Here is a 52,133-nt window from a genome sequence, read left to right as displayed (position 1 = left end):
CCGCCGAAGTTCCCCCGGCCGCGCCGCCGAAGCCGCGGCCGCCATAGGCACCGCCCACCTCCGCGCCTCCGCGCCGGAAGCGTCCGATTCACGGACGGTATCTTCCTTCAGCTCCTCCGGAATCTCCTCCAGGAAGCGGGACGGCGGGTTGGCCGTCGTCCGCCCGAACAGCGTGCGCATTCTTGCACAGCTGAGGAACAGCTGCTTCTCTGCGCGCGTAATGCCTACGTACGCCAGCCGGCGCTCCTCTTCCAGTTCATCATTGTCCTGGAAGGCACGGCTGTGCGGGAACACGCCCTCCTCCATGCCGATGATGAATACAGTCGGGAACTCCAGACCCTTGGCGCTGTGCATCGTCATCAGCACAACCGCATCGCTGCGGTCCTCTTCATCGTTGTTCATGCTGTCGATATCGGCAATCAGCGCCAGATCCGTCAGGAAGGAGACCAGCGACTTGTCTTCATTATTCTTCTCAAATTCCATCGTCACGGACAGGAACTCGTCAATATTCTCCAGCCGGGCGCGGGATTCCAGCGTATTCTCATTCTGCAGCTCCAGCCGGTACTGGGACAGCTCCAATATCTTCTCGGTCAGTTCGGTCACCGACAGGAACTCCACCATCCGGTGCAGCGCTTCAATCATGTCGTAGAATTCTACCAGCGCATTGCGCGTCCGGCCAGCAAAGCCGAGATCATCCACTGTCTGCAGCACCCGGAAAATCGAGACATTGCGTTCTGCCGCCGCCACAGCCAGCTTGCCAAGAGTAGTATCCCCGAGTCCGCGCTTAGGCACATTGATAATGCGCGCCAGGCTGATATCATCATCCGGGTTGGATAAGAGACGCAGATAGGCGAGCAGGTCCTTGATTTCTTTACGGTCGTAGAACTTGATCCCGCCGACAATCTGGTACGGAATATCCGATTTAATCAGAATTTCTTCTATTACACGGGACTGGGCATTGGTCCGGTACAGAATGGCATGATTCTGGTACGCCTGTCCCTGCTTGACGTTCTTGCTGATCTCTCCGGTGACGAAGTACCCCTCATCATGCTCGGAATCGCCGCGGAACACCTTGATCTTGGGCCCCTCCTCCGAATCCGTCCACAGCTTCTTCGGTTTACGGCCTGTATTCAGGGCGATGACGCCGTTGGCCGCATTCAGAATGTTCGAGGTCGAGCGGTAGTTCTGCTCCAGCAGAATAGTTGTGGCTTCCGGATAGTCCTCTTCAAAATTCAGAATGTTCGTAATATCGGCTCCGCGCCAGCGGTAAATCGACTGGTCGCTGTCGCCGACCACGCAGATGCGGTGATGGCCGTCGGCCAGCATCTTGCAGAGCATGTACTGCGCCCGGTTCGTATCCTGATACTCATCGACATGAATGTACTTGAATTTCTTCTGGTAGAAATCCAGCACCTCAGGAACTTCCTTAAACAGCTGGATCGTCTTCATAATGAGGTCATCGAAATCCAGCGAGTTGTTGCTTCTGAGCCGCTGCTGGTACTTGGTGTATACTTTTGCCACAAGGCCTTCAAAATAATCGCCGATCTTCTGCTCATACTGCGCCGGTGTCACCAGTTCATTCTTCGCCGTACTGATGACCGCCTGTACCGCCTTCGGCTCAAATTTCTTGGTGTCGATGTTCAAATCCTTCATGCAATTGCGGATAACGGAGAGCTGATCTGCAGAATCAAGAATGGAAAAATTCGAGGTGAAGCCGATCCGTTCAATATCCTTGCGTAGAATACGCACACACATGGAGTGGAAGGTGGATACCCAGATATCCCGCCCCTCCTCGCCTACCAGCTTGGAGACACGCTCCTGCATCTCGCGGGCCGCCTTATTCGTAAAGGTAATCGCCAAAATCGCCCACGGCGGGGCTAAACGGTTCGCAATCAGCCAGGCGATCCGGTGGGTAAGCACACGGGTCTTGCCGCTGCCCGCTCCGGCCATAATCAAAAGCGGCCCTTCAGTCGTTTCTACAGCCTTACGCTGCGGAGGATTTAACCGGCTAACGGCATCCTGTATGTTAATAAGTTGCATGGGTGGCATGCTCCTTTCAAATATATGTTTTCAGCGTCTTTTTAACCGCCTGCACAGTAAGCAGCGCCTGTTGTACATCACGGTATATAATATTGCCGACAACGACAGTGTCGCTAAGAGCTGCTGCCTGCTCAGCCTCAGCTACGCCGGTAATACCGCCGCCATAAAAAAGCTGGCTGTGCTCTACCGACTCTCTCACTTCCCGGACAACGTCCATATTGCCAAACGTTCCGCTGTATTCAAGGTAAACGACCGGAAGTCCCATCAGCTTGTCTGCAATCTCTGCATATGCAGCCGCGGAACGGCCGCTTAACCTGCTGTCTGCGTTTGTCAGCCGGGCTACAGAGGAGTCTTCATTTAATACAATGTATCCTTCCGTCAGCACCCTTTCCCACGGGATCAGACTGCCAAAGCGCTCTATGGCTCTGCGGTGATGACCAAGAATCCAGTCTGTGTCCGGCGTATTCAGCACCATGGGTATCATGTATACATCAAAACCCGGTACAGCCGCCTCAAGCTCGGAGACCTCCAGCGCACAGGGAAGCTCATAGCGCCGCAGCCTTGTGAGCAGCGCTGTGGTATTCTCATAGGTCACTCCGGTAGAGCCTCCTACCAGAATGGCATCGGTTCCGGACCGGCAAAGGGCATCCAGTTCCCTATCCCCAAGCTCGCGGTCCGGGTCCAGCTTGAATACATGCCGCCACGGCTGTATCATTTGCCGCATTTCATTCATCCGTCGTCCATCCTTACCCTTCAAAAATACGAACGTTTTTTCGCTTTTTAATTATAGTATATAACCGTCTGTTCACCAAGCTGATTTGGTAAAAATACGGCTGGAATTTATGCCTCTATCTCCCTTAATAGATACTCATCTGCTTTTTCAGCGTACCCCCCGCATCCGGCCTAGATCCTCCTCAGAGACAAAATCGGTATAAAACCCGTCTATGCCCATCCGGGACAGCTTCGTGATCTCATCTTCATCGTTAACGGTATGCACGTAGATGCGGGCTCCGGCCTGCTTGAGCTTACGGACAAAGCTTTTGGTGGCTCTCGTCGCTGGCATCGTAATTTCCACACCGGTCTCGCGGGCAAACTCAACTACTTGTTCGTCGCTGTCGTAGGACTGATATAACGTAAAAATCACTTCCGGGAACGAATAGACCTTCCTCACCACATCAAGCATATCACGGCTGTAGATCTGAGGCACAATCCGCGAAAGCAGCATAGGGTCCTTACGGTTAGCCGCTTCAACGATGTGTTCAAACTGTCTCGTTACAAGCTCCGGCTCAAGCTCCTTTGTATCGGTCACAATGTAGGCATCCGGATAAGCAACCAGCAGATCCATGATTTTGTCGATATCGAGCGGAGAATAGAGCGTCAGGATCGGACTCTCCATCACTTCCTCGTAGCTGAGCACGACTCCCTGTCTGGCGGCCGGAAGTACATCCAGCTGACCAAGCAGCCGGCTCATATTGCCGGTCCATTCATGGCGGGCAACCAGCTTATCATCGGTAGTAAGCAGCAGATCCGTTTCAAACACGCGTGTACCCTGCTCGTAGTTGGCAACAAAAGCATCCTGCGTATTCGTATACGTATGATTATTAATTCCGCCCATCGCATGGGCGATAACCTTATGTGCACTAAAACCGGTAGCAGGCTCCTCCTCCTGGGGCCATAATGTAATCACAAGCAGCAGGATGAGGGCGGCAGCCATGATGAGAGATGCAATCCATTTTCTTTTATCCATATAGTAGGGTTCCTTTGCTGTCATAGGAGTAGAAAAAGCAAAAACGGCTGTGGCCTTATAGCAAGGGTGGCAACCGTTTCTATGGTATCGTTATAAAATTAATAGGCATTTTTGAAGCCGTTGCGGATCGTCCGGAAAATAATGCGGATATCGAAGAGCAGCGACCAGTTTTCAATGTAAAAGATGTCATGCTTGATCCGGTCCTCAATCGAGGTATCCCCGCGCAGACCGTTACTCTGTGCCCACCCGGTAATTCCCGGACGCACATGATGCTTGACCATATACTTGGGAATCTCGTCACGGAACTGCTCCACATAATACGGACGCTCCGGGCGTGGGCCCACCACACTCATCTGGCCGAACAGCACATTAAAAAACTGCGGAAGCTCATCCAGGCTTGTTCTGCGGATAAACGTCCCGAAACGGGTGCGGCGCGGATCTTCTTTGGTGCTCCAGCCTGTGTCCACTTCAGCATCTGTCTGCATCTTCATCGAACGGAATTTATACATCATGAAATTACGGCGGTTAAGTCCCACACGCTCCTGCTTAAAGATGACCGGTCCAGGCGATGTAACCCGCACACCCAGTGCCACAATCAGCATAACCGGAGACAGCATAAGGATGGCGAACAGCGAGAAAACAATATCAAACGCCCGTTTGGCCAGCCGGTTACCGGCCATATCCAGCGGAATATCACGCACGTTAATCATCGGCATACCGGCAAAATTATCGAAGTACGGCCGTGCCGGCAGGTAGTCGAAGAAATCAGGGATGATCAGCGTCCGCACACCCGCCTTTTCGCAGGCGGCAATAATGGCAGGATATTTAGAATGGGCATCCAGCGGCAGGGCCAGAATGACCTCATCCACCGGCAGCATTTCAAGAATCCCGGACAGCTCATCCACTGTTCCCAGGATCGGCTTATAGCGCTGTTCCTCGATCCCGTCCCACTTCTGGAAGTCATCCAAAAATCCGATTGTTTCATAGCCGAGCTCCGGATACTGGACCAGATTATTGTAAAATCTTCTGCCCAGCGAGCCTGCGCCGATAATCAGCACGAACTGGCGGTTGTAGCCCTTTTCGCGCAAGGATTTCAGCATTGTCTTGAGCACATAGCGGTACAGCATAATGGACAGAATATTAAAGCCCATATAAATAGCCAGATATTGGCGGGAAACGTCAATTTCCTTCAGGAAGAACATCACGCCAAGCAGGATGAAGATGGCCATCACGTGTACCTGAAAAATTTTGAGAAATTCGTCGACAAAACGCTTCTTGCGCTTCGGCAGATAAAGGGAGAGCACAATCCCGATCAGGACAGAAATTGCACCGTACATGATGCTCCAATAAGCATAAGATTCCACCGGGAGCGTATTATAGGACTCCAGCCAGCCGCTGCGGAACTTCAGCCACCAGGCTGCCAGAAAGGACAGCTGGATTACCAGAAAGTCAGCAACCATATACAGCTGGGTCAAAAACTTCTGATTACGGCGGATCATAATCTCACCTCGGCCTTCGATTCAACTTGTGGTCCCGCTTCTGCGGAAGCTGTAAGACTCTGTGCCGGAGTGGATACCGGACGCGGTGCCCTCAAGGCATTAACGGCAAGGGACAGCAGAAACTTGACAGCAACTCCGGCATATACCGTTCCGTTAATTATACTGCTATACTGCCTGCTATAATGCTTGCGGTGGAATAAGATCATTGCTCTGTGAAACTCATACACTATCTTGAACGGTCTGCGGCGGGCGCTTCCGCCCTTCAGATGAATGATAGAAGTCTGCGGATAATAGTAAATTCCCCAGCCCGCTTCTTTGATCCGGTAGCACCAGTCCAGGTCCTCACCATACATAAAAAACGCCTCATCCAACCCGCCTACTCTATCAATCGTTTCCCGCCGGACCAGCATGAACGCCCCGACAAGGCAATCAACGGGATACGCCTTATCCGGGTCCAGATAGCCTAGCTGGTAACCGTTAAACCTGGGATTGTCCGGGAACAGCCTGCTGAAGCCAAAAGCATAATAGAAAGAGGCAGCAGGTGTCGGGAACCCTCTCTTGCAGGCTTTGTCGAGCGAGCCATCCGGCAGAATCACCTTGCAGCCCGAGGCCCCCAGATCAGGACGGGTATCCATAAAGGAAACCATCGTCTCCAGCGTATCCCTGCGGATCACCGTATCCGAGTTCAGCAGCAGCACATAACGTCCGGATGCGACTTCCATCCCCTGGTTGTTACCGCGCGCAAACCCCACATTTTCCTTGTTCGCAATCAGCGTTACACCCGGAAATTCCCTGCTAATCTTCTCAACCGAATCATCATGCGAGTTATTATCTATTAAAATAATCTCATAGGAAAAGTTCGTATCCGACTCATACACCGACCTGATACAGTCCATCGTCAGGCGGCAGGTGTTGTAATTGAGAATTAAAATACTTACATCTACATTCACTTCACTACGCTCCTGACAAATATAGTAATCTATCGACAACATTATAACATAAAAACTCCCTGATAGGCAGTCGCCGGTTAGGGAGGTTTTTACATAGAAGATCCTCTTATTCCAGGTTTTGAACCCTTTATTTGCCGCTAATCTGCTAATTTCTCTTGCAGGCTGCCTTCTCCTGCACATATCGGCGCTTACGTTTCAGTTCGGTCCGCTGTGCCTTGAATGAAGCCCAGGCCTTGATCAGCCCCGGCTCTTTGAGCAGCATATACGCATGTGCGGCAAGCTCATACGGCAGCGCACGGATCAGGGTCAGCGGCAGGGTGCGGGAAGGCTCATTTTTATAGATCATCTTATAGCGGTTAATGTAGGAAATTCTGCGGATAAACATCGATTTGCCGCTCCGTCCGGCTGTCTTCCAGCCCCGTTCATGGTAACCGATTGCTTCCGCATCAAAGTAGGCCTGCCAGCCAAGCAGCTGAGCCCGCCACGCAACATCAACATCCTCTTTGTACGCAAAGAAATCCCCGTCAAAAAACTCACCGTCAACGCTGATATCCTTAATCATGCGCCGGGAATACAATGCCGCCGCTCCGGATACACCGAATACGGCTCCGGACTCCATCCAGTCTGCAGCAGGCTCTCCTGCACCACGGTCAAAAGCCCGCCGAGCCTTATTCATCCGCAGTCCTGTGCTGTCAACCAGGGAAGGGTCTGCTTTTAGCAGCAGTTTACCTGTCGCACTGCCGATTAGCGGGTTGTTCTCCATTTGCGCAACGAGCCTGGATACGTAGTCTTCAGCCAGCACCAGATCCGGGTTCAACACCAGTACATAATCTGTATCCGTGGCAGCTATAGCCTGGTTATGGGCGGGGGCAAAGCCGGTGTTGGCTTTATTTTCGATGAGGATGAGCTTGGGCTTGAACAGATGCGTACTTGGAGTTGTATGCGGCGCTTCCTCTATACTGCGGTAAAATTCACTTACCTTTGCAGCAGAGCCATCTGCAGAGGCATTATCCACTACAACAATCTGCTCTACAGGATGATCCTGGGCAAGAACTGCTATAAGGCAATCTGTGATATCGTCTGCACTATTATAGGTAACGATATGTACACTGACTGTTTTGATGTTCTTCATGATATAGATACCCCGAATCTTGAATTCATTAGAAATCTTGCATTTGCAATCAGCACTCCACCATTATAACGAAAACGGGGGATGTCTGCTATTTGCCGCTTAAACAAAAAAACTCCCAAACCGCTGTCAACGGTCCGGGAGCTCAGATGTTATATAATCGTGTAAGATTGCTATTCCTTCATTTCAAGCAAGAAGTCACGCAGACCTTCACGCCAAGGACGGATGTCCTCGAACCCGTTCGTCCGGATGGACAGGTGCTCCATCACAGAATAACGCGGGCGCGGCGCCGGGCGCGGGAACTGCTCCGTCCCGCAAGGCTCAAGCCTTGCTGTGAATTTAAGCCCGAGAATATCTTCAGCTTCTGCGAAAATCGCCTGTGTGAATTCATACCATGTACAAGCGTCAGAGTTAGAAGCGTGGTACACGCCATACTTCTCTGTCTGAATCAGCTCCAGCAGGAACCGGGCCAAGTCCACCGTGTAGGTCGGAGAGCCCTTTTGGTCATCCACAACCTGGAGCAGCGGTTTTTCCTGGCCGAGCTTCAGCATGGTTTTGACAAAGTTATTGCCGTATTTGCCGTACACCCAGGAGGTGCGGACAATGAAGAACTTCGACGACAGGGATTGAACCAGTGTCTCCCCGGCCCGCTTGGACTTGCCGTAAATACTCTGCGGATCGGTATTATCGTACTCGTGATACGGCTTGGTACCCATTCCGTCAAAAACATAGTCCGTACTGATGTATACCAGCTTCGCCCCGGATTTTTCAGCGGCTATTGCCACATTGCGGCTGCCAGTAGCATTGATCAGATAGGCTGCATCAATATCGGTTTCTGCAGCATCCACTGCTGTGTGGGCAGCACAGTGAATAACGGCGTCCGGACGGAAGCCGCCAATCACTTCCACGCATTGCTCCAGATTTGTAATATCCATCTCCTGACGGTCGCAGCCCAGTACCTCATGTCCCTGCTTCTGGAGAAGCAGCACAAGGTCCTGGCCCAGCTGTCCTGCGGATCCGGTAACCAGCACTTTCATCGTAGACATTACAGAGAATCCCCCAGACGGCTGCCATACTGAAGCGCGGCATATTTCTGGTATTCCCCGGACTGGATGCGGGTCCACCATTCTTTATTATTCAAGTACCATTGTATCGTTTCCTTAATTCCGGTTTCGAACGTATGCTTCGGCTTCCAGCCCAGTTCATTCGTAATCTTGGTCGGGTCGATCCCATAACGGCGGTCATGTCCCGGACGGTCCTGCACATAAGTAATCAGGGATTCCGGCTTGCCCAGCTCCTCCAGAATCGTCTTCACAATATGCATGTTAGTCCGCTCATTGTTACCGCCGATGTTGTAGACCTCACCAATAACGCCATTATGGATAACCAGATCAATCGCACTGCAGTGGTCTTCCACATACAGCCAGTCACGGATATTGAGACCATCGCCGTAAATCGGCAGCGCTCCATCATTCAGCGCACGCGAAATCATCAACGGAATCAGCTTCTCCGGGAACTGGTAAGGACCATAGTTGTTCGAGCAGCGGGTAATGTTAACCGGCAATCCGAAGGTCTCGTGGTAAGCACGCACCAGCAAATCCCCGCCGGCTTTACTTGCCGAATACGGGCTATTCGGGGTCAGAGGTGTTTCTTCAGTGAACAGCCCCGTAGCGCCCAGTGTTCCGTACACCTCATCCGTGGATACCTGGACAAACTTCGTTACGCTATATTTTTTGGCTGCATCCAACAGCACCTGTGTACCCAATACATTCGTCTTCACAAAAACATCCGGCTCCAAAATACTCCGGTCCACATGCGACTCCGCCGCAAAATTGACCACTACATCCACACCCTGGCCAATCAGCGCATCCATCGCCGCAACATCCGTAATGTCTGCTTTGACAAAAATGTAGTTCGGGTTTCCTTCGACTGATTTCAAATTTTCAAGGTTTCCTGCGTACGTCAGCGCGTCCACATTGATGATTTTGTAATCCGGGTGCTGCTGCAGCATGTATATTACAAAGTTGCTGCCGATAAAGCCGGCTCCGCCGGTGACTAGGAGTTTCATTGTTAGACCACCTTTAAATTTAAAAATTAAGTTACATTACTCAAAGTTCAGCTCCGCATCCTTAAGCAACGGATGTCTTTTATCCTTGTCAGACAGCACAGGGCTAGCAACGGGCCAGTCTATGCCAAGCGACGGATCATTCCATAATATGCCGCGGTCATTCTCAGGGGAATAGTATTCGTCCACTTTATACAGGACTTGGGTGTTCGGAACAAGAGTACAGAACCCATGGGCAAAGCCCTTGGGCACCAGCAGCTGACGCTTGTTATATTCACTCAGAATAACGCCAACCCACTGCCCAAAGGTAGGGGAGCTGCGACGTACATCGACGATTACATCATAAATAACACCGGAGAGGACACGAATCAGCTTAGTCTGAGCTTTCGGGTTGAGCTGGTAATGTAACCCCCTGAGTACACCAACCTCCGCTGATAGCGATTGATTGTCCTGAATAAACTGAAAGTTCACCCCGGCCTTTTGCATGACCTCTTCATTGTAGCTCTCCATAAAAAAACCCCGGTTGTCGCCATGGACCACCGGTTCGAGCAGGCTTGCGCCCTGGAGTTTTAAAGGAGTGACTTTCATACTTGAACTCCTCCTGATTTTTATAATTTTAATTTACCGAACATTTCATCAAACAGGATATCTTTGGCCAATTCATTAGCACGTGCAAGCGAAGCATGGGTGCCGGCATCCGTCCACCAACCACCTAAAACATCGTAAGTTAACTGACTTTTTTTAATATATGCATTGTTTACATCTGTGATCTCAAGCTCGCCGCGGTTTGAAGGTGTGAGTGTTTTTATAATTTCAAAAACATGTCTGTCAAACATATATATGCCGGTCACAGCAAAATTGCTCTTAGGAATTTCAGGTTTCTCTTCAATGGAGATGATCTTATCTTCATGCAATTCAGGTACACCAAACCGCTGAGGGTCAGATACCTCTTGGATAAGAATTTTGGCGCCTTCTCCCTGCGCCGCAAAATTCCGGACATATTGCGATATATCCTCGTCGAACACATTATCGCCAAGAATCACAACACTTTGATCAGAGCCTACAAACTGTTCCGCCAATCCCAGTGCCTGAGCAATCCCACCAGCTTCATCCTGTACCTTGTACGTAAACGACACATTCAAGGAGCTGCCACTGCCAAGTAAATTCACAACATCACCCATATGCTCTTTGCCTGTAACCACTAGTATATCCTCTATACCAGCCTGCTTAAGCTTATAGATGGCATGAAAGATCATAGGGTATTTGCCTACAGGGAGAAGGTGTTTATTAGTTACTTTGGTTAAAGGGTACAAGCGGGAGCCTGTGCCACCGGCTAGGATTATGCCTTTCAATTGGTACCTCCCTTAAGCTACTTCCGAGCAACAAGTATCTTACTTTATTAGAAAAGCAGCTCCAACAATTATAAGTGTAATGCCTACAATCTTTTTACGGGTAACTTTTTCCGATAGCAAAAAGTAGGAGATCAGTATGGTCCAGATATATGTTACTGATGAAAGAGGATATAAAATAGTATACGGTAAATATCTTAATAGAATAATATTGCTTATAGCTCCTAAAAAATACAACATTCCGCCAGATAAAAAGAAAAACAGAAAACCTTTATTTATGCCTGGTTTATATGTTGAAAGCCGTTTGAATGCATATCCGCCAAGTGCTCCAAATAGAGTCATAAGAATGAAGAGCACTCCAAGAATTATATCCTGTTTAATGATCCTCACCCCCAATAAGTAATACACCTATTAGGATGATAGCAATACCCATCAGCTCTTTAAAACTGACAGCTTCATTCAGCAGAAAAAAACCAATTATTAAAGCAAAAAGATAACCTATGCTAAGCAAGGGATGAAGGACTGATAAAGAACCGTGACGAAAAGCTACTATCATGAAAAATGCCCCAAAGACATATAATATAAAACCTAAAATCAGAAATATCCACTGGTCTTCATTAAATAACTTCCAGAAAGCCTGTCCAAGAGAAGTACAAACAGCTGAACAAAGTATAAAAATAATACCTTTTTTATTTTTATTGATCGAATCTATAATTTGCTTTGGCATAAATGACGTTCACCTGCAATCAATAGTTTTGAATCAGCAGCCTTAAAATTTTGCTATTGTAAATACTGCCGCACCACTACGTAAAGCTGCTTCTATTCCCACCTCTGAGTCTTCAAAGATTATAGTATTCTCAGCAGTAATACTAAAATAGGTCATTGCTTTAAGAAAACCCTCTGGATCCGGTTTTACTTTATGAACATCATTATGTGTAATGATCAAATCAAACAAGTCTGTTTTATTAAAATAGCTTAAAATATCAGAACAGTTTTTACTTGATGCTGTTGTAACAACAGCTATATAATAGATTTCTTTTAGACTCTCAATAATATTAAATAAGTGTTCATTAACTCTGGCTGCACCTAAATTTGAAGCATATAAGTCTTTTTTTTGATTATGAATAGTTTCCATTAACTCTATGGGAGGATTGTCAATTATGTTAGGAAGATATTCTTTGTAGTATTTACCATTGCACTCTTTTGTATAAAATTCAAAATCTAAAGCATACCCTTGTTGCTGCAAAGCTTGCTTATAAGATAGGTAATTAACCTCTCCTGTATCGAATAAAGTCCCATCAAGGTCAAAAATAGCTAGTTTATTTTTCAACTCTCTGATCATTCCTCTCATTCGCTATGCCAAAAAAATTTGTCTCTTCTCAAGTGCAGCAGCCACCTCTAGGTTTTCAGAACTCATATCACTAAACCAATCAATAACATCATTCATCACCATTATTAGTCCAGCATAAAAAAGCACCGCTCTTTTCCCGTTTTTTTCAATTTTATAAGGCATTAATCTTAACCAATGGATAATTTCATGAAAGAAAATACTCCTGATCTCTTTTCTAGAAAACTTCTCATTTAAATAATTAAAATAAAAAGTAAACATTGAGTTGTACGCCTGAGAACGTGTAAACAAAAAATTAATTTCATTTTTTGTTACCGCTACATTTTGTGTTTTCATTAAAAATTCATAACCGCCATGTAAAGACTGCATTAGTTTAGCATAATCTAAGTTGGGTGAATCATGAACATTTCCTGTATTAGGATCAATTAAATAGAAGTTTGGTTTAAAACTCGAATCCTCAACACATATTATGTTTTCTATTGTTAAATCGCCGTGGATTTCCGTGTATATATCATCTTTAAAGATTTCGGTCAAATAATCTTCTTCCAGAAATTCTTCAAGAGCGCAAAGATTCTTGTACTCCTGCCCGTTTATAATAAGCGTCTCATAATCAAATAATCCTTTTATTTCTTTTGAAGATTTAATTTTTTCTAGATTGGCTCTCACCTTACCTGTAATGTATTGTGAAATAAGTTTGGGATCCGCAGGTCTTTGATTATTTTGATACAAATTATCAGCAAGTGTATCCAAGGTGTTACGAATAATTCTTCTGCTTTTTTCCAAAGGACGGGAGTGAATATAATTGAATAAACCTACTGCAGTCGTACTGTACTCCATATCGTAGCTGCAATATCCGTTTCCATACTGTTCATTCAATATTTGAGGTAATGGAATCTGTTTCTCATATTGGCGCAACCAGGTTAACTGCTGATGTAATTTATCCCCGTCATCTCCAAAAGCATATTTTCGGTAAAATGATTTATTTTCATCCATACATAGCATCACTGTAGCGTTAGAACCAGCAGAATAATCTTGGATGATACTAATATTTTGATTAAGTTCAATATACTTAGCCAGATATTCTCTGCCGTCTCCGGAAAAATAGGCTTCAAGAAAGTTTAGGCGATCTTCTTCATTGACTTGAGGCAATAAATTCAGCACCTTACTGCTGCTTGTTAATTTATTTTGGAATACAGCATCTTTTAATTTATTTGGTAAATAGGAGAGTGCCCATAACGCTAATAGCGGTATAATAAGGTACACAGCAAATAAAATTTGCGGTTTAAGTGTCAAATACTCAAAACTATACGTCAAATTTACTGTGCCTGCATCCAAACTTCCCCGTGAAAATAAAGTTGCAAAAATATTTAAAAAACTGGAAAAATGCGTTTGATTTGACAAAAATAAACCCAAAGTAAAATAAGAAGCTAAGTAAGCACCCCAGATAAACACTGTATACATCAGTAATTTAAGTTTATTTACTTTACGAAAAATATCTTTAAAGGATGTTATAATAGACCAACAAAAGAAGAGCATGTTCAATTCAATTCGTGAATTAAAGACTGAGCAGATTTTCTTCAGGCATTTCTTAACTATCCTGCTATACTTGACGGCAATCAGAGAAATTACAATTAAAGCGCACGCAAGTACGGCATAAAATATGGTTGAACTTCTAAATAAATCGTCATTTAATCCACTTAGCGTAAAAGTTGAGAAAAGGATACTGACAACAATAACATCCAGGTAACGGTCAACCAGAACAGTCGAAAATGAAAAAGAAATACCGTTCTTCATTTTTCGGCCTGAAATAAACACTCTTATTAAGTCTCCCAACCGAAATGGCATACAAAAGTTTATTAAATACCCTATGGAAAGAGAACGTAGTAATAACTTTTCATTTGGTGTTTCATATATTTCTATGAACTGTTTCCATCTGAGCATTTTAAAGTAATGGCCTACCATTAATAAGACGATTGCGGAAATAAATAAGAGCATACCCATTATCTTGCCACCTCAAATATATCTGAATCTTTTGCTGTTTCGTATTCATCCGGTGTACCAAAAGGAACATGTTTGTCTACTCTAAAACTATTAATAAGCATGCCCTTGTTTGCCATAACATTATAAACACCACTAATAAAGAACTCTTTGTAATCACAAACTTTTAAATACTCTTCTACAGATTCTTCGAAAATTTGACGGTTCTTAAAGTAATATGCCCCACAGATAGCATCATGGCTAATCGCCTGTTTTTCAACAGTTTTAATGACATTCCCATTATTATCGTAAGCCAAAAAGCTAAACTTAGGATCGTTAGACTCAAAAGTCAATAAAGCGCCGTCTAAGGTATCGTATTCTTTAGCGTTACAGAAATCATTAAAGGAACTACACTTAAACATGTGATCACAGTCATTAAATACTATAGGATAGTCATCATTTATACCCTTAACACCTTCCATGCTGGTAAGAACTGCTCCATTGAGAACCTCGTCCAACACATTAATATGGGCGTCCGGGAAGTACTTTAAAATTTCTTTATCTATCTTATATTGTTCGATATGGTCACATAAAACAACAAACGTTAAACTTCTTAAAGTTACAAATTTAGCAATTGAGACGGTTGCCCAATAAAAAAAGGGCTTATCATTAATCATAATCAGTGGTTTAGGAACACTGTACCCCTGATTCGAAAATCGCGAACCGCTACCAGCCATTGGCATAACTAAATGTATACCTTCAGTCATTTTTTTCTCCTCTTCCTATTCAATTACTATTTATTCCGATTTAATTATTTCTCAATCGATTTAGCCGTATATTCAAAAACATTGTTATTTCTAAAATCCTGTTTTAAATATTCCGTTTTATTGCCTGAAATAAAATATCCCCCTGCAATTTTCAAGGTTTTCATAGCTTGACTGAATAGTTTGACATTCGATACTTGATCATCTTCTCTCCAGGAAATTGGAAAGAATCTAACATTAAGTTTAAATGCCGAATTAGCCAAAAGCATATAACAATTGAACATTAGGTTATCAGAAAAGCGGTGAAAAAACTTGTTGGCAAGCATGTGTGTTTTATACATATTCAAACCGGAACCGAGATCATAGATTCTTTTTCCGGTAGAAACAGTAAATACCCAGTTATATACCCTATTTCCAAATGTACGAAATCCGGAATAGCCTTTCAATTTGGAACCTTTCATGAATCTGGCGCCTAAACAGCAGTCAAACGACCGATATTCCCCTGATTTCAGCAAAGGTAAAATATCCTGTATATCTCCCTGATCATCACCATGAAGCACAATTACATAATCAAATTGATTATTCAAGGCATAATTAAATGCCACTTTATGAGAACCTCCGAGACCATAGTTTTCATCATTTCTCAAAAGCGTTAAGGGGAGGTCCCCTTCAGATGCAAATTTCAAAACAGCTTCTTCAGTGTTATCTGTACTCCGATTATTAACTACAATAATTTCGGATATATATTTCATTACTTCTTCATTTAGTTGCTTGAGCACCCTAGGTATTTGTTTTTCACAGTTGTACCCGGGAATAAACAGTAAGATTTTATCCACGTGATAATTCCTTTCAATAAGAGAGTAGTGCACTTATATATGTGTTGATCTTTTCTTATGCACAAATTCTAGAATAAACAAGACTAGAAGCAGTATGCCACTTAAAAATATCGGATAGTAATACATGAAATAACTTCCCGGTTCAAATACAAACAATATCGGCAATCTAGCTAAAACCATTATTGTCAACCATGTAAGTGGGTTATTAATATGAAAAGTCCTAATCAAGAATATTAAAAGCAACAACACAACAGGAATATAATTCCAAAACAATATAGGATGATCGACAGTGAATTTCAAAAATGAAGCAGACAATTTTCTCATTTTCAAATTAAATGGCTTATTCAGATCATTTTTCAAAGTATTAACTACTATCTCTTCTTTTGCAATAGCTTCATCAGGAAATTGGAAATAAGTGTTAATAGTATCCCTAGGATAGATACCATAATTTGATATGCCCGATGAAGCAATCATGGTTCTAAATCTTGCGGATAGATAAACATCTTTGTTTCGCCATGCTACAGACCAAAAGCTTTTTTTAAATTCGGTAAGATCAGATTCTGAAAACGAGTCGTTCACTGCTCCATTCCAAAAGCTAGGCGTTTCATAGTACGCATACATCTCTCTTGCTTTGTCCAAGTCAATAACTTTGTTAAAAGCCTCTAAATGCTTATTCTCTATTAAGGCATCCCTATCCGTCAACATTATGGTGAGAGGGTTTAAATAAGAGGTCAAACTATATCTCATTTTAGTTAGTGGATCACCATAAAAAATTGAATAGAGGTTATTAAACAAAAAGAAGACAGATAGTGTTGTAACAACAAAGAATATGACATATTTCTTAGATATCGTCTTCCAAAAAAAGAATATTAAGAACAATGTGACAATTACTAAATGATAAATTCCCTCTATCCGCCATGAAGAAAGCAAAGCGGTCAGCAAAGCAAGGATTAGCAGCTTTATTATATTCATGCTTTTTTCGCGAACAGTAAAGAACAATATTGCACAAATCCATAATTCAAGTATACCTATCATCGTACTTCTATACGTGACCAGTGTACTGATTGCAATAGCAGGAGTAAATACAATAATGAACCAAAAAATCTGCGTCATCCATAAAGGTTTATATTCAAACTCTATTTTAGTACAAACCCATGATACTACAAAGGACATAAACAACACTTGAATAACAACAATAGTTCCAATAGAAGGGAAAATATAAAGATTATTGATATAAAAAAAGCTAGTGAGTATAGATTGCCATACATCAAGTTGAAACCATGTTGTATATTGATATGTTGAAAATTCATCCCATGAAAAATACCCCGGCCAAGCTACCGAAAGAATTATCACATATGGTATTAAAAACTTCAGAAAACTTGAAAGCCACTTTTTATAGAACTCATCTTTTTCTTTTATTTTCAAAATAAAAGAAATCAAAAATTTAGATATAAAAAAAATATATACGAAGTAAACCAGTTTAGATGAGATGTATCCCACTTTCATCGGGGTTGCATTAATAAAGTACTTTTCTGTAAAAAAAGATAGGAGTACCGCTATAACTGCCCATATCGCTGGCAAAATATATTGATATAACATTCCCCTCCTAATCTTCATAATCTGTTCTCCTTTACATTTGATCTATTTTACTTTTTCCGGCTTTTACATTTGAAAATGTAATCATTTATGCGATTTTGGATCATTAAAAGAGACTCTTTATAATTTCCATCTGGATAATCCAACTTTGTTTCCTTCAATTTAAATTGGTTATGATACACGTATAGCGTAAAAAGTCTTTCCGAGAGAAATCCGGGATATCGGCTTTGATATGAGTCTTTTCCCCCTTTACTCTTATCCCAAATTTCGAACAAAAGCGGAAAGACCCATTCGCAATATGCCGAGATTCTTTTCGGATCCGATATAAGCATATTAAATCTATATATCCTGTTACTGCAAAAAACACTTTTGGCCGTTTCGAAATATTCAGGATTTCTGGAACGAAGAATTCTTATCATTAAGTCCCATTCATAATTTCCGTGTTCACGTTTATATTGTTCTTCCAAGGAGAGTTTAAATAACTTAGAGTGAGGAACGATGAAGTCATAATCTGCAAAAATAATCTGGCAATCAGCTGGGTTAATTGCAAAAAGCCTTCTATAATGAGCAATTCCAATATATTGGGAATCTAATTTATTCTTCCAAACCCAGTATAATACTGTGAGTTCGCTAAAAAAGGGATTGAGGGCAGAAATGTTATCCCCGCTGTCATCTCCCTCAATTCCTAATTCTAAAGAGCTATTTATTTTACCAGCATGAACTGGAGTCATATAAGGCTTTAGATGAGGTACTTGTCTATTATGTGTTGCAATATAAAGTGTCAGATTTGGCATATTACCCTTGAAATTCACGTTCAACAGTTTTTAATGCTATTTGAATTACGTGATGCATATCATAATATTTGTAATCAGCTAGTCGACCACCAAAGATAACATCACCTTCATTGTTCGCTAAATCCTTGTACTTTTTGAATATCTCATTATTTTTCTGATCATTTATAGGATAATAAGGTTCATCCCCCACTGCCCATTCTGATGAATATTCCTTTGTTATCACAGTTTTTGGTTGTTGGCCGAATTCGAAATGCTTATGTTCGATAATACGGGTATACGGTATATCTCTGGCCGTATAATTAACAACAGCATTGCCTTGGTAATTGTCTTGTTCTAATATTTCATGTTCAAACCGCAGGCTTCTATACTCTAGTGCCCCGAATTTATAATCATAGTATTCGTCAATCATTCCTGTAAATACTAATTTTTTTGCCAAAGATGACAGTTCCTCTTTATTTTCAAAAAACTCAACACCGAGCTTAATATCAGTTCCTTCTAACATCTTCTCAATAATAACATTATAACCTCCGATAGGTATCCCCTGATAAGTATCATTAAAGTAGTTATTATCATACGTAAATCTGACAGGCAGCCTTTTAATTATGAATGCCGGAAGGTCTTTGGCAGATCGCCCCCACTGTTTCTCTGTATAACCCTTGATTAATTTTTCATAAATATCTTTACCAACCAAAGAAATTGCTTGTTCCTCCAGATTCTTGGGATTAGTTATTCCTGACTCTCTGACCTGTTCCTCAATCTTAGCCTTTGCTTGTTCCGGTGTAATAGTACCCCATAGCTTACTAAACGTGTTCATATTAAATGGCAAATTATAAAGTTCATTTTCATAAATAGCGATCGGAGCATTCGTGTAGCGATTAAATTCAGCAAATTGATTGACATAATCCCAAACTGCCTTATTACTCGTATGAAAAATATGCGCCCCATATTTATGGACATTGATATCTTCAGTATTTTCGCAGTAAATATTACCGCCCAAGTGATTTCTTCTATCAATCACTAAACACTTTTTACCTCGTTGCTTTGCTTCATATGCAAATACTGCTCCAAATAGCCCTGCTCCCACTATAAGGTAATCGTACATCTTTATCTACCACCCTTTTTACTTTCTTATTCATAAAACTGACGAAGCTTATCTTTAGAGACTGTATACTTACTCTTTTTAGAAGTCCCGATCCGATTTTCTTTAATACTAAGCATTTTTATAACAGGTGTTAACCCCAGATATACTGCGCTGTAAGTCAGGGCTCTTCTAGAACCTCTCAACCGCCATGAAACAAGCATATTTCTAATAAACCCTGCATTGATGCGAAGATCTTTTTTCATTAACTTAATGTATTTCCGCTTATATTTAGGTTCCAACTTTTTAATAGCCCATAAATGTGTTTCAATTTTTACAAGCTGTAATAAATCCATAATTTCGCGATCTCCTGCGTCCATTTTTTTATCCAAATAATCGAAAATTTGAAAATGAACATATAGGCGTTCGTCAGTAATCGCTATGTCTTGCCCTGGTCTTTGTAATCTATAAAAGTACATAAACTCCGGAATAGCCACTACCGATTTAGCTCGAGCAAAAATTTCAACTTTGAATGGAAGATCATCAAACCTTTTTATTTCAATATTAAAATTAATGTTTTCATCAATAAGAAACTGTCTGGAATAAATACCTCTCCAAATCCCTACACGAAGATCAGTAATTAGTTTCCTAATACTTTTCTCGTCAGTTGTTCCTTTGTCATAGGGTTCATATAGCATGTCTGCTAATACAGGCTTATGTGTTTTAGTTGTCTCATAAAACTCATTGTATCCACAGTATGCAACCTGATGCTGTCCAAGCATTGCTCTTCTGTGTAATTGCAAAAACATATCAGGTGTCGTGAAATCGTCAGGATCGATAAAACCTACATATCTTCCCTTTGAATTCTCAAGTCCCATTTGACGAGCAGATGCGCAACCACCATTTGGTTTATCTATAATTTTTATCCGTGAATCTTGTTTTGCCAGTTCTTCAAGTATTGCCAAAGATGAATCGGGAGAGCCGTCATTTACTGCAAGAAACTCCACAAAGTCCACTTTCCAATTTGCAATTGCTTTAAAGCAGTCTATTAGATATTTTTCAACATTATATACCGGCAAAATAATACTGAGTTCAACCTCATATTCACCTTTTGTCCATTCAAAAATTTCATTTTTATATTCTTTAGTGGTAACGGAAAGCAGAATAAATTCACAAAAATTTGAAAACCTCATCCAAACTTCGTAATAATCAAAATTTTCAAATTTCACCTCTCCATAAAGATATTTAGGCTTAGTGGTTTCTATAATTTGAATGGTTTTATAGTTAGTATCACCATCAAAACAGACAATATCAAAATTCCCTAGAACTTCATTTTTCAGCACGCATTTAATTTCCCGTTTATTACTAATATCACCCGTGAATTCAACAGTATAAATTTGATTATCTTTGAGTAAATAGCTTTTTTCAAAATCAGATAAGGGGTCGATATGTAAATCAATCAGACTATCTAAACTGCTGCTGAATACATATTTATTGTTAATTGTGTTTAATGTCCTAAAAGCCTGATGTATAAATTTATAGTCTATTTCTTTACTTACAACAAACAGAATAGACTGATTAGCATTCAGTTGATTAACATTTTTAGCTAAATAATTAAAAGACAGCATAATTTGAATTATCCCTTTCGCTTTGCTAATTTTTCTTTTACCAATTCAATCAATAGATAATCATACATTAATTTGGATAAAAGACTACTACGTATAATTTTCAAAAAGTATTTGTACTTTCTGCTTTTAGTATAATTGAGATACTCATTAACCAATTCCTTAGGAAGGACATTATATAGTCTAGACAATTGCTCAATTAGTTTTTCTCTTACTTCTTGAGCAGAATTATTAATACACCATATGGAAAAATTAATAGAATTATCAAAGATAATATTGACCAATGGCGGATCTATTTCATTGGTAATTGCAAAATCAAAAGTCTTTGAAATTATTTTAACTACATCAAGCCGTGAAGAATTTCGTAACTGGGTAATTTGATTTGGTCTGTTAATACGGTAGTAAAAACTCGTAATATCAAAGCCCAAGCAACTCTTAGCATTGTATAGAAGATAGTAATGTGGGTAAAAGTCCTCATACTTAAGATGCTCATCAAATTGAAAATTCAATTCTCTTAGGAAATTAGTGCGATAGACTTTTCGGCAGGCATTAACTTCTAATGAGAAAAGTTCTTTAGTTACAACAGGGACCCGATATGCCTCGTGTCCAAATATATCAATAAACTTTTGTTTATCATACCAGTCATAGTACTTCTTATCGCGGTTATCATAGATCACAGGAAGTGTAAAAATCATATCTATTTGATCACATTTATATTTTTCTTCCCTCTTTTTTAGGTTATATACAAAATTCAGATCAAGAATGTCATCACTATCAAAGAACATTACATACTTCGTATCAACCTGATTTAATCCAGTATTGCGAGCACCGCCCAAACCTCTATTTTTTTGGAAAACAGCCTTTATTTTTTGGGGATGGGCATCTGCGTATCTACGGCAGATTTCGCTTGTCTTATTATCTGTAGAACCATCATCAACTAAAATAATTTTCCAACCATCAACTGTCTGGTGAAGCACACTTTCTAAACATTCTTCTAAATAGTCGGCAACATTGTAGGCCGGAATCACAAAAGTAATGAAGTTATTCATTTAAATCTATTCTCCTCATCAACTGTTCTTAAACTGCTCACATATTGTTGCACTGTCACCTATCGACCTTATCCGTCCATGTTCCAACCAAAGAATCCTTGAGCATAGTTCCTGTACTTGATCTAGTGAGTGAGAAACCATAATTACAGTAGTCCCCTTCTCAATCATCGCTTGTATTTTCCGTTCACATTTTTGCTGAAATTGGTAGTCGCCGACAGATAATATTTCATCAACAATCAGTATTTCAGGTTCTACTAAAGTAGCAATTGCGAACCCAAGTCTCGCATACATTCCGGAAGAATAATTTTTCACTGGAACATCCAAAAAGTTGTGTAATTCAGAAAAATCGACTATTTCATCAAATTTTTCTCTGAGGTATTTTTTTGAGTATCCGAGCATAGCTCCGTTCAAAAAGATATTTTCCCTAGCTGTTAATTCCGGATCAAAGCCTGCTCCGAGCTCAATTAGCGGCGCTATTGAACCTGAGATTTCAATACTGCCTTGTGAAGGCTTTAGAACACCGGCTATTAATTTTAACAGTGTACTTTTCCCGGCTCCATTCTTACCAATGATCCCAAAAACTTCTCCTTTATTGATGGAAAAGGATATATCATCCAGCGCTTTGAATTCTTCATAAAACAACTGTTTTTTCGCCAGCTTTATTACATATTCTTTAATACTATTTATCTTATCTTTACTCATATTAAAGCTCATGCTTACATGTGATACATTGATGCTACCCATTGGTTAAAGTCTCCTCCTGTTCGCTTAGATATAAAGAATAAATTTATCACGATTTCTGTGAAATACATAGAATCCTAATGCAAGAGAAAGTAAAGACAGGATCATGCATATAGAAAGAGTTCCAAGTTCAGGAGTCACTCCATAGTAAACAACATCTCTAAATAGCTCCACATAATAATAGAGGGGGTTAAACAGGATAAACAGCTGAAACTTTTCAGGTATGATTTTCAAAGGGTAAAATATCGGTGTTAAGTAGTTAAGAGCCGTTAAGAGAACCCCATACAAATGAACAATATCTCTAAAAAACACTGCATAGGTCGAGAGGATCAACCCGATTCCTATGGAAAAAATAAGCATTAGAACGATTGGGATCGGGAACAATAGCATGTGCCATGTCAGTGGTTGTCCCGTGAAAAGGATTATAAAAAACAATGTAGGTAATGAGAAACCCAAATTTACAAACGCAGAAAGAGACTTAGACACAGGAAATATGTATTTAGGCACATATATCTTCTTTATCATCTGGGCATTAGAAAGAACTGCTATCATGGCTACGTTAGTTGCCTCAGAAAAAAAGGCAAATATTACTTGCCCAGAAAGAAGATATACAGGGAAATTTGTAATATCAAATCTGAACAGGTTCGAGAAGACAATAGTAGTTATAATCATCATAAATAACGGGTTAAGCACGCTCCATAAAAGTCCGAGCACAGATCTTTTGTACTTCACTTTAACATCTCTGACGACCAATTCTGATAATAGGTATCTAAACTTGAAGAAATTCCGAAAATACGACTGCAACATATCCCTCTCCTTAATAACGTATTCTACTTTGGTAAATCTATCATTAATCGTTTCATTTATGCTAAAATATCCTCGTACCTACAGGAAAAGGAGATTATAACGTGTCGAAACCAGTATACGGTAAAAATGCAGCTCAGTCGAGAAATGTTGAAAAGATATCCAGCCCGGTATGGGCGTTGGCTGTTGCTTTAATTTTGTTCTTGATCTGGACCCCGTTCCAGGTTGGCTTGTTTAACGGACAGCAGCTGGACTTTGAAAAACCGGTCTACATAGCTTCTCTGCTTAGCAGTTTGCTGCTGCTGCTCTGGATGGGCTTGTATTTTACAAAGTTCAAGCTTGAGGAGCAGCGTGACTTAATTGTAGTTGCGGCTTTGCTGCTTCCTATAACGTATGCGTTGTCGCTCTTTGGCGCAGCTTCGCATTATATGGCGATGAATCTGCTGCTCATACAGAGCATGTACATCGCAATATTCATTATAGCGTTATATTTACTCAAGCAAAAGCAACTAAATGTTGTCATACAGAATGCGGTTCTTGCCATTTCCTATTTTATTGTGATGTTTGGACTGATTAACTGGCTTGGCGGCGCGAAATTTGCCGGAGGCCTGGTGGGATGGTTCTCGAATACGGTGCGCGGCGGAAAATATTTGGATGCCGTAATGACTGACTCCAATGGTCTGCGCCTGACCTCCATTTTCCAGTATGCAAATACTTATGCGGCTTTTCTGATGGCTTTTCTGTTTGTCGCAGTGTTCGCCCTGATCCGCTCTAAAAAGTGGTACGGGACACTGACTCACGGTTTTATGCTGGTACCGATCATTGTTTCCCTGCTGCTGACTTTGTCCCGCGGCGGACTTGTTATGCTGCCGGTTGTATTCATCCTGCTTCTGATCTTGCTCAAACCGGCCCAGCAGATTCTCTGGATTATTCATCTGGCCATTGCCGGTATCGCCGCTCTGGCGGTAACCAACCCGCTCACTACTCTGGGAACGGAGCTGAATACGGCTTTCACTTCCGGGGCTGCCCTCAAAGGCTGGGCTTACCTGATTGTTGCTTCTCTTGTAGTGGCGGGACTCGGATGGGTTATACAACGTTATGTAGCACCTTGGCTGGAGCACAAGCTCGGCGCTTGGGGTTCTCGTAAAGGAACCGGTCTCTGGCTTCCGCTCGGCTCACTCGTTCTCGTGGGAATTGTCGCTTTCCTGTTAATTGGGACAAGCGTACGCAGCATCCTGCCTGCGAACATCGAAACCCGGCTGGAGAACATTAACTTTAAGCAGCACAGCGTGCTGGAACGGTTCACTTTTTATAAGGATGCTATGAAGGTTGTTAAAGACTATCCCATCATTGGAGCCGGCGGCGGCGGTTGGGCATCCCTTTATGAGCAGTATCAGAATAACCCTTACACCAGCCGGCAGGCGCATAACTTCTTCCTGCAGTATCTGATTGAAGTCGGGATTATCGGTTTCATTGTGTTTATAGGTTTTATCGGCTATGTGTTCTACAAATATATCAGCGGCTATCTGAAGCGTGACAAGGATGACTTTGCCAATGGTTACTTCTTCTACATCATTGCATTGTCCATTCTGATCCACAGCTTACTTGATTTTAACTTAAGCTATGCATTCATGGGCATTCTGGTCTTCCTGAGTCTGGCCGGTATGGGAGCTGCAATGGATAGTAAAGCACTGCGCGATAACTGGAACAAGTCCGGACTCCGGATTGGTTATCTGGCGGCAGTTGCTGCGGGGACTGTCCTTCTTCTCTTCCTTTCCATTAATTATCTGAGCTCCAGCACTTCGGCAATGAATGCTAAGAATCTCGTCGGCGTCAGTCAGTCCTATGAAGAAATCAAAGCACCGCTGGTAAAGGCACTGGACAAACGTCCATACCATCCTGAATCGGTACTTTACCTCTCCTCTATGGATCAGCAGGTCTATAACCAGACGCAGGATACCCAGTATCTGGATGAAGCCTATAACCTGGTAACCCGGGCACTGAAGGATGAGCCTTATAACAAGGATATACTGAAGCAGCTTGCCAGTATTTACGATCTGAAAGGACAGGGCGATCAAGCCTTTGCTGTATATCAGGATAACGCTTATAAGTTCTACTGGGATATTGACTGGTATGATGCCATTATTAGCCGCTCGTTCTCCTTGGGGTACACGGCTCATGGGCAGAAGGACGATGCCAAGAAACAAGAATATATTACTGCCGGTCTTGAAGCTTATAAGCATGTAACTGATGGCGTAGAGCATTTAAAGACACTGCCGCCTGAACAGCTGCAGGGGCGTCCTTTCTCTGTCACTCCTAGCATCGCACTGAATGCAGGAAAGCTGCAGCTATTGTCCGGGGACAATGAGCTTGCGGCTGCAACACTCAAATCAGGTCTTAGCGAGGATTACACCGATACTACTAATCGTGAAATTGCCCGGTGGTACCTGGCTGTGCTGAAGCGCAGCGGCGGACAAGATAAGGCTGTATATGACTTGCTGATTGCTGCTGATGCAGCGGAAGCAGCGGCAATTGATTCGATTGCTGCAATGCAGTTTTAATACGGATACACACAAAAAAGGGACAAGGCTGATAATACAGCTTGTCCCTTTTTCGGTGTATCCTGTACTTATGATGTTAGGATCATAACTTTATAGTCTTGCAGCCTTCGCCGCCTCATTATCAATAACTTCTTTAAGATAGTCCAGTAAACCGTCTCTTAACTCCTCATGCTGCAGCGCATAATGAATGGTCGTCTGGATAAAGCCCATCTTCTCGCCGACGTCATGGCGTCTGCCTTCGAAGTCATAGGCAATAATCCGCTCCACATCACTCAGACGGGCAATCGCATCAGTAAGCTGGATTTCGCCGCCTACCCCTACCTGCTGTTCGCCCAGCATATCAAAAATGCGCGGAGTCAGGATATAACGACCCAGAATGGCCAGATTGGATGGAGCGTCTTCACGCTTAGGCTTTTCAACCAGCCGGTTGGCTTTATAAACACGGTCTGCCAATGCGGTACCGTCTACAAGACCGTAACGGGATACTTCCTCCCACGGTACAGGCTGGACTCCCACAATGGAGGATTTGTATTCTTCGTAGACTTCAATCATCTGCTTCAGGCAGGGTTTGTCTGCTTCGACGATATCATCACCGAGCAATACAGCAAATGGCTCATTGCCGATGAATTTGCGGGCGCACCAGATGGCGTGTCCGAGACCGCGCGGCTCCTTTTGACGAATATAATGGATGTCAGCCATCTCGGATGACTTGCGTACAGACTCCAGCAGCTCCCACTTCTGTTTCTCCGCCAGGTTAAACTCCAGTTCAAATGAATTGTCGAAATGATCTTCAATTGCCCGTTTGCCCTTACCCGTTACAATGATGATATCCTCAATCCCGGAAGCAACGGCTTCTTCGACAATATATTGAATCGTCGGCTTGTCTACAATCGGCAGCATTTCTTTAGGCATTGCTTTGGTTGCCGGCAAAAAGCGGGTACCAAGACCCGCTGCGGGAATAATCGCTTTACGGATTTTCATGACATAGCTCCTTCTGTTTCAGTTCTTTAGCGCCGCTACAGCTCTCGTAAAACTTGGCATAATAAATTTCATTATAGCAGTTCAGGAAGGTTTTTGGCAGTTATATTGTTATATGTTAGGAATTAAGGCGGTTTATACAAAAAGAGCCAGGAGGCGCTCAAGTTCTGGCTTAATACTCTTGAGTGGTCCCGGCTCTATATAATAATTAGACTTACTTAGCGTTAACCAATTGTCCGCGTGTAACACCAAGCTGATTAGTCGCCTTAAGGCTCTTCCAGACCTGGGTACCGGAGATTTCACCGCGCAGAGCGCTTGTGTAGAGGCGAATAACCTCTGCCACCTGCCCTGGTGTTTCTTCCAGGAACTCTACCCGGAAGGAGGACACGCCCAGGTCACGGAAATTGTTCAGGTACTCTGCACCCGATTGCTCCACCGCGTTATATACCGTGTTACGGCAGCCTTCGTCTACACGGACAGGATGGGACATGCCGATCCGGTCCTGCAGGGAGGCGCGCTGTTCTTCGCAAGGGCGCCCGCAGTTCGTGTAGTTGGTACCCTCACTCATAAAGGTGCAATATACACAGTGCTCAGTGTGGAACATCGGCAGATGCTGATGGATGACAACCTCCATCCGCGAGGTGTCACTGTGTCCAAGCAGATCGACCATCTGCTGAATGTTCAGGTCATAGGAAGGTGTTACTGTATCCAGACCGGCTTCGAGGAACAGGTCGACGGCTTTGTGATTAGCGATATTCAGGGAGAAATCGCCGATCAGGCGCGGATGCTGTGCATCCGGGTGCTCCAGCCGGTGCTTGAGATAGTAGTACAGCGCACCTGTATTGCGCACCAGCACGGCATCGGGCTGCAGGCGCAGTATATTGGCGTGGTAGCCGTTCTCGCCCGGCATATGGATGCGCGGCGTGGCCAGCGCGATGCTGGCTCCCGCAGCCCGCACAGCGTCTACCGCTGCCGGGAACTGCTTGATGAACTCGAAGTCGGCGTAGATGTTCTTTACGCCGGCTTCGAGCGCAGCTGCACCTGCGGCAGGCTGCGGCACAGCGCGGTAAGCTCCGCTTCACCGCGCACCCCGGCGTCGCCCCTGCGGGCAGCGTCGCCGTAAACCTCTACCGCCCGTTTCACGTAGACGGGCGGCTTCGGGCGCTCGCCGGCAAGCAGCTCCACCGCCTGGCGGCGGATGCTGTTCAGCTCGCGCATAGGCACGATCACGTCGCCTTCCAGGTGCGACTCAAGCGCCTCAAGCTGGAACACGGTCCCGCCAAGGCGGCCGAATTGTTCTTCCAGCAGGGCGGTATCCATCGGGCGCTTCTGCGCGGCTTCCAGCAGCAGCTCCGAATCCACGCGGACCGTAACGTTCTTCTGAACGTCGGTCCACCAGGTAGCCAGCGGCTCGCCTGCGCGGCCCTCGACCTTCACATGTACCGGGAAGACGCGGTACGGCTTCTCGGTTTCATAGGACTGGCGCAACGACTTGTCGAGCGCCGGGTCATTCGTCTTCCAGATGCGGTCACCGACATGCAGTCTGCGCAGATCCACGTCGTTACGGCCGGGCACGATATCAACGATCCAGCCTTCCCCGGCTTCACCCTCAAGCTTCACGCCTTTACGGCGCAGGTCATAGACGCGTCCGCCTTCTTCCTTCTTGGTCGGATCGCCGGCGTCAAATACAATGCCGTCTCCCCGTTTGAGCGGAGCATGAATGCGGCAGACTACACCATCGCGCAGAATCTGCTCGACTGTTCCCATGTACACGCCACGGCTTTTTGGAAAAGTCCCGTCCACCAGCTTCTTATTATTCGTCCCTTCCAGGAACCCGTGCGTAAAGCCGCGGGAAAAGCTCTGCTGCAGCTCACGCATATCCTCCTTGGAAGTTGGCGACCAGTTGCCTTCAAAATACCGGTCAATCGCCTTGCGGTATTTACTGACTACGTTCGCCACGTATTCCGGGCTCTTGAGTCTTCCCTCAATCTTGAAGGAGGTGACGCCGGCCTCAATCAGCTCAGGCATCAGGTCAATCGCCGCCAGATCCTTGGGAGACAGCAGATAGGTCACATCACCCATCGGTTGAACAACGCCATCCACCATCAGATCATACGGAAGCCGGCAGGCCTGGGCGCATTCACCACGGTTCGCAGACGTCCGCCCCACATTTCCGAGGTCAGGCATTGACCGGAATAAGAAACGCAGAGGGCACCATGCACAAACACTTCCATTGGCAGGCGGGCCTGATCCCCGATGGTCTTGATCTGCTTCAGATTATTTTCACGCCCGAGAACCACACGTTCCATACCCCAAGGCTTTGTAAATTCCACCGCTTCCGGCGAAGTAATCGTCATTTGCGTCGAGCCGTGAATCGGGAAGTCCGGAGAAATCTCGCGGATCATCCGCACCAGTCCCAAGTCCTGCACAATCACTGCATCCACACCTGCATCAATACAAGCATCGATCAGTTCCTTGGCATCCGCCAGCTCATTTTCAAACACCAGTATATTAAACGTCAAAAAGCCCTTCACTCCATAGCTATGAAGAAACGCCATAATCTCCGGCAGCTCGTCCATGCGGAAGTTGTTGGCTCTCGCCCGTGCATTAAACTTCTCTACGCCAAAAAAGACCGCATCCGCACCGTTCGCCACTGCTGCACGCATACAATCCCAGTCACCGGCCGAGCCAACAGCTCCACGTCTTCTCTGCGTATTCCTTGCTCGTTCATTTATATCCTCCCAAACCGCTGTTTTGCGGGTCATTTCCAAACCTTTAACTTATTAATTGTATCAAATATCACATCTGTACGCCATCCGTTTACCAACATTTATCTTGGAAGAATCAAAGAAGAATCAGAGCTGATTCAAGCCGAAAATATTAAAAAGACACCTTTATCCACGCCGGAAGCGTTAAAAGGAGTCTTAGGCTTTGCAAAAGTTGAAGTTTGACCAAACACCATCGAGTACCGTACCTGCTAAGTTCAGCTCAGCCAGTTCATAATCATCGCATAATCCGAAACGGCAAACACAAGCAGGCTGACCACACCAAAAGCGATCGCAAACTTATTCTTCTGGGGAGCGCGGAGCAGACGGATGACACCGATAAGAATCAGAATGGTAAAGGCAATCATAAAGAGATCAAAGGTATGAAATTTAGACGGTTCTTGTGCAGCAGCTTCTGCCAGCAGCATGGCATTACCTCCTCAAAAGGGTTGACAAGCAGGTTCATCTAATCCATATCTACCCTTATGTTATCGCTACCAATTGCCCGGCGCAATAGAAAATTGCTAAAAAAGCTGTAATTGTTGTAAAAAATTATTATTCTTCACTATTATCCAGTGATAAATGTGATTTTCTCAATTGACGCGAACAAGCACGGAATAATCTTGGATGGAATTTGATTTATTTTTTCTGAAACCGGTATAAAAAGAACGCCGCAAACGGATATCCGCCTGCAGCGTTCTGAGTTACAGCTTATCTGATCTGCAAAAGAAAACCGCTGCTCCGCTCTAAACCGTCGTCTCAGACTCCTGGAGCTGCATTGCCTCCGTCCGTTCGGTATCACGGATCAGAATCGGCTTCAGGTATCTGCCGGTATAGGACTCCTCGACGGTGATCAGCTTCTCCGGCGTGCCTGTTGCCAGTACCGTTCCGCCGCCGCTGCCGCCTTCCGGCCCCATATCAATGATATAGTCTGCCGTCTTGATGACGTCGAGGTTATGCTCGATGACCAGCACCGATTCCCCGGAATCCACCAGGCGATGTAGCACCTCCAGCAAGCGGCCGATATCGTCCACATGCAGCCCGGTTGTAGGCTCATCCAGAATGTAGAGCGTCTTGCCTGTGCTGCGGCGGTACAGCTCGGAAGCCAGCTTCACACGCTGTGCCTCACCGCCGGACAGGGTCGTCCCAGGCTGGCCAATGTTGATATAACCGAGGCCTACATCCAGCAGAGTCCGCATTTTACGGTGGATTTTCGGGATGTTTTTGAAGAACTCCGTTGCATCCTCTACTGTCATTTCCAGCACATCGGCAATGCTCTTGCCTTTATATTTGACCTCCAGCGTTTCCCGGTTGTACCGTTTGCCCTTACATACTTCGCAAGGAACGTACACATCGGGCAGGAAGTGCATTTCGATCTTAATAATTCCGTCCCCGCGGCAGGCCTCACAGCGGCCGCCCTTGACGTTGAAGCTGAAGCGACCCTTTTGGAACCCGCGTACCTTAGCCTCGTTGGTCTTCGAGAACAGATCGCGGATATCATCAAAGACGCCGGTATAAGTAGCCGGGTTGGATCTCGGAGTGCGCCCGATCGGCGACTGGTCAATCTCGATAACCTTATCCAGATTCTCCAGGCCGCGGATTTCCTTATGCAGACCCGGACGTACCTTCACGGCTCTGTTCAGCTGGCGGGCAAGGCTCTTATACAGAATCTCGTTTACCAGTGAGGACTTCCCGGAGCCGGAGACCCCGGTTACCGCGGTAAAGACGCCCAGCGGGATCTTCACATTAACATTCTTCAGATTATTCTCTTTAGCGCCGCGGATTTCGATCCAGCGGTCATCTGTTGCCCGGCGTTTGGAAGTTACCGGAATAAACTTGCGTCCGCTGAGATATTCCCCGGTCAGGGAATTCGGATCATTCATAATTTCCTGCGGTGTTCCTTGGGCAATAACGCTGCCGCCATGAATACCCGCGCCTGGGCCGATATCGATAATATAGTCAGCCGCCATCATCGTATCCTCGTCATGCTCAACTACAATCAGTGTATTTCCGAGATCGCGCATATGGGCCAAAGTTGAGATCAGCCGGTCATTATCACGCTGATGCAGGCCGATGCTCGGCTCATCCAGAATGTACAGGACGCCCATCAGACTGGAGCCTATCTGGGTTGCCAGCCTGATCCGCTGCGCTTCCCCCCCGGAGAGTGAACCCGCCGCACGGCTGAGCGTCAGATAGTTCAGGCCGACATTGACCAGGAAGCCAAGCCGGCTGCTGATCTCCTTGAGGATCAGGTGGGCGATGGCTGTTTCTTTTTCATTCAGTACAAGGTTTCCGAAGAACTCCTGGCAGTCCCCGATGGACAGGTCTGTAACATCCGCCACATTCCGGTCATTGATGGTTACAGCAAGGATTTCCTTCTTCAGGCGTTTGCCTTTACATACATTACAAGGTTTGGCACTCATGAAGCCTTCAATAAACTCACGGATTCCTTCAGATGCAGTATCCCGGTAGCGCCGTTCCAGATTCGGTATAATTCCTTCGAAGGCGACAAGCGCATCCTTCTTCTGGCCAAAATCATTCTCATACCGGAAACGGATCTTCTCGTTGCCGGTTCCGTACAGGAGCTTGTTCATCTGATCCGGCGTCAGCGTGCTCACCGGCACGTTTTGGGGAATCTTGAAATGCTCGCAGACTGATTTCAGAAACTGCGGATAGTAGTTGGAGGTACTGCCTGTCCACGCCAGAAAGGCACCCTCCTCCACCGACTTCTCCGGGTCAGGGATCAGCAGATCGGGATCGACAACCATGTTCATCCCAAGGCCGTCACATTCCGGGCAGGCACCGAAAGGACTGTTGAAGGAGAACATCCGCGGAGCCAGCTCCTCGATGCTGAAGCCGCACACCGGGCAGGCAAAATTCGAACTGAACAGCAGCTCCTCCTGGCCGATAATATCGACCAGAATCTGACCGCCGGACAGCTTGAGCGCTGTTTCAAGGGAATCCGTCAGCCGGGTCTGCACATCATCCTTGATGACGATACGGTCGACGACGACTTCTATCGTGTGTTTCTTGTTCTTTTCCAGCTCGATCTCTTCGGTAACCTCACGTAATTCACCGTCCACGCGAACACGCACAAACCCTTGCTTAGAGATGTCGCTGAACAGCCCCTTGTGCTCACCCTTACGTCCGGAGATTACCGGAGCCAGGATTTGCAGCCGGGTCTTCTCCGGATATTGCATAATCCGGTCCACCATCTGTTCTACTGTCTGCGAGGTAATCTCGATGCCGTGGTCCGGGCAATGCGGGCGGCCGATCCGGGCAAACAGCAGGCGCAGGTAATCATAGATTTCGGTTACAGTTCCCACTGTCGAACGCGGGTTGCGGCTGGTTGTCTTCTGGTCAATCGAAATTGCCGGGGACAGGCCGTCGATGGAATCGACATCCGGCTTCTCCATCTGGCCAAGGAACTGGCGGGCATACGCGGAAAGAGACTCCACGTAACGCCGTTGTCCTTCGGCATAGATCGTATCGAACGCCAGCGAAGATTTGCCGGAGCCGCTAAGTCCCGTCAGCACAACGAAGCGGTCCCGCGGGATCGTTACGTCGATGTTCTTGAGATTGTGCGCTCGCGCGCCTTTGATGATTATGTTTTCGTTCGCCAACGGTAAAACCTCCAATTTTAAATGCGGAAATATTTTGGGAAAACATTTTCGATCCCTCCCAAACCCTCCCTTGCCAAGGGAGGGCCCCAAGGGTTGCACCCTCTGGACACCCGCAAGGTTTGGCGGGGGAGCAGGGTTGTGGGGACTTAGCTACTTGGGTGCTGGGATCGCTTGTCCCTGCGGGACGCTTGAACTTCAGGCGCTCCAGGGCTGTCCCTGCGGGATGCGCAAGTGCTCAACGGCGGAGCTGTCCCTGCGGGATGCGCCAAGAGCTTTAACTGCAGGCTGTTCCTTCGGAATGCGCAAAGAGCTTTAACTGCGGAGCTGTCCCTCCGGGATGCGCAAGTGCCTCAACTGCAGGCTGTTCCTTCGGAATGCGCAATTACATAGAGCATTAATGTGTTCTGCTTATCTAAAAAGAACGGCCGGGAAAGAGCCGTTCTGTTGAATACGTGGTGTAACCTTACTCGGCGCGCAGCTCCAGCAATGCGTCGCGCAGCTCGGCGGCGCGCTCGAACTGCAGGTTCTTGGCGGCGTCCTTCATCTCCGCCTCCAGACGCTGCATCAGACTCTGTTTGTCTTTCTTGCTCAGCTTACCTCCGGCACCGGTGAGGTACTCGGCCTTGGATTCGGCCACCTTGGTGGCCTCGATGATCTCGCGGACCTTCTTGTTGATCGTCGTTGGTGTAATGCCGTGCTTCTCGTTATAAGCGATCTGAATGGCCCGGCGGCGTTCGGTTTCGCTGATGGCCTTCTCCATCGACTCGGTAATCCGGTCTCCGTACATAATGACCCGGCCGCCCGAGTTACGGGCCGCACGGCCGATTGTCTGGATCAGAGATCGCTCCGAACGGAGGAAGCCCTCCTTATCAGCGTCAAGAATAGCAACCAGGGATACTTCGGGAAGGTCGAGACCTTCTCTTAACAAGTTAATACCCACAAGGACATGGAACGTACCGAGCCGGAGATCGCGCAGGATGGCCATCCGTTCGAGCGTCTTGATGTCGGAGTGCATATAGCGGACTTTGATGCCGATTTCCTTGAAGTAATCGGTCAAATCTTCTGACATCTTCTTGGTCAGAGTGGTCACTAGTACCCGTTCGTCCCGTGCCACACGTTCACGGATCTCATTGATCAGATCATCGATCTGACCTTCCGTCGGCCGGACCTCGATAATAGGATCAAGCAGGCCGGTAGGCCGGATGATCTGCTGTACCATTGTTTCGCAGTGCTCCATTTCGTAGGGTCCCGGCGTTGCCGAGACGTACACAATCTGGTTCACCTTGTCTTCAAATTCTTCAAACTGCAGCGGGCGGTTATCCAGTGCAGAAGGAAGGCGGAAGCCGTGCTCAACAAGCACAGTCTTACGCGCCCGGTCACCGTTATACATGGCCCGGATCTGCGGCAGCGTTACATGAGACTCATCAATTACAATCAGCATGTCGTCCGGGAAATAATCCAGCAGCGTGTACGGAGTAGCTCCCGGTTCACGGAAGGTCAGCGGCCCGGAGTAATTCTCAATTCCTGAGCAGAAGCCGACCTCCTTCATCATCTCAATGTCGTAGCGTGTCCGCTGCTCCAGGCGCTGTGCCTCCAGCAGCTTGCCTGCATCCCGCAGAACGGCCAGACGTTCCTCCAGCTCCCGCTCAATATTGACCAGGGCAACTCGCATCGTCTCTTCCTGGGTAACAAAGTGAGAGGCCGGAAAAATCGCAATATGATCGCGCTCGCCGATCAGCTCTCCGGTCAGCACATCAATTTCGGTAATCCGTTCAATCTCATCACCGAACAGCTCAACCCGGATCGCGTGCTCCCCCTGGGAAGCCGGGAAGATTTCGATGACATCACCGCGTACACGGAAGGTACCCCGCACGAAGTTAATATCATTCCGCTGGTACTGGATATCCACCAGCCGGCTCAGAATCTGGTTGCGAGGCTTCTCCATTCCGACACGTAAGGAGAGCAGAAGGCTGCCGTATTCCTGCGGCGATCCGAGACCGTAAATACACGATACGCTTGCCACAATAATAACGTCACGCCGTTCAAACAACGAACTCGTCGCCGAGTGGCGCAGCTTATCTATCTCTTCATTAATGCTGGAATCTTTCTCGATGTAAGTGTCGGAGGAGGGAATGTAGGCTTCGGGCTGGTAGTAATCGTAGTAACTAACGAAGTAATCAACGGAGTTGCTTGGAAAAAACTCCTTGAATTCACTGGCCAGCTGTGCGGCAAGCGTCTTGTTGTGCGCAATAACCAGTGTAGGACGGTTAAGCTTGGAAATCATTTGTGCAATGGTAAAGGTCTTGCCTGTACCCGTTGCTCCCAGCAGCGTCTGGTGCTTCTTGCCCTGCCGGATGCCGTTCACTAGTTCTTCTATGGCATGAGGCTGATCGCCCTGGGGTGTATACTCGGACTCCAGTTTAAAAGTCTTCGTACTGACGACAATATCACTCATTTGCCCGTCTCCCCTCTATCGTCTAAAATATATTAATATACTATAATTGTGGTCTGTTTGCGCTAATCCCATACCGTTTAAAAATATGGAAGATAAGAATGCGTGTTCCCGTTTATTATACAGTGTTGCCTACATGGATGCAAACCATATTATATAGAAATCTAAGGAGACTGATCCTATGGATATTACCTCAATTATCGGCCTCCTGGCCGGACTGGCCGCGCTGATCGGCGGTTTTTTCTGGGAAGGCGGCAACCTGTCAGGACTGCTTCAGCCAAACGCCGCCCTTATTGTATTCGGAGGCACGCTGGCTGCGGTGCTGATCAGCTTTCCCGCCTCCAGACTGCGATCTGTTCCCGCTGCGCTGCGCCTGGCTTTTGGCAGACAGCCTGATACCAATTTAGATAAGGCCCAGGAGCTCATCTCGATGGCAGCTATTACACGAAGGGGCGGTGTTCTTGCACTGGAAAAGCAGGCGGAGGAGCATCCCGATCCGTTTACCCGTGAAGGGCTGCTGCTTATCGTCGACGGCACCGATCCGGACCAGGTACGCCAGATTCTGGAGCTGGATATGGATGCCAAAGAGCTGAAATATGAAGGCTATGCCAAAATTTTTGAAGCTGCAGGCGGGTACGCCCCGACCATGGGGATCATCGGAACCGTCATGGGACTTATTCATGTGCTTAGTAACCTTTCCGACCCGTCAGGTCTTGGTTCATCCATCGCTGTCGCTTTTACAGCGACACTGTACGGTGTAGCCAGTGCTAATTTAATCTTTTTACCCATCGCCTCAAAAATCAAATCCCGTGCCAGTGCAGAGCTAAGCAGCATGGAGATGCTGCTGGTCGGCATACTGTCCCTGCAGAACGGCGATCCTCCGCATCTGGTGCGCAAGAAGCTGGGCTCCTTTATCGCAGATTCATCGGATATAGAGAGATCCTTCAGAGGCCTGTCATGAAGCAGCGGAACCGGCGCACCCGCAAATCGGATGGACAGCACGAGCCCCGGGACCGCTGGATGATTACCTATGCGGATCTGATTACGCTGCTGCTGATTTTTTTCGTCGTCATGTATGCCATGAGCAGTCTGGATACCGAGAAATACAGGATTGTGACGGGATCCCTGTCCGAAACATTCCGGAGCGGCAACCCTGTACTGGATGGAGGAAGCGGTGTACTGGACGGAGAGAATGGAATTCAGGACCCTCCTTCCGCAGTAGAGCCAAACAATGGGGGCGGGAATGGGGTAAGTAATTCCGGAAACGGAGGAACTGGCAATTCGGGCAGCGGTACTGGTGAAGCACCTTCGACAGAAGAACAGGACGGGAATGAGCCGCCGTCAGCGCGCGAGCTTGCTTTTCGCGAGCAGGAAGCCAAGCTTAATGCGCTCATGGACGTAATAACAGCTTATGTTGAGGACAATAATCTCGGCGACCAGATCTTTGTGGCGGACAAGCCGCAGGGCATTGCCATTACACTCAGCGACCGCTTTTTGTTCGATGTCGGCCGGGCTGAGCTGAAGCCGCCTGCTTTTCCGGCGCTCCGACAGCTCTCGGGTTTATTCAGCGGCATAGGCGCATCCATCAGCATTGAAGGCCATACTGATAATACACCTGTATCCGCCGGCTCACAGTATAACGACAACTGGGATCTTTCGGGGGCGCGTGCGCTTTCAGTTCTGCGTTTTTTCCTCGACAGCGAAGGGCTTGATCCTGGAACCTTTCAGTATGCGGGATATGCCGACACAAGGCCCGCCTATGACAATGCTACCGCCGAAGGGCGCCAGAGAAACCGCCGGGTTGAGCTGATTGTGCTCAGGCAGCTGCAGGAAGAGGAATAACGGATTCGTTTCAGCCAAGAGATCAGCAGAATGTAAAACTTCTAAATTTTGCTGACAGGGAGCCTGAATCCAGATGGATAATAACAACGAAATAACAACCGGATCCTCACGTTACCGGGAGATGATCTCGCTGTGCAGTTCTTTGCTGATCACTGCTTTTGTCTCGACCTGGATCACCTTGGGAATTGGTTTCACTTCCCGTATATTGATCATGTTTACTTCGAATCATTATTTCTGGGGTGATGATGCTTACAGCTATCCTGCCGGCAAGCTAATCTGGATGGCAGGACAATATTTGCTAGCCGGAGGAGCGTTTGCACTGGCTTGGTATGTCTATTTGTGGATACTGTCCAGCCATTCGGAGACCGGAGTCATCCGCCGCTTTCCTCTGCAGCTGCTGTTTGCTTACGTGCCGCTGCTACTACTTTTTTTGCAGATAAATCCTATATATAATCCGGATCAGATGATTCCATCATCATCTGGTGAGATAAGATTTTTTCTCTGTATGGGTATGTCCGCAGTGCTGCTGTTTCCGTTTTACCCTATCTTGATCTACCGTTTTGTGCTGCGTGTCAACGCACCGCCTAACCGTACTTTCAGGCTCCTTCTTCTCCTAATTTCATTTGCACTAATTGGCACGGGGCTATTGCCCTTGTTATGGCGGATCGCCCCGCAGCTTTACCCTGAGATTAACAAATTCCCCACCTTTTATTAAGGACAGCTTCAGAGGCAGCAGAAAAAGACGGACTCCGCGCAGCATGATGTAAGCCGCGTACGAAATCCGCCTCTATATTACACAGGTACCCCTACCTCGGCGAAGGCAGGAGCACCTGTTTTTTATTTGCACAAATTGTACAGCTCTTATTCCCCAATCAGTTCACGGTAAGCAGCCGCGTCCAGCAGTCCGGCAACAGCATCACTGTACTCGCCGTCAAGCTCAAGCTCAAAAATCCAGCCCCCGCTGTAAGGCTCGTCATTAAGCAGCTCGGGACTTGCTTCCAGCGCATCGTTGATCCGGGTAACCTTTCCCGAGACGGGTGAATATAATTCGGAAACTGTCTTTACAGACTCAATGCTTCCCACACTGTCACCGGCGGAAATAGCAGCCCCTACCTCAGGAAACTCAACAAACACGATATCTCCGAGCAGGTGCTGGGCATGATCTGTAATCCCGACCCGTACTACGCGTCCTTCACCCTGCTGAGCCCATTCGTGCTCTTCACTGTACCGCAGGTTGTCTAACACTTCACTCATTTCAAGCCGCCTCATTTCCGAATTTGGTGTTGTAAATGTAGTTATAGACTAAAATACCAACTTGCGCAATGTCAATATAACTGACAGGAAATTTAATTTTGTCGTTTTTTTGACGTTTTTTTGTTGACGCGCGGCCCAATACCCGGTTTAATGGAGACAGCAGATTTGCATGGCGCTTGTTAGCGCCGTTTCAGATCATGATTGTTCAGGATAGAATACTATATGGTTTGCGAATGATGGCATAGGGAGAGACTGTCTCCCGAAGACAGCGCCGAAGGAGTAAGCCCGGGCGGGTGAATCTCTCAGGCAAAAGGACCTTTGCCGGACGCATCTCTGGAGAGCATCAGTCCCTGCAACGCAGCGCACTGATCACCAACGGGGAAACCTGCCGGATGACTCCGTGCGGGGTAACTCTCAGGTACAAAGGACAGAGCGGAACGCTATTTATGCACGTTAAGTGCGTATTTTAGCGACCGTTCTGTCCTTTTTTTGTTGTCCTTTTAAACAGGTGCCGGCCCGGACGGGCACGGAACAGCCGCTTTGGCTTGTGTGTAATCAGATCAGGGGAGTGAGCACATGGATGCTTTGAAGAGAACGCCTTTTTACAGCCTTTATTCCGCTTATGCGGAGGCCAGATGCATCGATTTCGGCGGCTGGGAGCTGCCGGTGCAGTTCACAGGAATCGTCAAGGAGCATGAGGCAGTCCGCCAGCAGGCCGGATTGTTCGATGTCTCGCATATGGGGGAATTCATGGTCAGCGGGAGCGGCTCGGAAGCTTTTCTGCAAAAAATGACCACTAACGATGTCAGCCGGCTGGTTGACGGTGCGGCACAATACACCCTGATGCTGTATCCGAACGGCGGAGTGGTGGATGACCTGCTCGTCTACCGCCTCGGCGAAGAACGCTACATGCTAGTCGTCAACGCCTCCAACATCGACAAGGACTTCCAGTGGCTGCAGGAGCATCTTACTCCCGAGTTCAACGGAGTCAGTCTGGTGAATGTCTCGGAGGATACCCTGCTGCTCGCACTGCAAGGGCCGCTGGCGGAAACGATTCTCCGTGAAGTTACCTCCGCAAATGTCGCTGAGCTTAAGCCGTTCCACTTCATCGAAAAAGCCGAAGTATGCGATGCAGAAGTACTGCTCTCCCGTACCGGCTACACCGGCGAAGACGGCTTTGAGCTGTACGCCCCGGCGGACACGGCTGCCGCTTTGTGGAACGGCCTGCTTGCAGCCGGTGCTCCGCACGGACTGACGCCGGCCGCCTCGGCGCGCGCGACACGCTCCGCTTCGAAGCCAAGCTGCCGCTCTACGGCCAGGAGCTGTCGGCAGACATCACCCCGCTGGAAGCGGGCGTGCAGTTCTTCGTCAAGCTGGACAAAGCCGACTTCATCGGCAAGGATGCGCTGGTGAAGCTGAAGGAAGAGGGGCTGTCCCGCCGTCTGGTCGGGCTTGAGATGATTGACCGCGGGATTCCGCGTTCCCATTATCCGGTATACGCGGACGGCGTAAAGATCGGCGAAGTAACAACCGGAACCCAGTCCCCGACGCTGAAGCGCAACCTGGGGCTTGCACTGATTGATGCCGCCTACAGCGAAATTGGCACAGAAGTTTTCGTAGAGATCCGCGGCAAGCAGCTGAAGGCCGCCGTGGTCAAAGCGCCGTTTTATAAAAAGCCGCAAGGAGTGAAGCCGCAATGAAGCACCGCTATCTGCCCATGACTGAGCAGGACCGCCAGGAGATGATGGAAGCCGTGGGCATTCAGTCCATGGAAGAGCTATTCATCGATATTCCGCAATCTGTACGCTACCAGGGCATATTGCCCATGTCAGAGGCTTTGGATGAATATGCTCTGCTCCGCCATATGAGAGAGCTGGCTGACAAGAATGCCAATTTTGATACCCACACCAGCTTCCTCGGAGCCGGAATCTATGATCACCATATCCCTGTAGTTATTAACCATGTGATTTCCCGTTCGGAGTTCTATACGGCTTATACCCCTTATCAGCCTGAGATCAGCCAGGGCGAGCTGCAGGCGATTTTCGAGTTTCAATCCTACATCTGCGAGCTTACCGGCATGAAGGTGGCCAACGCCAGCATGTACGATGGCGCTACTGCCTTCGCAGAAGCAGCTGTTCTGGCGGCAGGCGCTACCAAACGTAAAAAGCTGATTGTTTCCCGTACCGTTCACCCGGAAGCCCGCCAAGTGCTGCTCACTTCGGCCGGTGCCTGGGGACTTGAGGTTGTGGAAATTGATTATAAAGACGGCGTTACCGATCAGTCCAAGCTGGCCGAAGCGATCGACGGAGATACCGCAGCAGTGCTGGTACAGTCTCCAAACTTCTTCGGAGCTATTGAAGACCTTGGCGCAATCGAACCGCTGATTCACTCCGTCAAAGGACTGCTCGTAGTCAGCGCCAACCCGCTGGCACTGGGCGTTCTGGAAACACCGGGCAAGCTCGGAGCCGACATTGTAGTCGGTGACGCACAGCCGCTGGGCATTCCAGCTTCGCTTGGCGGTCCTACCTGCGGATTCTTCGCTGTAGCCGAGCCGCTGATGCGCCGGATGCCGGGCCGGATCGTCGGCCAGACCGTTGACCGTAACGGTAAACGCGGCTTTGTTCTTACTCTTCAGGCCCGCGAGCAGCATATCCGCCGTGAAAAAGCGACCTCAAACATCTGCTCCAACCAGGCGCTGCTGGCGCTGTGCGCTTCCGTCTACCTGTCCGTTATGGGAAAAGAGGGCATGCGTGAGGTCGGCGAGCTGAATATCCGTAAGAGCCACTATGCAGCCGGCAAACTCGTAGAGCTTACAGGCGCTGCTCAAGCGTTCACTGCACCGTTCTTTAATGAGTTTGTCCTGAAGCTTCCTGAGGGAAGCAATGTCAGTGAAATCAATTCGAAGCTTGTTAAGGAAGGCTACCTCGGCGGCTACGATCTCGGCCGTGATTATCCGGAGCTGGCCGGGCATATGCTGGTTGCCGTCACAGAGAAAAGAAGCAAGTCGGAAATCGACCAATTCGCCAAGCTACTGGAGGGCTGTTTATGAAACCGGAACAAAGTCTGATTTTTGAGCTTAGCCGTCCCGGCCGCTCCGCCTATTCCCTGCCGGTATGCGATGTTCCTGAGGATGAAGCCATTGATTCGCTGATTCCGGCCGGACTGCTGCGCAGCGAGCCTGTGCTTTTGCCGGAAGTATCCGAAGTGGATGTAATCCGCCACTATACTGCTCTTTCCCGCCGCAACTTCGGTGTCGATAACGGCTTCTATCCGCTCGGCTCCTGTACGATGAAATACAATCCGAAGATCAATGAGGATGTTGCCCGCTTCCCGGGTCTGGCCAAGATTCACCCGTACCAGCCGGAGGAGAGCATTCAAGGCGCACTTGAATTAATGTATACTCTGCAAAAAGATCTGGCCGCCCTGACCGGCATGGATGCCGTCTCCCTCCAGCCTGCTGCCGGCGCCCACGGGGAATGGACCGGCCTGATGATGATCCGCGCCTACCACGAAAGCCGCGGCGAGAAGCGTACGAAGGTTATTGTGCCAGACTCCTCGCACGGCACTAACCCGGCCAGTGCTGCAGCTGCCGGCCTTGAAACCGTAACGATCCCATCCAACGCCAAAGGCATGGTTGACCTGGAAGCCCTGAAGGCTGCCGTCGGCAGCGACACGGCTGCACTGATGCTGACTAACCCGAGTACGCTCGGCCTGTTCGAGACACAGATTGTCGAGATCGCCGAGATTGTTCACGAAGCAGGCGGTTTACTCTATTACGATGGTGCAAACTCCAACGCCATCATGGGCATTACCCGTCCGGGCGACATGGGCTTTGATGTGGTGCATTTAAATTTGCACAAAACAATGAGCACCCCGCACGGCGGCGGCGGACCGGGAGCCGGACCTGTCGGCGTGAAGTCGATCCTGATTCCGTTCCTGCCTCAGCCGACAGTAGTTCAGAACGAAGACAGCAGCTACTCGCTGAACTACGGCGGGCCGGAATCCATCGGCCGGGTCAAAGCTTTTTACGGCAACTTCGGCATTCTCGTCCGTGCCTACGCCTACATCCGCACCTACGGACCAGACGGCCTGCGTGAGGTGTCCGAGAACGCTGTGCTGAATGCCAACTATATGATGCACCGGCTGGCGCCGTATTTTGAAATCCCGTATCCGGGCGTCTGCAAGCATGAGTTCGTCATGTCCGGCCGCAATCTCAAGCAATACGGCGTGCGTACGCTGGACGTAGCCAAACGGCTGCTAGACTTCGGCTACCACCCGCCTACTGTCTACTTCCCGCTCACCGTCGAGGAGTGCATGATGATCGAGCCGACCGAGACCGAAAGCAAGGAAACGCTCGACGGCTTCATCGAAACAATGATTCAGATCGTCAAGGAAGCCCAGGAGACACCGGAGATCGTCATCAATGCTCCGCACACGACCGAAATCAGTCGTCTGGATGAAACCCAGGCTGCGCGGAAGCCGGTGCTGAACTGCTCTTGCGGTTAACCGTTTATGCCTGTAACACAATCAAAGCCGCCCCGTACTATCACTATCCGGGCCGTTTTATATGCCATCCCACTTACCTATATAGATTGAACTTGATATACAACAATAGATCACACTTCAATCTATATCGCCCGTAAGCTTCCTAATAAACTGCCATCTGTCGCTCACCCGCATTTTACTGTAAATATTCTTCAGTACGTTCCTTACTGTCCCTTCGCTGATCCCCAGCTCATTGGATATGTGCAGCGCGCTTTTCTCCAGCAGCCACTGCCGGGCTACATCCTGCTCACGCGCACTCAGCCTGTAATGCTGAAAGCGGCTCTCCAGCCGGTACTCGCGGATTCCGGGATTACGCTCCATCCATTTCCCCGTGATGTTCTCGGCAATCTGCTGCACAAAGGGAATGGCGAATTCGATCTGCTCTTTTTTATGAAAAGAAATATCGACATAGCCATAGGTACGGCCATCTGTCTGCAGTGGTGCACATATGCAGTTCCAATCTGCAAAGGCCGGATCGGAGTGCTCATCGCCGCGTACGACACCAATGCAGTCCATCTCCATCGCCAGCGACACCGCATTCAGACCCGAATGCTGCCTGCACAGGCTGATCCCTGTACCTAACTCCGTCCTGATCAGCTCCTCACGAAGCTCCGGCGAAGAGCATACCAGTTCCAGAATAACACCAGCCCGATCTGTCAGAAATACGGCATACGGAATGGAGATAAAGCTCCCGATCCTGTTCATCTCGCTGCGGATGGAAGCAATCATGGCCTCATGGTAGATCTGTTCCTCCGGCTTCATATTAGAACCCTTCCTGGTCAGGCCCCCGCTTAACCTTTGACGGAATAATTCAAGCCGTTCTTCCGGCAAGTCGGCAGGCCGGCACCAGGCTCTGGTCTTTTCGTAGGTACTCAAAACAATCCCCCCAGTCGCACCCTATTCTACCTATTATAGTACGTAAAAAACTATTTTTCAGTTTCTGATCTATTCCGCCAGTTTTCGACACCGGTCAAGTGCTATATTTGAACATGGCTTTTGGCAAAGAATCGTAATCATGAAGAGTAAAGGAGGAATAGCCTTGAGTATTATAGAAGCCCGGGGACTGACCAAGTCCTTTGTGCAGGCTGTGAAAGAGCCGGGTCTGAAAGGCGCACTCAAGCATCTCGTCACCCCCAGAAATATTACAAAAGTGGCTGTTCATCCGCTGGATCTCAGCATCGAAACCGGTGAAACTGTCGCGTATGTGGGACCGAACGGTGCCGGGAAGTCTACCACAATCAAGATGCTGAGCGGCATCCTGAAGCCGTCCGGGGGCAGCATTTCTGTAAACGGTATCAATCCGTATAAAAAAAGAATGGAGAACGCCGCCCAGATCGGCGCCGTCTTCGGCCAGCGCACCCAGCTGTGGTGGGACATCCCGATTGTCGAATCCTTTTCGCTGCTGAAGGATATTTACCAGATCCCTGATCCGGTATACCGGAATAATCTGGAGCAGTTTATTGAACTCCTGGGCATGAATGAATTCATTCACTTATCCGCCCGGAAGCTCTCGCTGGGGCAGCGCATGCGCGCCGATCTGGCTGCAGCCCTTTTACATAACCCGCCCATTGTCTATCTCGACGAGCCGACGATCGGGCTTGATGTGTCCGTGAAGCAGAAGATCCGCGAATTCATCAAAAAAATCAATCAGGAGCAGCAGACCACCGTCATGCTGACCACCCATGATCTCGGTGACATTGAGGATCTGTGCAAACGCTGATTATCATCGACCACGGCATGATTATTTATGACGGCAGCCTGAGCGAGGTGAAGTCGCGTTTTGCCCGCAGCCGGGTCATTTTCTTTCAGGTTGGCTCGCCAATGCCGGAGCTGTTCGCAGAGCTGAACCGGACTCCCGGAATCAGGCTTACGCTGCAGAATGATCAGGAATTCTCCGTTGCTTTTGACCGGTATGAATATACCGCAAGCGATGTGGTCAGCCGGGTGATGCGCCATGGCGAGGTGATTGACTTCCGGATGGAGGATGCCAACATTGAGCAGGTGATCAAGGCTGTATATGACGGTAATCTCGACCTCAATCAGCAAGCCCAATAAGAAAGGAGGACCCTCACAGCCATGTCTGCCATTTCACTAAAAAAATACAGAAGCATTGCAAACCGCTCCCTGCAAAATGTTCTGGCCTACCGGACCTCCTACGTGATCGGCTTTTTGGCTAATACCGTGAACCTGCTGGCGATCTACTTTTTGTGGCAGGGCATTTACAGCGGCCGCAGCGAGGTGGGCGGATTCACCTGGGATCAGATGAAAACCTACCTGCTGGTCACCTTTCTGGCCAACTCCGTGCTCTCCTGGTATTCCGAGACATCCATCTCCGGTAAAATTCTGGACGGAAGCGTAGCGATGGATCTGCTGAAGCCGCTTGATTTCCAGAGCGCCCGCTTCTCTGAGACATTGGGGGCCAGTCTGCTGGAGGGTGGCATGAGCGCGGTTCTGCTGACGCTTTTTGCTTCCTTTGTGTCCGGAATCACCCTGCCGCATTCGCCGCTTGTCTATGTGCTGTTTGCCGTAAGCCTGCTGTGTGCCATTTTGGTCAAATTCGGCGTGGTATATCTGGCGGCCTTGCTGTGCTTCTGGTCGACCGGCTCGATGGGCATCGTCTGGACGCGGATCGCTGTCACTAACCTGCTGTCCGGTGCGCTTGTGCCGCTGGCCTTTTTCCCGGACTGGCTGGAGCATCTGGCCCTGTGGCTGCCGTTTCAGAGCATCATTCATACGCCGACGATGATTTTTCTGCAGCAGGCCGGTACTGCCGGGAGTCTGAAGCTGATCGCTTTGCAGGCGTTTTGGGGGATCGCCCTCTGGTTCGCCGGCAAAGCCATGTGGAACTGGGCGGTCCGCCAGGTAACCATTCATGGAGGTTAAAAGGAAAGGAGTGAGGACCGGTGCGGGTATCACGGATGTTCTATCTGTACAGACGGCTGTACGTGCAGCAGCTCAAGGCCATACTCGAATATAATAAGGATTTCTACATATTAATGTGTTCTGCTGCGTTAACCCAGGTGCTCGGCTTTGTATTTCTCTGGGTGATTTATGACCGGATTCCCGACATCAACGGCTGGGCGTTTTGGGAAGTGACGTTTATGTATGCGATGATTTTTGTAACGGAAGGCGTCGGCTCCCTGTTCTTTGAAGGCACCTGGCGGATGAGCCGGCTCGTTAACCTGGGCGAAATGGACCGTTACCTGCTGCGGCCGGTGCCTGTGGTGCTGCAGGTCTTCTGTACAGGGATCGGAATTAATGGCCTTGGTAATCTGCTGATCGGCGGAGTCATCATCTGGCAATCGCTGGTCCATGGAAATGTGGACTGGACTCCGGGGAAAGTGCTAATCATTCTCTTTCTTCTGATTACGGCGGTGATTATCCGCGTATCAATCAATCTGGCAGCCAATTCAGCCGCCTTCTGGATCAAGAATGCAGGCAACGCTTTTCCGCTGATGGTCCATAATTTGGCCGATCTGGCCAAGTATCCGCTGTCGCTGTTTCCGCAGGCGATCCGCGTGTTCGTCTCCACCGTGCTGCCGTATGCTTTTATCAGCTTCTACCCGGCTACTTATATTTTCGGCAAAAGCGGCTGGTCCTGCTGGTGGATGCTGGCTCCGGTAGCCGCACTGGGAAGCATGGCTGCAGCCTACGGTATCTTCCGCTTCGGGCTGTCACGTTATGAGAGTACGGGAAATTAGCCGCTCGGGCTTTTGCTAACCTTACTGATGCGGCACATCTCAAACTACAGGGGCAGTGCGGAAATCCCGCACTGCCCCTGCCTTTATCCTGAAATATTCAGCTGTATTATCCGGACTCCCCTTCACAATCAACCTATCCTTACATTGCCGCTTCAGCCTTCTTCCCCGCTTCCTTCCGCTCCTTGGCCGATCTGCGGAAATACAGCAGTTCATATACTGCCGGTACAACCAGCAGCGTCAGAACGGTTGCTGCGGTCAGGCCGCCGATTACGACAATCGCCAGGCTCTGGGAGACGATGCTGCCCTGCTCGGAGTGCCCGAAAAGGAGAGGCAGCATGGCGCAGACGGTGGCAATCGCGGTCATCAGAATCGGGCGCATCCGTGTTCCCGCCGCTTCAAGAATGGCTGCACGGATAGTCATATGCTCTTCATTCTGCTTGATCCGGTCTATCAGCACAACCGCATTAGTGACAACAATACCTATCAGCATCAAGGCACCGAACAATGCGGTAAAGTCAGGCGTTATGCCCGAGATGATCAAGGCCACAATGGCTCCGATTGCCGCCAGCGGCAGCGAGAACATGATCGCCAGCGGGGCACGAAGTGTCTTGAAGGTCAGCACCATGATCAGGTAGACCAGACCGATGGAGATCAAAGCTGTCATTCCAAGATCCCCGAAGTCGCCGGCTTGATCAGCAGAGGCTCCCCCGGCAAACAGGGTTACGCCTTCCGGCAGGGCAAGACCGTCTGTCTGCTTTTTGATCTCTGCCCCGATTGCCGACACCTTCTTCGCATCCACCTCTGCGGTAATCCGCACATAAGGCTTGCCGTCCTTATGGTAGAGCATCGCAGGCTGCTCCGTTACCTCAAATGAAGCTACATCTGAGAGCAGCTGCGGCCCTCCGGAGGTCATCACCGTAATCTGCTTGAGATCTTCCTGTGACTTCGGCTGCAGCACCGGCTCCAGCATAACCGCCGCCGGTGAGCCTTCAAGCTCCATCTGGCCCAGCGGAACCGGATTAAGCATGGCTGCAAGCTGCATGGAGATTTCCTGGGCATTTGCTGCCGCTGGATCAACATTGAAGGCAAATACCGGCTTGGTATCTTCCATATTGCTGCTGACTTTTTGTACACCGTCCACAGCCTCAATCTTAACCATTGCTTCTTCCGCAACCGTCCGGATTGCCGCAAGGTCATCCCCGGAAATATCTACAAACTCACTTGTAGATCCAGATCCCATCATACTGGCTTCATTTGCTGTCAGTGTTGCTCCTTCATAGCTGTCCTGAAGACCGCGCACATGATCAAGGAACTGCTGGGCATTAGCATCCTCCTTCATCAGTACCGTGTAGTCTACCTGAGTCAGCGAGCTCACTGTACCCCATCTGGCCATATCGGCACTGTTGCCGGATTGCATTACGACGGTCTCTGCCTCCGGCCGGCTGATCATCTCCTGCTCAAGCTGTTTACCCTTCTCCAGCACCTCGGCTACCGGCACATCATTCGGATATACGAGCTGGACACTGACCATACTGGCGTCCGCTGCATCAAGCGCCCCCTTGGGCATTGCAACGTAAGCGGCGATGGAGCCGGCAAGCAGCACCAGGCCTGCCGTCAGCGTGATCCACTTGCGGTGCAGATTCCAGTTGAGGAAGCGGGAAAACCATTTGGCAGGCTCGTGCTCCTTCATGGATGTTCCGCGTAACAGCCATGCACTCAGCAGCGGCACTACCGTTAGCGCTACAACCAGTGAGGTCAGCAGCGAATAGGTAACCGTCAGCGCGAACGGCAGCAGAAAATCCTGCAGGCCGCCGCGCAGCAGCCCCATCGGCAGGAACACCGCAACGGTGGCAATCGTCGAAGTGGTGATGGCTCTGGCGACCTCGCCGGTTGCGCTGATTACCATATCACGGGACAGCGGTTCTTTTTGCAGCCGGCGGTATATATTCTCAATTACAACTATGCTGTCGTCGACCAGCCGTCCTACCGCAACGGCTACACCGCCGAGAGTAACGATGTTCAGCGTGATGCCGGAAACCTTGAGCAGATACAGTGTCACGGCAAGAGACAGCGGAATGGATACTGCCGTTATCAGCGTAGCCCGGATGTTGCGCAGGAACAGCAGAATGACGACTGTAGCGAACAAGGCACCAAGCAGCACCTCACGCATCATGCTGTTGACCGAGGTGACGACCATGTCAGAGGTGCTGAAGATAACGGAAAGCTCGGCACCCGGCACACTTTTATTGATATCATCCGCAGCATCCCGCACCTTCTCACCGACATCAACCGCATTCGCACCGGCTTCCTTGGTGATAATCGCGAACAGCACATCCTTGCCGTTGGAGCGGCTGACGCTCTCCTGATCCGCTTTGACCGTAACTGCAGCAATATCCTGCAGCGTTACGCCGGCGGCTAACGGAAGACTCTTTAACGTGTCCAGGCTGTCTATGGAAGACGTAACATTTACATTCCCCGTCTGCCCGCCGATCGTCTGCTCCCCGATAGAAGCTGATACGCTGCGGCCCTGGAGCAATCCCAGCACCTGCGCAGTGGAAACACCTTTTGCTGCCATCGCCTGCGGGTCCAGCTTCACATTAACCTGCGGGCTGGTTTTGCCGTAGAGTGCTACACTGGCTACGCCGTCTATCTTTTGCAGCTGGGGAATAATCGTATTTTCAGCAACCTCCAGATTCTCCTTGGTCAGCCCGTCTTCGAAAGATAACGTTGTCTGAGCGACCGGAATCATGGAAGTGTTCAGCTGCACAATGAAAGGGTCCATTACCCCTTCCGGGAACTGCAGTGCACCTACCGCCTTTTCAACCTCCTGTGAGGCCTCCTTCATATCGCTCTTTCCGTCAAAATAAAGATCCACCTTCGCATACCCGTCCCCCGAGGTGGACATCTGCCCGGTTTTACCTTTTAAAGCCGCGGTTGCCTCTTCGATCGGCTTCGTAACCTTACTTTCCATCGAATGTGCGTCCTGGCCCGGACCCAGTACCGTTACGGTCACCTGCGGATTGTCAGCCTCCGGCATGAATTCCATTGGCAGTGTGGTATAACTCAGCATCCCCACTACAAGCGCCATTACGACGAGAAGGCCTACTGCCCCTTTATTGCCGAAGGACCACTTTGTAAACCAAGTCATTGTTCCTTTACCCCTTCCACTCTCCTGATTTGAGAAGCCTTATGTCTGCGTTCCTTATGCATGAGCTGCTTTCTTGCTTTAGTGTAGTGTCTTTAAAAGAATGCCAAAACCGCCCGGCGGCTGGTTTCCGGCCCGGTCTCAAGACGGAGCGCGTCTCACTCCCTGGACAGAGGACAGCGGAAGGAGCAAGCCATCTAAGGGAATAGGTCGCAAAAAGCCCCTCTGCATACACAGAAGGGCTTACAGAAATCTGATTCTGATCCGGGAAAGCTCTGTTCCCTATTAGCGGACCGCCATACACCGCCCTCAGGCGCTGATTCCCGCTTCATTCGGGCGCAGAGTGGCCGAACCGAGTGCGAGCAGGATGGCCGCCATCAGGCCAAGGACCGCAAAGGGCAGCCACAGCTCGTTCCAGCCGCCGCCCGTAGCCGCAATATCCACCGCCTGGATAGCCCATTTCTGCGGTGTGAAATTAGCTGCCTTCTGCATGTATTCCGGCATAATGGACAGCGGCCAGAAGCATCCGCCCAGCATGCAGGTCGGTGTAAGAATGAGCGCGTTCAGCATTCCGGCATTGCGCGGGTTGCGGATCAGGCCGGCCACTGTGCCGGCGATGCCCATCGAGACAAGCATAAATGCGGCGAGCACCAGGAAGTACAGATACATCGGAATTTCATAGTCGTAGCGCAGCACCCATTTGCCTAGGACGAGGACAACGGCAATCTGGATAATGCCGACCAGGAAGCTGCCAAAAAAGTTGCCCAGCGCAATTTCATAGGCGCGGACCGGCGCACTGTACATCCGCATCATCGTCCGGCTCTTGCGGTCATCAATCACCTGATTGACTGCACTTGTCACCAGACCCATCAGGAACATCAGTGTCATTCCGGTTATAACCCCCAGTGTCTGTCTGGGGTACAGGTCATAATCCGTCCGCACACTTCCGGCATTATGCCGCTCGGCCTGCTGCAGAATGGCGGCAAACTGACCGGCCGGATCACCGGTCCCGCTCTCCTTCACCGTGGCTGCGGTCACCAGCATCTGCCTGGCTATGGCAGCGGCTTTCATTTTTAACAGAACCGAGTCCTCCGTTATCTTCAGCTCGTATACTTTTAGCTGCGGCTGCTTGCCGTCCAGCAGCTGTGCGCTATAATCCTGCGGAATCAGCAGGCCGGCGATCCCGTCCTGGCCGATCACGCTTTCTTTCATTTCCTGTTCGCCGGGGCTCTCTGTCAGCTCGTAATCTCCTGAGCTCCTGAGCTCTGCCAGCAGATGCCTGCCTCCCGCCCCATTGTCCAGATTGGTATAGAGCAAAGTGGCCTTTGAGCTGTTATCAATGCCTCCGGTGATAGAAATAATCGCTGCAACTACGATGCCAGGCAGCACAATATACAGCATCAGCCCTTTACGCGAGCCGATGGTCCGTTTGACCATATTCCAGCCGATTGTCCAGATATTACTCATGATAACCCACCTTCCGGTATGTGAAGACCACTCCGCCGATCAGAACAAGGCACATTGCCGACATCACCAGCAGGTTCGGCAGGATCTGCCCGAAGCCTGAATGCAGCATCATCCGGATGATTGCCTGCATCTCCCAGTGGTTAATCGTAAACGCCCCGACACTGTTCACCCAGGAATCCGGCAAGGGGGCCATTCCACCGCTGAGGAAGGTCATTCCGACCGTTACGATATTAACGACATTCGTGGCGGTTGCACTTGTTTTACTGAACATGCAGACAAGAATCGAGAACATCATCGAGGCAATGATCATCAGCAGACAGAACAGCATCAGCAGCCAAGGGCGGTTCCCCCAATACACTCCGAACAGCAGGCTGGTAAAAATAATAATCGCCGCACATTGCAGCATCGT

General features: G+C 48.1%; 42 protein-coding genes, 2 pseudogenes and 1 riboswitch (1 of these 45 only partly in view). Of the genes and pseudogenes, 11 read left to right on the top strand and 33 right to left on the bottom strand.

The genetic code is table 11. The features are described 5' to 3' along the window. From pcrA to AWJ19_RS14410, 23 genes are all read right to left on the bottom strand, one after another. A partial coding sequence (pcrA, locus tag AWJ19_RS14520; protein WP_082707895.1) for a DNA helicase PcrA occupies positions 1-2,040 on the bottom strand: 2,040 nt, incomplete at its 3' end. Positions 2,041-2,056: 16 nt separating this feature from the next. Continuing rightward, positions 2,057-2,764: a heptaprenylglyceryl phosphate synthase gene (locus tag AWJ19_RS14515; RefSeq protein WP_068724774.1), complete on the bottom strand. Its 708-nt coding sequence runs from the start codon at positions 2,762-2,764 to the stop codon at positions 2,057-2,059. A gap of 156 nt (positions 2,765-2,920) precedes the next feature. Beyond that, the gene (locus tag AWJ19_RS14510; protein WP_068724762.1) at positions 2,921-3,787 is read right to left on the bottom strand and encodes a phosphatidylinositol-specific phospholipase C/glycerophosphodiester phosphodiesterase family protein; all 867 of its coding nucleotides are present in this window, start codon (positions 3,785-3,787) and stop codon (positions 2,921-2,923) included. A 98-nt stretch (positions 3,788-3,885) separates the two neighbouring features. Continuing rightward, positions 3,886-5,286, bottom strand: a complete 1,401-nt coding sequence (locus tag AWJ19_RS14505; protein WP_068724760.1) for an undecaprenyl-phosphate glucose phosphotransferase — start codon at positions 5,284-5,286, stop codon at positions 3,886-3,888. After that, entirely contained in the window at positions 5,283-6,278 is a 996-nt protein-coding gene (locus tag AWJ19_RS14500) for a glycosyltransferase family 2 protein (RefSeq protein WP_068724758.1), read from the bottom strand. The genes AWJ19_RS14505 and AWJ19_RS14500 overlap by 4 nt, the downstream gene beginning before the upstream one ends. 103 nt (positions 6,279-6,381) lie before the next feature. Further along, positions 6,382-7,368, bottom strand: coding sequence for a glycosyltransferase family 2 protein (locus tag AWJ19_RS14495; protein WP_068724756.1), 987 nt, complete (start codon positions 7,366-7,368; stop codon positions 6,382-6,384). Between the two features lie 170 nt (positions 7,369-7,538). After that, complete coding sequence (gene rfbD, locus AWJ19_RS14490; RefSeq protein WP_068724772.1) at positions 7,539-8,402, bottom strand: dTDP-4-dehydrorhamnose reductase; 864 nt, start codon at positions 8,400-8,402, stop codon at positions 7,539-7,541. Between the two features lie 8 nt (positions 8,403-8,410). Beyond that, positions 8,411-9,433 (bottom strand): dTDP-glucose 4,6-dehydratase, encoded by a 1,023-nt coding sequence (gene rfbB / locus AWJ19_RS14485; protein ID WP_068724754.1) that lies wholly within the window; start codon positions 9,431-9,433, stop codon positions 8,411-8,413. 36 nt (positions 9,434-9,469) lie between these two features. Beyond that, entirely contained in the window at positions 9,470-10,018 is a 549-nt protein-coding gene (gene rfbC, locus AWJ19_RS14480) for a dTDP-4-dehydrorhamnose 3,5-epimerase (protein WP_068724750.1), read from the bottom strand. Positions 10,019-10,038: 20 nt separating this feature from the next. Beyond that, positions 10,039-10,782, bottom strand: coding sequence for a sugar phosphate nucleotidyltransferase (locus AWJ19_RS14475; RefSeq protein WP_068724748.1), 744 nt, complete (start codon positions 10,780-10,782; stop codon positions 10,039-10,041). A gap of 39 nt (positions 10,783-10,821) precedes the next feature. Then, positions 10,822-11,169 (bottom strand): EamA family transporter, encoded by a 348-nt coding sequence (locus tag AWJ19_RS14470; protein ID WP_241781751.1) that lies wholly within the window; start codon positions 11,167-11,169, stop codon positions 10,822-10,824. Then, positions 11,156-11,506 (bottom strand): EamA family transporter, encoded by a 351-nt coding sequence (locus tag AWJ19_RS14465; RefSeq protein ID WP_068724746.1) that lies wholly within the window; start codon positions 11,504-11,506, stop codon positions 11,156-11,158. Before AWJ19_RS14465 ends, AWJ19_RS14470 begins: the two co-directional genes overlap by 14 nt. A 42-nt stretch (positions 11,507-11,548) precedes the next feature. Beyond that, positions 11,549-12,109, bottom strand: a complete 561-nt coding sequence (locus AWJ19_RS14460) for an HAD family phosphatase (protein WP_082707897.1) — start codon at positions 12,107-12,109, stop codon at positions 11,549-11,551. A gap of 24 nt (positions 12,110-12,133) precedes the next feature. Then, entirely contained in the window at positions 12,134-14,128 is a 1,995-nt protein-coding gene (locus tag AWJ19_RS14455; protein ID WP_068724741.1) for a lysylphosphatidylglycerol synthase transmembrane domain-containing protein, read from the bottom strand. Continuing rightward, entirely contained in the window at positions 14,128-14,871 is a 744-nt protein-coding gene (locus AWJ19_RS14450; protein WP_068724738.1) for a sugar phosphate nucleotidyltransferase, read from the bottom strand. Before AWJ19_RS14450 ends, AWJ19_RS14455 begins: the two co-directional genes overlap by 1 nt. Before the next feature lie 44 nt (positions 14,872-14,915). Next, a complete protein-coding gene (locus AWJ19_RS14445) occupies positions 14,916-15,704 on the bottom strand; it encodes a glycosyltransferase family 2 protein (protein ID WP_068724737.1) in 789 nt (262 codons plus the stop codon). A gap of 33 nt (positions 15,705-15,737) precedes the next feature. Further along, on the bottom strand, positions 15,738-17,321 hold the full coding sequence (locus AWJ19_RS14440) for a hypothetical protein (RefSeq protein ID WP_068724735.1): 1,584 nt from the start codon (positions 17,319-17,321) through the stop codon (positions 15,738-15,740). Between the two features lie 29 nt (positions 17,322-17,350). After that, on the bottom strand, positions 17,351-18,094 hold the full coding sequence (locus tag AWJ19_RS14435; protein WP_068724733.1) for a DUF4422 domain-containing protein: 744 nt from the start codon (positions 18,092-18,094) through the stop codon (positions 17,351-17,353). A 1-nt stretch (position 18,095) separates the two neighbouring features. Continuing rightward, positions 18,096-19,196: a UDP-galactopyranose mutase gene (glf, locus tag AWJ19_RS14430; RefSeq protein ID WP_068724732.1), complete on the bottom strand. Its 1,101-nt coding sequence runs from the start codon at positions 19,194-19,196 to the stop codon at positions 18,096-18,098. A 26-nt stretch (positions 19,197-19,222) separates the two neighbouring features. After that, positions 19,223-20,800 carry a glycosyltransferase gene (locus AWJ19_RS14425; RefSeq protein ID WP_068724730.1) on the bottom strand — a complete coding sequence of 526 codons (1,578 nt, stop codon included), beginning with the start codon at positions 20,798-20,800 and terminating at the stop codon, positions 19,223-19,225. 8 nt (positions 20,801-20,808) lie between these two features. Further along, positions 20,809-21,846 (bottom strand): glycosyltransferase family A protein, encoded by a 1,038-nt coding sequence (locus AWJ19_RS14420; RefSeq protein WP_068724728.1) that lies wholly within the window; start codon positions 21,844-21,846, stop codon positions 20,809-20,811. A gap of 18 nt (positions 21,847-21,864) precedes the next feature. Continuing rightward, positions 21,865-22,590 carry an ABC transporter ATP-binding protein gene (locus AWJ19_RS14415; RefSeq protein ID WP_068724727.1) on the bottom strand — a complete coding sequence of 242 codons (726 nt, stop codon included), beginning with the start codon at positions 22,588-22,590 and terminating at the stop codon, positions 21,865-21,867. Between the two features lie 24 nt (positions 22,591-22,614). Then, positions 22,615-23,394 carry an ABC transporter permease gene (locus AWJ19_RS14410; RefSeq protein ID WP_068724725.1) on the bottom strand — a complete coding sequence of 260 codons (780 nt, stop codon included), beginning with the start codon at positions 23,392-23,394 and terminating at the stop codon, positions 22,615-22,617. 101 nt (positions 23,395-23,495) lie between these two features. Between AWJ19_RS14410 and AWJ19_RS14405 the strand changes: the two genes are divergently transcribed. Then, positions 23,496-25,952, top strand: a complete 2,457-nt coding sequence (locus tag AWJ19_RS14405; protein ID WP_068724723.1) for an O-antigen ligase family protein — start codon at positions 23,496-23,498, stop codon at positions 25,950-25,952. Positions 25,953-26,042: 90 nt separating this feature from the next. Here the strand turns inward: AWJ19_RS14405 and galU are convergent, their stop codons facing one another. From galU to uvrB, 5 genes and pseudogenes are all read right to left on the bottom strand, one after another. Next, entirely contained in the window at positions 26,043-26,933 is an 891-nt protein-coding gene (galU, locus tag AWJ19_RS14400) for a UTP--glucose-1-phosphate uridylyltransferase GalU (RefSeq protein WP_068724721.1), read from the bottom strand. A 211-nt stretch (positions 26,934-27,144) separates the two neighbouring features. Next, a pseudogene (locus tag AWJ19_RS14395) lies at positions 27,145-29,661 on the bottom strand (DUF3656 domain-containing protein). Positions 29,662-29,913: 252 nt separating this feature from the next. Further along, complete coding sequence (locus AWJ19_RS14390) at positions 29,914-30,123, bottom strand: hypothetical protein (protein ID WP_068724719.1); 210 nt, start codon at positions 30,121-30,123, stop codon at positions 29,914-29,916. A 318-nt stretch (positions 30,124-30,441) separates the two neighbouring features. After that, a complete protein-coding gene (gene uvrA, locus AWJ19_RS14385) occupies positions 30,442-33,318 on the bottom strand; it encodes an excinuclease ABC subunit UvrA (RefSeq protein WP_068724717.1) in 2,877 nt (958 codons plus the stop codon). Positions 33,319-33,781: 463 nt separating this feature from the next. Next, the gene (gene uvrB / locus AWJ19_RS14380) at positions 33,782-35,773 is read right to left on the bottom strand and encodes an excinuclease ABC subunit UvrB (RefSeq protein ID WP_068724715.1); all 1,992 of its coding nucleotides are present in this window, start codon (positions 35,771-35,773) and stop codon (positions 33,782-33,784) included. Between the two features lie 178 nt (positions 35,774-35,951). Here uvrB and AWJ19_RS14375 point away from each other — a divergent pair, with 178 nt between their 5' ends. The 3 genes from AWJ19_RS14375 to AWJ19_RS14365 all read left to right on the top strand — a co-directional run bounded on the left by AWJ19_RS14375 (position 35,952) and on the right by AWJ19_RS14365 (position 38,327). Next, the gene (locus AWJ19_RS14375; protein WP_068724713.1) at positions 35,952-36,731 is read left to right on the top strand and encodes a flagellar motor protein; all 780 of its coding nucleotides are present in this window, start codon (positions 35,952-35,954) and stop codon (positions 36,729-36,731) included. Next, positions 36,728-37,612, top strand: coding sequence for a flagellar motor protein MotB (locus AWJ19_RS14370; RefSeq protein WP_068724712.1), 885 nt, complete (start codon positions 36,728-36,730; stop codon positions 37,610-37,612). The genes AWJ19_RS14375 and AWJ19_RS14370 overlap by 4 nt, the downstream gene beginning before the upstream one ends. A gap of 73 nt (positions 37,613-37,685) precedes the next feature. Then, positions 37,686-38,327, top strand: a complete 642-nt coding sequence (locus tag AWJ19_RS14365) for a hypothetical protein (RefSeq protein WP_068724707.1) — start codon at positions 37,686-37,688, stop codon at positions 38,325-38,327. A gap of 146 nt (positions 38,328-38,473) precedes the next feature. Here the strand turns inward: AWJ19_RS14365 and gcvH are convergent, their stop codons facing one another. Continuing rightward, positions 38,474-38,866: a glycine cleavage system protein GcvH gene (gene gcvH, locus AWJ19_RS14360; RefSeq protein WP_068724706.1), complete on the bottom strand. Its 393-nt coding sequence runs from the start codon at positions 38,864-38,866 to the stop codon at positions 38,474-38,476. A 233-nt stretch (positions 38,867-39,099) separates the two neighbouring features. Further along, positions 39,100-39,194: riboswitch (glycine riboswitch) on the top strand. Between the two features lie 248 nt (positions 39,195-39,442). Between gcvH and gcvT the strand changes: the two are divergent. The 3 genes and pseudogenes from gcvT to gcvPB all read left to right on the top strand — a co-directional run bounded on the left by gcvT (position 39,443) and on the right by gcvPB (position 43,372). Beyond that, positions 39,443-40,566 (top strand): annotated as a pseudogene (gcvT, locus tag AWJ19_RS14355) (glycine cleavage system aminomethyltransferase GcvT). Continuing rightward, positions 40,563-41,915 carry an aminomethyl-transferring glycine dehydrogenase subunit GcvPA gene (gcvPA, locus tag AWJ19_RS14350; RefSeq protein ID WP_068724704.1) on the top strand — a complete coding sequence of 451 codons (1,353 nt, stop codon included), beginning with the start codon at positions 40,563-40,565 and terminating at the stop codon, positions 41,913-41,915. Before gcvT ends, gcvPA begins: the two are co-directional and overlap by 4 nt. Further along, on the top strand, positions 41,912-43,372 hold the full coding sequence (gene gcvPB / locus AWJ19_RS14345) for an aminomethyl-transferring glycine dehydrogenase subunit GcvPB (protein WP_068724702.1): 1,461 nt from the start codon (positions 41,912-41,914) through the stop codon (positions 43,370-43,372). The genes gcvPA and gcvPB overlap by 4 nt, the downstream gene beginning before the upstream one ends. Before the next feature lie 117 nt (positions 43,373-43,489). Here gcvPB and AWJ19_RS14340 read toward each other — a convergent pair whose 3' ends face one another. Beyond that, positions 43,490-44,287 carry a helix-turn-helix transcriptional regulator gene (locus AWJ19_RS14340; protein ID WP_128083604.1) on the bottom strand — a complete coding sequence of 266 codons (798 nt, stop codon included), beginning with the start codon at positions 44,285-44,287 and terminating at the stop codon, positions 43,490-43,492. Between the two features lie 163 nt (positions 44,288-44,450). Here AWJ19_RS14340 and AWJ19_RS14335 point away from each other — a divergent pair, with 163 nt between their 5' ends. The 4 genes from AWJ19_RS14335 to AWJ19_RS14325 are packed head-to-tail and all read left to right on the top strand — an operon-like array spanning position 44,451 to position 47,112. Beyond that, positions 44,451-45,131, top strand: coding sequence for an ATP-binding cassette domain-containing protein (locus AWJ19_RS14335; protein WP_241781748.1), 681 nt, complete (start codon positions 44,451-44,453; stop codon positions 45,129-45,131). Further along, positions 45,119-45,466 (top strand): hypothetical protein, encoded by a 348-nt coding sequence (locus tag AWJ19_RS36625; protein ID WP_241781747.1) that lies wholly within the window; start codon positions 45,119-45,121, stop codon positions 45,464-45,466. Before AWJ19_RS14335 ends, AWJ19_RS36625 begins: the two co-directional genes overlap by 13 nt. Before the next feature lie 21 nt (positions 45,467-45,487). Next, positions 45,488-46,294 carry an ABC-2 family transporter protein gene (locus tag AWJ19_RS14330; protein WP_068724699.1) on the top strand — a complete coding sequence of 269 codons (807 nt, stop codon included), beginning with the start codon at positions 45,488-45,490 and terminating at the stop codon, positions 46,292-46,294. Positions 46,295-46,314: 20 nt separating this feature from the next. Then, positions 46,315-47,112, top strand: coding sequence for an ABC-2 family transporter protein (locus tag AWJ19_RS14325; protein ID WP_082707894.1), 798 nt, complete (start codon positions 46,315-46,317; stop codon positions 47,110-47,112). A gap of 139 nt (positions 47,113-47,251) precedes the next feature. On the opposite strand, the gene AWJ19_RS14320 is transcribed toward AWJ19_RS14325, so the two are convergent. The 3 genes from AWJ19_RS14320 to AWJ19_RS14310 all read right to left on the bottom strand — a co-directional run. After that, a complete protein-coding gene (locus tag AWJ19_RS14320; protein ID WP_068724697.1) occupies positions 47,252-50,260 on the bottom strand; it encodes an efflux RND transporter permease subunit in 3,009 nt (1,002 codons plus the stop codon). Positions 50,261-50,566: 306 nt separating this feature from the next. Next, positions 50,567-51,724 carry an ABC transporter permease gene (locus tag AWJ19_RS14315; protein ID WP_068724696.1) on the bottom strand — a complete coding sequence of 386 codons (1,158 nt, stop codon included), beginning with the start codon at positions 51,722-51,724 and terminating at the stop codon, positions 50,567-50,569. Further along, positions 51,717-52,133: the 3' portion of an ABC transporter permease gene (locus AWJ19_RS14310; RefSeq protein WP_068724695.1), read on the bottom strand. 753 nt of this gene lie beyond the right edge of the window; 417 of the gene's 1,170 nt are visible here — the last part of the coding sequence; its start codon lies beyond the right edge, outside the window; the stop codon is at positions 51,717-51,719. Before AWJ19_RS14310 ends, AWJ19_RS14315 begins: the two co-directional genes overlap by 8 nt.

This window comes from Paenibacillus sp. DMB5 (genome assembly GCF_001517085.1).
Taxonomy (GTDB): domain Bacteria; phylum Bacillota; class Bacilli; order Paenibacillales; family Paenibacillaceae; genus Paenibacillus_AQ.
The sequence above is the reverse complement of the archived record's forward strand: the minus strand, read 5'-3'. Positions and strand labels throughout refer to the sequence as shown.

Excerpts from the sequence above, each read along its gene's own strand:
- AWJ19_RS14515 (WP_068724774.1), bottom strand. The coding sequence starts at position 2,764 with ATGCGGCAAATGATACAGCCGTGGCGGCATGTATTCAAGCTGGACCCG.
- AWJ19_RS14510 (WP_068724762.1), bottom strand. The coding sequence starts at position 3,787 with ATGGATAAAAGAAAATGGATTGCATCTCTCATCATGGCTGCCGCCCTC.
- AWJ19_RS14505 (WP_068724760.1), bottom strand. The coding sequence starts at position 5,286 with ATGATCCGCCGTAATCAGAAGTTTTTGACCCAGCTGTATATGGTTGCT.
- AWJ19_RS14500 (WP_068724758.1), bottom strand. The coding sequence starts at position 6,278 with ATGTTGTCGATAGATTACTATATTTGTCAGGAGCGTAGTGAAGTGAAT.
- AWJ19_RS14495 (WP_068724756.1), bottom strand. The coding sequence starts at position 7,368 with ATGAAGAACATCAAAACAGTCAGTGTACATATCGTTACCTATAATAGT.
- rfbD (WP_068724772.1), bottom strand. The coding sequence starts at position 8,402 with ATGAAAGTGCTGGTTACCGGATCCGCAGGACAGCTGGGCCAGGACCTT.
- rfbB (WP_068724754.1), bottom strand. The coding sequence starts at position 9,433 with ATGAAACTCCTAGTCACCGGCGGAGCCGGCTTTATCGGCAGCAACTTT.
- rfbC (WP_068724750.1), bottom strand. The coding sequence starts at position 10,018 with ATGAAAGTCACTCCTTTAAAACTCCAGGGCGCAAGCCTGCTCGAACCG.
- AWJ19_RS14465 (WP_068724746.1), bottom strand. The coding sequence starts at position 11,506 with ATGCCAAAGCAAATTATAGATTCGATCAATAAAAATAAAAAAGGTATT.
- AWJ19_RS14455 (WP_068724741.1), bottom strand. The coding sequence starts at position 14,128 with ATGGGTATGCTCTTATTTATTTCCGCAATCGTCTTATTAATGGTAGGC.
- AWJ19_RS14450 (WP_068724738.1), bottom strand. The coding sequence starts at position 14,871 with ATGACTGAAGGTATACATTTAGTTATGCCAATGGCTGGTAGCGGTTCG.
- AWJ19_RS14440 (WP_068724735.1), bottom strand. The coding sequence starts at position 17,321 with ATGAAGATTAGGAGGGGAATGTTATATCAATATATTTTGCCAGCGATA.
- AWJ19_RS14435 (WP_068724733.1), bottom strand. The coding sequence starts at position 18,094 with ATGCCAAATCTGACACTTTATATTGCAACACATAATAGACAAGTACCT.
- glf (WP_068724732.1), bottom strand. The coding sequence starts at position 19,196 with ATGTACGATTACCTTATAGTGGGAGCAGGGCTATTTGGAGCAGTATTT.
- AWJ19_RS14425 (WP_068724730.1), bottom strand. The coding sequence starts at position 20,800 with ATGCTGTCTTTTAATTATTTAGCTAAAAATGTTAATCAACTGAATGCT.
- AWJ19_RS14420 (WP_068724728.1), bottom strand. The coding sequence starts at position 21,846 with ATGAATAACTTCATTACTTTTGTGATTCCGGCCTACAATGTTGCCGAC.
- AWJ19_RS14415 (WP_068724727.1), bottom strand. The coding sequence starts at position 22,590 with ATGGGTAGCATCAATGTATCACATGTAAGCATGAGCTTTAATATGAGT.
- AWJ19_RS14410 (WP_068724725.1), bottom strand. The coding sequence starts at position 23,394 with ATGTTGCAGTCGTATTTTCGGAATTTCTTCAAGTTTAGATACCTATTA.
- galU (WP_068724721.1), bottom strand. The coding sequence starts at position 26,933 with ATGAAAATCCGTAAAGCGATTATTCCCGCAGCGGGTCTTGGTACCCGC.
- AWJ19_RS14390 (WP_068724719.1), bottom strand. The coding sequence starts at position 30,123 with ATGCTGCTGGCAGAAGCTGCTGCACAAGAACCGTCTAAATTTCATACC.
- uvrB (WP_068724715.1), bottom strand. The coding sequence starts at position 35,773 with ATGAGTGATATTGTCGTCAGTACGAAGACTTTTAAACTGGAGTCCGAG.
- AWJ19_RS14375 (WP_068724713.1), top strand. The coding sequence starts at position 35,952 with ATGGATATTACCTCAATTATCGGCCTCCTGGCCGGACTGGCCGCGCTG.
- AWJ19_RS14370 (WP_068724712.1), top strand. The coding sequence starts at position 36,728 with ATGAAGCAGCGGAACCGGCGCACCCGCAAATCGGATGGACAGCACGAG.
- AWJ19_RS14365 (WP_068724707.1), top strand. The coding sequence starts at position 37,686 with ATGGATAATAACAACGAAATAACAACCGGATCCTCACGTTACCGGGAG.
- gcvH (WP_068724706.1), bottom strand. The coding sequence starts at position 38,866 with ATGAGTGAAGTGTTAGACAACCTGCGGTACAGTGAAGAGCACGAATGG.
- gcvPA (WP_068724704.1), top strand. The coding sequence starts at position 40,563 with ATGAAGCACCGCTATCTGCCCATGACTGAGCAGGACCGCCAGGAGATG.
- gcvPB (WP_068724702.1), top strand. The coding sequence starts at position 41,912 with ATGAAACCGGAACAAAGTCTGATTTTTGAGCTTAGCCGTCCCGGCCGC.
- AWJ19_RS14330 (WP_068724699.1), top strand. The coding sequence starts at position 45,488 with ATGTCTGCCATTTCACTAAAAAAATACAGAAGCATTGCAAACCGCTCC.
- AWJ19_RS14320 (WP_068724697.1), bottom strand. The coding sequence starts at position 50,260 with ATGACTTGGTTTACAAAGTGGTCCTTCGGCAATAAAGGGGCAGTAGGC.
- AWJ19_RS14315 (WP_068724696.1), bottom strand. The coding sequence starts at position 51,724 with ATGAGTAATATCTGGACAATCGGCTGGAATATGGTCAAACGGACCATC.